This is a genomic window from Mesorhizobium sp. WSM4828 (genome assembly GCF_055811175.1).
In genome coordinates this window covers 1-53,982 of the sequence record NZ_JBVVQK010000003.1, presented here as the reverse complement: position 1 = coordinate 53,982, position 53,982 = coordinate 1, and the positions used below count along the sequence as shown (strand labels likewise).

Annotated in this window: 60 protein-coding genes (1 of these 60 only partly in view); 33 read left to right on the top strand and 27 right to left on the bottom strand. The window is 63.4% G+C overall.

Annotation, left to right across the window (positions count from 1 at the left end; genetic code table 11):
* Positions 1-1,026: the 5' portion of an ADP-forming succinate--CoA ligase subunit beta gene (gene sucC / locus AC0L2X_RS04980; RefSeq protein WP_473599311.1), read on the bottom strand. The gene continues 168 nt to the left of window position 1, outside the view; the window shows 1,026 of its 1,194 coding nt (coding positions 1-1,026); it begins with the start codon at positions 1,024-1,026; its stop codon lies beyond the left edge, outside the window.
* Between the two features lie 41 nt (positions 1,027-1,067).
* A complete protein-coding gene (gene mdh / locus AC0L2X_RS04975) occupies positions 1,068-2,036 on the bottom strand; it encodes a malate dehydrogenase (protein WP_292660644.1) in 969 nt (322 codons plus the stop codon).
* A 232-nt stretch (positions 2,037-2,268) separates the two neighbouring features.
* Between mdh and AC0L2X_RS04970 the strand changes: the two genes are divergently transcribed.
* Positions 2,269-2,697, top strand: coding sequence for a GNAT family N-acetyltransferase (locus tag AC0L2X_RS04970; protein WP_473553726.1), 429 nt, complete (start codon positions 2,269-2,271; stop codon positions 2,695-2,697).
* 31 nt (positions 2,698-2,728) lie between these two features.
* Here AC0L2X_RS04970 and zapE read toward each other — a convergent pair whose 3' ends face one another.
* Together zapE and AC0L2X_RS04960 are read right to left on the bottom strand one after the other, a co-directional pair.
* Entirely contained in the window at positions 2,729-3,931 is a 1,203-nt protein-coding gene (gene zapE, locus AC0L2X_RS04965; protein WP_473599310.1) for a cell division protein ZapE, read from the bottom strand.
* A 144-nt stretch (positions 3,932-4,075) separates the two neighbouring features.
* Positions 4,076-4,615: a protease inhibitor Inh/omp19 family protein gene (locus AC0L2X_RS04960; protein ID WP_352493197.1), complete on the bottom strand. Its 540-nt coding sequence runs from the start codon at positions 4,613-4,615 to the stop codon at positions 4,076-4,078.
* A 303-nt stretch (positions 4,616-4,918) separates the two neighbouring features.
* Here AC0L2X_RS04960 and AC0L2X_RS04955 point away from each other — a divergent pair, with 303 nt between their 5' ends.
* The 8 genes from AC0L2X_RS04955 (at position 4,919) to AC0L2X_RS04920 (ending at position 12,394) form a co-directional block, all read left to right on the top strand.
* Positions 4,919-5,929 (top strand): MBL fold metallo-hydrolase, encoded by a 1,011-nt coding sequence (locus tag AC0L2X_RS04955; RefSeq protein ID WP_473599309.1) that lies wholly within the window; start codon positions 4,919-4,921, stop codon positions 5,927-5,929.
* Positions 5,930-5,999: 70 nt separating this feature from the next.
* A complete protein-coding gene (locus AC0L2X_RS04950; RefSeq protein WP_031195454.1) occupies positions 6,000-6,161 on the top strand; it encodes a DUF1328 family protein in 162 nt (53 codons plus the stop codon).
* Positions 6,162-6,443: 282 nt separating this feature from the next.
* Positions 6,444-7,328 carry a diaminopimelate epimerase gene (dapF, locus tag AC0L2X_RS04945; protein WP_352567356.1) on the top strand — a complete coding sequence of 295 codons (885 nt, stop codon included), beginning with the start codon at positions 6,444-6,446 and terminating at the stop codon, positions 7,326-7,328.
* Positions 7,328-8,629 (top strand): tRNA (N(6)-L-threonylcarbamoyladenosine(37)-C(2))-methylthiotransferase MtaB, encoded by a 1,302-nt coding sequence (mtaB, locus tag AC0L2X_RS04940; protein ID WP_473553734.1) that lies wholly within the window; start codon positions 7,328-7,330, stop codon positions 8,627-8,629. Before dapF ends, mtaB begins: the two co-directional genes overlap by 1 nt.
* Before the next feature lie 11 nt (positions 8,630-8,640).
* The gene (ftsY, locus tag AC0L2X_RS04935; protein ID WP_473599308.1) at positions 8,641-10,407 is read left to right on the top strand and encodes a signal recognition particle-docking protein FtsY; all 1,767 of its coding nucleotides are present in this window, start codon (positions 8,641-8,643) and stop codon (positions 10,405-10,407) included.
* A 60-nt stretch (positions 10,408-10,467) separates the two neighbouring features.
* Complete coding sequence (locus AC0L2X_RS04930; RefSeq protein ID WP_352450269.1) at positions 10,468-11,133, top strand: septation protein A; 666 nt, start codon at positions 10,468-10,470, stop codon at positions 11,131-11,133.
* A 66-nt stretch (positions 11,134-11,199) separates the two neighbouring features.
* Positions 11,200-11,820, top strand: a complete 621-nt coding sequence (locus AC0L2X_RS04925) for a pyridoxamine 5'-phosphate oxidase family protein (protein ID WP_473553737.1) — start codon at positions 11,200-11,202, stop codon at positions 11,818-11,820.
* Positions 11,821-11,860: 40 nt separating this feature from the next.
* Positions 11,861-12,394, top strand: a complete 534-nt coding sequence (locus AC0L2X_RS04920; RefSeq protein ID WP_473554182.1) for an NADPH-dependent FMN reductase — start codon at positions 11,861-11,863, stop codon at positions 12,392-12,394.
* Positions 12,395-12,577: 183 nt separating this feature from the next.
* On the opposite strand, the gene AC0L2X_RS04915 is transcribed toward AC0L2X_RS04920, so the two are convergent.
* Positions 12,578-12,784: a tautomerase family protein gene (locus AC0L2X_RS04915; protein WP_473553738.1), complete on the bottom strand. Its 207-nt coding sequence runs from the start codon at positions 12,782-12,784 to the stop codon at positions 12,578-12,580.
* A gap of 32 nt (positions 12,785-12,816) precedes the next feature.
* Entirely contained in the window at positions 12,817-13,734 is a 918-nt protein-coding gene (locus AC0L2X_RS04910) for an SMP-30/gluconolactonase/LRE family protein (RefSeq protein WP_473553740.1), read from the bottom strand.
* 264 nt (positions 13,735-13,998) lie between these two features.
* On the opposite strand from AC0L2X_RS04910, the gene AC0L2X_RS04905 reads away from it, so the two are divergent.
* Positions 13,999-14,166, top strand: a complete 168-nt coding sequence (locus tag AC0L2X_RS04905; RefSeq protein WP_023721879.1) for a hypothetical protein — start codon at positions 13,999-14,001, stop codon at positions 14,164-14,166.
* A 16-nt stretch (positions 14,167-14,182) separates the two neighbouring features.
* On the opposite strand, the gene AC0L2X_RS04900 is transcribed toward AC0L2X_RS04905, so the two are convergent.
* The 5 genes from AC0L2X_RS04900 to ccmA form a co-directional block, all read right to left on the bottom strand.
* Entirely contained in the window at positions 14,183-15,226 is a 1,044-nt protein-coding gene (locus tag AC0L2X_RS04900; protein ID WP_473599307.1) for a DUF2332 domain-containing protein, read from the bottom strand.
* Positions 15,227-15,241: 15 nt separating this feature from the next.
* Positions 15,242-15,817: a DsbE family thiol:disulfide interchange protein gene (locus AC0L2X_RS04895; RefSeq protein WP_352567344.1), complete on the bottom strand. Its 576-nt coding sequence runs from the start codon at positions 15,815-15,817 to the stop codon at positions 15,242-15,244.
* On the bottom strand, positions 15,814-15,981 hold the full coding sequence (gene ccmD / locus AC0L2X_RS04890) for a heme exporter protein CcmD (RefSeq protein WP_352567342.1): 168 nt from the start codon (positions 15,979-15,981) through the stop codon (positions 15,814-15,816). The genes AC0L2X_RS04895 and ccmD overlap by 4 nt, the downstream gene beginning before the upstream one ends.
* A gap of 126 nt (positions 15,982-16,107) precedes the next feature.
* The gene (ccmB, locus tag AC0L2X_RS04885) at positions 16,108-16,773 is read right to left on the bottom strand and encodes a heme exporter protein CcmB (RefSeq protein WP_473553744.1); all 666 of its coding nucleotides are present in this window, start codon (positions 16,771-16,773) and stop codon (positions 16,108-16,110) included.
* 58 nt (positions 16,774-16,831) lie between these two features.
* Positions 16,832-17,440 carry a heme ABC exporter ATP-binding protein CcmA gene (gene ccmA, locus AC0L2X_RS04880; RefSeq protein ID WP_473599306.1) on the bottom strand — a complete coding sequence of 203 codons (609 nt, stop codon included), beginning with the start codon at positions 17,438-17,440 and terminating at the stop codon, positions 16,832-16,834.
* 282 nt (positions 17,441-17,722) lie between these two features.
* Here ccmA and acnA point away from each other — a divergent pair, with 282 nt between their 5' ends.
* Positions 17,723-20,413 carry an aconitate hydratase AcnA gene (gene acnA / locus AC0L2X_RS04875; protein ID WP_473553748.1) on the top strand — a complete coding sequence of 897 codons (2,691 nt, stop codon included), beginning with the start codon at positions 17,723-17,725 and terminating at the stop codon, positions 20,411-20,413.
* A gap of 92 nt (positions 20,414-20,505) precedes the next feature.
* Here the strand turns inward: acnA and AC0L2X_RS04870 are convergent, their stop codons facing one another.
* Positions 20,506-21,177, bottom strand: a complete 672-nt coding sequence (locus AC0L2X_RS04870; protein ID WP_473553750.1) for a ceramidase domain-containing protein — start codon at positions 21,175-21,177, stop codon at positions 20,506-20,508.
* Between the two features lie 175 nt (positions 21,178-21,352).
* Between AC0L2X_RS04870 and AC0L2X_RS04865 the strand changes: the two genes are divergently transcribed.
* Both AC0L2X_RS04865 and AC0L2X_RS04860 read left to right on the top strand, forming a co-directional pair.
* Positions 21,353-22,102 (top strand): DUF1223 domain-containing protein, encoded by a 750-nt coding sequence (locus AC0L2X_RS04865; RefSeq protein WP_352491652.1) that lies wholly within the window; start codon positions 21,353-21,355, stop codon positions 22,100-22,102.
* Positions 22,103-22,704: 602 nt separating this feature from the next.
* Positions 22,705-23,091, top strand: a complete 387-nt coding sequence (locus tag AC0L2X_RS04860) for a DUF2794 domain-containing protein (protein WP_031212724.1) — start codon at positions 22,705-22,707, stop codon at positions 23,089-23,091.
* Between the two features lie 4 nt (positions 23,092-23,095).
* Here AC0L2X_RS04860 and AC0L2X_RS04855 read toward each other — a convergent pair whose 3' ends face one another.
* From AC0L2X_RS04855 to AC0L2X_RS04840, 4 genes are all read right to left on the bottom strand, one after another.
* A complete protein-coding gene (locus AC0L2X_RS04855; RefSeq protein ID WP_352491653.1) occupies positions 23,096-23,665 on the bottom strand; it encodes a GNAT family N-acetyltransferase in 570 nt (189 codons plus the stop codon).
* 167 nt (positions 23,666-23,832) lie between these two features.
* Positions 23,833-24,612, bottom strand: a complete 780-nt coding sequence (locus tag AC0L2X_RS04850; RefSeq protein ID WP_352491654.1) for a Bax inhibitor-1/YccA family protein — start codon at positions 24,610-24,612, stop codon at positions 23,833-23,835.
* 219 nt (positions 24,613-24,831) lie between these two features.
* A complete protein-coding gene (locus AC0L2X_RS04845; protein WP_473553752.1) occupies positions 24,832-27,381 on the bottom strand; it encodes an ABC transporter permease in 2,550 nt (849 codons plus the stop codon).
* Entirely contained in the window at positions 27,381-28,091 is a 711-nt protein-coding gene (locus AC0L2X_RS04840) for an ABC transporter ATP-binding protein (protein ID WP_473553753.1), read from the bottom strand. The genes AC0L2X_RS04845 and AC0L2X_RS04840 overlap by 1 nt, the downstream gene beginning before the upstream one ends.
* Before the next feature lie 107 nt (positions 28,092-28,198).
* On the opposite strand from AC0L2X_RS04840, the gene AC0L2X_RS04835 reads away from it, so the two are divergent.
* From AC0L2X_RS04835 to AC0L2X_RS04820, 4 genes are all read left to right on the top strand, one after another.
* A complete protein-coding gene (locus AC0L2X_RS04835) occupies positions 28,199-28,843 on the top strand; it encodes an arylesterase (protein ID WP_473553755.1) in 645 nt (214 codons plus the stop codon).
* A 137-nt stretch (positions 28,844-28,980) separates the two neighbouring features.
* Entirely contained in the window at positions 28,981-29,577 is a 597-nt protein-coding gene (gene thpR / locus AC0L2X_RS04830; RefSeq protein WP_352491658.1) for an RNA 2',3'-cyclic phosphodiesterase, read from the top strand.
* Positions 29,578-29,583: 6 nt separating this feature from the next.
* The gene (locus AC0L2X_RS04825) at positions 29,584-29,880 is read left to right on the top strand and encodes a 4a-hydroxytetrahydrobiopterin dehydratase (protein ID WP_473553757.1); all 297 of its coding nucleotides are present in this window, start codon (positions 29,584-29,586) and stop codon (positions 29,878-29,880) included.
* Between the two features lie 92 nt (positions 29,881-29,972).
* Positions 29,973-30,335, top strand: coding sequence for a YkvA family protein (locus tag AC0L2X_RS04820; RefSeq protein ID WP_352491660.1), 363 nt, complete (start codon positions 29,973-29,975; stop codon positions 30,333-30,335).
* A 45-nt stretch (positions 30,336-30,380) separates the two neighbouring features.
* On the opposite strand, the gene AC0L2X_RS04815 is transcribed toward AC0L2X_RS04820, so the two are convergent.
* Positions 30,381-30,989 (bottom strand): methyltransferase family protein, encoded by a 609-nt coding sequence (locus AC0L2X_RS04815; protein ID WP_473599305.1) that lies wholly within the window; start codon positions 30,987-30,989, stop codon positions 30,381-30,383.
* A gap of 363 nt (positions 30,990-31,352) precedes the next feature.
* Between AC0L2X_RS04815 and AC0L2X_RS04810 the strand changes: the two genes are divergently transcribed.
* From AC0L2X_RS04810 to AC0L2X_RS04800, 3 genes are all read left to right on the top strand, one after another.
* On the top strand, positions 31,353-31,859 hold the full coding sequence (locus AC0L2X_RS04810) for an invasion associated locus B family protein (RefSeq protein WP_023721899.1): 507 nt from the start codon (positions 31,353-31,355) through the stop codon (positions 31,857-31,859).
* A gap of 333 nt (positions 31,860-32,192) precedes the next feature.
* Positions 32,193-33,425, top strand: coding sequence for a dual-specificity RNA methyltransferase RlmN (rlmN, locus tag AC0L2X_RS04805; RefSeq protein ID WP_473599303.1), 1,233 nt, complete (start codon positions 32,193-32,195; stop codon positions 33,423-33,425).
* The gene (locus AC0L2X_RS04800) at positions 33,422-33,874 is read left to right on the top strand and encodes a hypothetical protein (protein WP_473599302.1); all 453 of its coding nucleotides are present in this window, start codon (positions 33,422-33,424) and stop codon (positions 33,872-33,874) included. Before rlmN ends, AC0L2X_RS04800 begins: the two co-directional genes overlap by 4 nt.
* A gap of 76 nt (positions 33,875-33,950) precedes the next feature.
* Here the strand turns inward: AC0L2X_RS04800 and AC0L2X_RS04795 are convergent, their stop codons facing one another.
* Positions 33,951-34,592 carry a LysE family translocator gene (locus tag AC0L2X_RS04795; protein WP_352491664.1) on the bottom strand — a complete coding sequence of 214 codons (642 nt, stop codon included), beginning with the start codon at positions 34,590-34,592 and terminating at the stop codon, positions 33,951-33,953.
* Between the two features lie 168 nt (positions 34,593-34,760).
* Here AC0L2X_RS04795 and AC0L2X_RS04790 point away from each other — a divergent pair, with 168 nt between their 5' ends.
* Both AC0L2X_RS04790 and AC0L2X_RS04785 read left to right on the top strand, forming a co-directional pair.
* Positions 34,761-35,984, top strand: coding sequence for an argininosuccinate synthase (locus AC0L2X_RS04790; RefSeq protein ID WP_352491665.1), 1,224 nt, complete (start codon positions 34,761-34,763; stop codon positions 35,982-35,984).
* 166 nt (positions 35,985-36,150) lie between these two features.
* Positions 36,151-36,462 carry a hypothetical protein gene (locus tag AC0L2X_RS04785; RefSeq protein WP_352491666.1) on the top strand — a complete coding sequence of 104 codons (312 nt, stop codon included), beginning with the start codon at positions 36,151-36,153 and terminating at the stop codon, positions 36,460-36,462.
* A gap of 123 nt (positions 36,463-36,585) precedes the next feature.
* On the opposite strand, the gene AC0L2X_RS04780 is transcribed toward AC0L2X_RS04785, so the two are convergent.
* Complete coding sequence (locus AC0L2X_RS04780) at positions 36,586-37,386, bottom strand: lytic murein transglycosylase (RefSeq protein ID WP_352491737.1); 801 nt, start codon at positions 37,384-37,386, stop codon at positions 36,586-36,588.
* Between the two features lie 185 nt (positions 37,387-37,571).
* Between AC0L2X_RS04780 and AC0L2X_RS04775 the strand changes: the two genes are divergently transcribed.
* The 7 genes from AC0L2X_RS04775 to rpsP all read left to right on the top strand — a co-directional run bounded on the left by AC0L2X_RS04775 (position 37,572) and on the right by rpsP (position 44,594).
* Entirely contained in the window at positions 37,572-38,819 is a 1,248-nt protein-coding gene (locus AC0L2X_RS04775) for a flavin monoamine oxidase family protein (RefSeq protein ID WP_473599301.1), read from the top strand.
* 90 nt (positions 38,820-38,909) lie between these two features.
* The gene (locus tag AC0L2X_RS04770) at positions 38,910-40,004 is read left to right on the top strand and encodes a zinc-binding metallopeptidase family protein (RefSeq protein ID WP_473553765.1); all 1,095 of its coding nucleotides are present in this window, start codon (positions 38,910-38,912) and stop codon (positions 40,002-40,004) included.
* A gap of 63 nt (positions 40,005-40,067) precedes the next feature.
* Positions 40,068-40,670: a DUF1236 domain-containing protein gene (locus AC0L2X_RS04765; protein ID WP_473599300.1), complete on the top strand. Its 603-nt coding sequence runs from the start codon at positions 40,068-40,070 to the stop codon at positions 40,668-40,670.
* A gap of 147 nt (positions 40,671-40,817) precedes the next feature.
* Positions 40,818-41,786: a lysostaphin resistance A-like protein gene (locus AC0L2X_RS04760; protein WP_473599299.1), complete on the top strand. Its 969-nt coding sequence runs from the start codon at positions 40,818-40,820 to the stop codon at positions 41,784-41,786.
* Positions 41,787-42,195: 409 nt separating this feature from the next.
* Positions 42,196-43,809, top strand: coding sequence for a signal recognition particle protein (gene ffh, locus AC0L2X_RS04755; RefSeq protein ID WP_352867800.1), 1,614 nt, complete (start codon positions 42,196-42,198; stop codon positions 43,807-43,809).
* A gap of 7 nt (positions 43,810-43,816) precedes the next feature.
* Positions 43,817-44,182 (top strand): chorismate mutase, encoded by a 366-nt coding sequence (locus AC0L2X_RS04750; protein WP_473599298.1) that lies wholly within the window; start codon positions 43,817-43,819, stop codon positions 44,180-44,182.
* A 10-nt stretch (positions 44,183-44,192) separates the two neighbouring features.
* Positions 44,193-44,594 carry a 30S ribosomal protein S16 gene (gene rpsP / locus AC0L2X_RS04745; RefSeq protein WP_473599297.1) on the top strand — a complete coding sequence of 134 codons (402 nt, stop codon included), beginning with the start codon at positions 44,193-44,195 and terminating at the stop codon, positions 44,592-44,594.
* Between the two features lie 71 nt (positions 44,595-44,665).
* Here the strand turns inward: rpsP and AC0L2X_RS04740 are convergent, their stop codons facing one another.
* Positions 44,666-44,929 carry a YMGG-like glycine zipper-containing protein gene (locus AC0L2X_RS04740; RefSeq protein WP_023680734.1) on the bottom strand — a complete coding sequence of 88 codons (264 nt, stop codon included), beginning with the start codon at positions 44,927-44,929 and terminating at the stop codon, positions 44,666-44,668.
* Positions 44,930-45,120: 191 nt separating this feature from the next.
* Positions 45,121-45,531, bottom strand: a complete 411-nt coding sequence (locus AC0L2X_RS04735) for a DoxX family protein (protein ID WP_473599296.1) — start codon at positions 45,529-45,531, stop codon at positions 45,121-45,123.
* Between the two features lie 252 nt (positions 45,532-45,783).
* Between AC0L2X_RS04735 and AC0L2X_RS04730 the strand changes: the two genes are divergently transcribed.
* Entirely contained in the window at positions 45,784-46,191 is a 408-nt protein-coding gene (locus AC0L2X_RS04730) for an ACT domain-containing protein (RefSeq protein WP_352566668.1), read from the top strand.
* A gap of 287 nt (positions 46,192-46,478) precedes the next feature.
* Here AC0L2X_RS04730 and AC0L2X_RS04725 read toward each other — a convergent pair whose 3' ends face one another.
* Together AC0L2X_RS04725 and AC0L2X_RS04720 are read right to left on the bottom strand one after the other, a co-directional pair.
* Positions 46,479-47,513, bottom strand: a complete 1,035-nt coding sequence (locus AC0L2X_RS04725) for an aspartate-semialdehyde dehydrogenase (protein ID WP_473599295.1) — start codon at positions 47,511-47,513, stop codon at positions 46,479-46,481.
* 107 nt (positions 47,514-47,620) lie between these two features.
* Positions 47,621-47,770: a hypothetical protein gene (locus AC0L2X_RS04720; RefSeq protein WP_473599294.1), complete on the bottom strand. Its 150-nt coding sequence runs from the start codon at positions 47,768-47,770 to the stop codon at positions 47,621-47,623.
* Between the two features lie 201 nt (positions 47,771-47,971).
* Between AC0L2X_RS04720 and AC0L2X_RS04715 the strand changes: the two genes are divergently transcribed.
* Both AC0L2X_RS04715 and AC0L2X_RS04710 read left to right on the top strand, forming a co-directional pair.
* Complete coding sequence (locus tag AC0L2X_RS04715; RefSeq protein WP_473599293.1) at positions 47,972-49,804, top strand: DEAD/DEAH box helicase; 1,833 nt, start codon at positions 47,972-47,974, stop codon at positions 49,802-49,804.
* A gap of 83 nt (positions 49,805-49,887) precedes the next feature.
* Positions 49,888-50,601: a DUF805 domain-containing protein gene (locus AC0L2X_RS04710; protein ID WP_473599292.1), complete on the top strand. Its 714-nt coding sequence runs from the start codon at positions 49,888-49,890 to the stop codon at positions 50,599-50,601.
* On the opposite strand, the gene AC0L2X_RS04705 is transcribed toward AC0L2X_RS04710, so the two are convergent.
* From AC0L2X_RS04705 to AC0L2X_RS04690, 4 genes are all read right to left on the bottom strand, one after another.
* The gene (locus AC0L2X_RS04705; RefSeq protein ID WP_473553780.1) at positions 50,591-51,007 is read right to left on the bottom strand and encodes a GIY-YIG nuclease family protein; all 417 of its coding nucleotides are present in this window, start codon (positions 51,005-51,007) and stop codon (positions 50,591-50,593) included. The genes AC0L2X_RS04710 and AC0L2X_RS04705 overlap by 11 nt on opposite strands.
* Before the next feature lie 306 nt (positions 51,008-51,313).
* Entirely contained in the window at positions 51,314-52,417 is a 1,104-nt protein-coding gene (gene leuB / locus AC0L2X_RS04700) for a 3-isopropylmalate dehydrogenase (protein ID WP_473599291.1), read from the bottom strand.
* Between the two features lie 140 nt (positions 52,418-52,557).
* Positions 52,558-52,908, bottom strand: a complete 351-nt coding sequence (locus AC0L2X_RS04695) for a VOC family protein (RefSeq protein WP_473599430.1) — start codon at positions 52,906-52,908, stop codon at positions 52,558-52,560.
* Positions 52,909-52,959: 51 nt separating this feature from the next.
* A complete protein-coding gene (locus AC0L2X_RS04690) occupies positions 52,960-53,343 on the bottom strand; it encodes a RidA family protein (protein WP_473599290.1) in 384 nt (127 codons plus the stop codon).
* 302 nt (positions 53,344-53,645) lie between these two features.
* Here AC0L2X_RS04690 and AC0L2X_RS04685 point away from each other — a divergent pair, with 302 nt between their 5' ends.
* A complete protein-coding gene (locus AC0L2X_RS04685; protein WP_473599289.1) occupies positions 53,646-53,909 on the top strand; it encodes a hypothetical protein in 264 nt (87 codons plus the stop codon).
* Positions 53,910-53,982 lie beyond the last annotated feature (73 nt).

Genomic DNA, 53,982 nt, shown 5'->3' with positions numbered 1-53,982 from the left:
AACGCCTTCGGCGATGATGTCGCACTTCATGATGCCACCGAAGATGTTGATCAGGATGCCCTTGACCGCCGGATCCTTGGTGATGATCTTGAACGCCGCCGTCACCTTCTCTTTCGACGCGCCGCCGCCGACATCGAGGAAGTTGGCCGGCTCGGCGCCATAAAGCTTGATGATGTCCATCGTTGCCATGGCGAGGCCGGCGCCGTTGACCATGCAGCCGATATTGCCGTCGAGCGTGACATAGGCGAGGTCGTATTTCGACGCCTCGATCTCCTTCTCGTCCTCTTCGGTGGTGTCGCGCAATTCAAGCACGTCCGGGTGACGGAACAGCGCGTTGTTGTCGAACGACACTTTTGCGTCGAGCACGCGCAGCCGGCCGCTCTTCATGACGATCAGCGGATTGACCTCGAGCAGGCTCATGTCCTTCTCGACAAATGCCTTGTAGAGGATCGGAAACAGGGTCGCGCCATCCTTGGCGGCGTCGCCGTCGAGCCTCAGTGCGGCGTTGAGCTTCTTCACATCGTCGGCCGTCACGCCCTTTTCCGGGTCGATGGCGACGGTGATGATCTTTTCCGGCGTGTCGTGGGCGACCGCCTCGATGTCCATACCGCCCTCGGTCGAGACGACAAAGGCGACGCGCCCGACCGAGCGGTCGACCAGGATCGACAGATAGAGCTCGCGTTCGATGTCGGCGCCGTCCTCGATATAGAGCCGGTTGACCTGCTTGCCGGCCGGGCCGGTCTGCTTGGTGACCAGCGTATGGCCGAGCATCTCCTTGGCGTTGGCGACGACCTCGGCTACCGACTTCGCCAGCCTGACGCCGCCCTTGGCATCGGGGCCGAGCTCCTTGAACTTGCCCTTGCCGCGGCCGCCGGCATGGATCTGGCTCTTGACCACATAGAGCGGGCCGGGCAGCGCCTTGGCGGCGGCTTCCGCCTCGCTCGCCTTGAACACCGGCACGCCCTCGGCCACGGGTGCGCCAAAGCCTTTCAGCAGCGCCTTGCCCTGATATTCATGGATATTCATGCGCTATGTCTCCAGCTTGCTTGGCGGGCTTGGTTACCGGCTTACTTGGCCGCGAGATGCGGAGCGATCTTGACGCAGGCGTCGCACAGGCCCTGCACCGCGGCGACCGAACTGTCGAACATCTTCTGCTCGCTTTTCGCGAGCTCGATCTCGATGATCCGCTCGACGCCGCCGGCGCCGATCACCACGGGAACGCCGACATAGGTGTTCTTGACGCCATATTGGCCGGAGAGGTACGCCGCACAGGGCAGCACCCGCTTCTTGTCCTTGAGATAGGCTTCGGCCATGGCGATGGCCGAGGCGGCCGGCGCATAGAAGGCAGAGCCCGTCTTGAGCAGGCCGACGATCTCGGCGCCGCCGTCGCGGGTACGCTGCACGATCTGGTCGAGCCGCTCCTTCGAGGTCCAGCCCATCTTGATGAGGTCGGGCAGCGGGATGCCGGCAACCGTCGAATAGCGGATCATCGGAACCATGGAATCGCCATGGCCGCCAAGCACGAAGGCGGTGACATCCTCGACCGAGACCTTGAATTCCTCGGCCAGGAAATAACGGAAGCGCGAACTGTCGAGCACGCCGGCCATGCCGACGACATGGCTCTTGGGCAGGCCGGAAAACTTCTGCAGCGCCCAGACCATGGCGTCGAGCGGATTGGTGATGCAGATGACGAAGGCTTTCGGCGCGTATTTCTTGAGGCCGGCGCCGACCTGCTCCATCACCTTCAGATTGATGCCCAGAAGATCGTCGCGGCTCATGCCGGGCTTGCGCGGCACGCCGGCGGTGACGATGCAGACGTCGGCGCCCTCGATGCCGGCATAGTCGTTGACGCCGGTCAGCCTGGAGTCGAACCCATCGACCGGCGACGACTGCGCGATGTCCAGCCCCTTGCCTTGCGGGATGCCTTCGGCGATATCGAACAGCACGACGTCGCCGAGATCCTTGAGGCCGACCATGTGGGCGAGGGTGCCGCCGATCATGCCCGAGCCGATGAGCGCTATCTTGTTGCGTGCCATGTCAGGATGTTTTCCCTTTGACTATGACGGCGCCCAAATCCTTGACGATTTGATGACGGCGTCGGAGGAAGAGGCCGGAATGCTGCGGAACCGCGAAATTCGCCGCACGCAATAGCCCCGGCCGCACAAAAATTCAAACGATTATTTTGGAGTGAGTAATTTCAATCGGTTAGAAACAACGGGAATTACGTAAACGTCAAAGTTCTGAAGCCGACTAGAGGAATTCTACACAATGGCACTGGAAATCAGAAGGCTGTTTCCTGGCGATGACGCCCTTGTGATGCGGGTCGCCGACGAAGTCTTCGACGAGCCGGTCAGGCCGGATCGGCTCTCCGCCTATCTCATGGAGGCCGGTCATTTCATGGTCGTGGCCCTCGCCGACGGCATCGTCGTTGGCCAATGCGCAGCTGTCGTCCACCGCCACCCGGACAAGGTGAGCGAACTCTACATAGACGAAGTCGGTGTGGCGCCGGCCTTTCAACGCCAGGGCATTGCGACGAGGATGCTCGGCGCCATGTTCGCACTCGGTCGCGAGCATGGCTGTGAGGAGGCGTGGGTCGGCACCGAGCCGGACAATGTTGCTGCTCGCGCACTTTACGAGTCGCGAAGAGAGCCGCATGGGCCAGCGGAGGGGTTCGTCATGTATGTTTATCGATTATAGGCGCCGGCAGCGCCCCCTTCTGTACTATCCCTCACGCCTGAGCCTGCCGTGCCTCCGTGGATGATTCCTGCGCCCTCTGCCTCTCCGCCCAGTCCTCCAGCCAGTCGTGGCTCTGCATCTCGATCAGCCGCGATGCGGTGCGCTCGAACTCGAAGACTTCGTTGCCGCGCTTGGCGGTATAGAGTTGCGCCGGCGGTGCCGCGGCGCTCATCACCAGCCGTACATGATGATCGTAGAGCGTATCGACCAGCAGGATGAAGCGCTTGGCTTCGTTGCGCTTGCCTTCGCCGAGCACCGGCACATGGTCGATGAAGATGGTCGAGAAACGGCTGGCAATGGCAAGATAGTCGCGGGCGCCGAGCGGCCTCTCGCAGAGATCGGCGAACGAAAACCGCGCCGCCTCGCCGGCAGCACGCGGCACCAGGACGTGCCGGCCCTTCACCGTCAGCATCGTCTCGGCCGTCGGCCTGCCATGCGTCATCACCGCCCACGCGTCGTCGAGCGCATGGTCGGCGGCGGCATCGGCCGGGGTGACGTAGACCGGCATGCGGCTAAGCTTGTCGAGGCGGTAATCCTTGTCGGCGTCAAGCGCCAGCACCTGCGCGTGGCGCTCCAGGATAGCGACAAACGGCAAGAACAACTGGCGGTTCAGACCGTCGCGGTAGAGATCCTGCGGCGCGACATTGGAGGTGGCGACCAGCACCACGCCATTGGCAAACAACGCCGAAAACAACCTGGACAGGATCATCGCATCGGCGATGTCGGTGACGGAGAACTCGTCGAAGCACAGCACCCAGGCTTGCTCGGCCAGCGCGCGCGCCACCGGCGGGATCGGGTCGTCCTCCTTGGCCGTGCCGTTTTTGCGAGCCTGCCGGTGCTTCTGGATGCGGTCCTGCACGTCGGCCATGAAGTCGTTGAAATGCACCCGGCGCTTGCGCCGCACCGGCAGCAGCTCGAAAAACATGTCCATCAGCATGGTCTTGCCGCGGCCGACGCCGCCATGGATATAGAGGCCCTTGACCGCCTCGTGCACCTCGCGCTTGCGGGCGAACAGCCACCCCAGCGCGCTTGATTTCTGCGCCAGCCGCTTTGCCGATATTTCGTCGATCAGCCGGTCGAGCGCAGCGGCGATCCGCTCCTGCGCCGGATCGCGCCCGATGGCGCCCGTCTCGACCAGATGGTCGTAGCGCTGCTTGACGGTCGCATGGGTCTGGAGGCCGTCACGCAGATGCATCGGTCACGTCGTTCCGGAGCAATCCCAAGAAAAGTGTGTAGCGGTTTTCTGTCCGGAATTGCGTAAAAAACAAAAGAGAGCAATCCCAAGAAAAGTGTGTAGCGGTTTTCCGTCCGGAATTGCGTAACAATGGGGGCCGTTCTCTTACCTTGTAAGCGAGATCGGCAGGCCGTTGGAAGTCTGGCCGTCGAATTTCTCGCCGCCCGAGGAATAAAGCCGTGCCAGCGTGCCGCCGTTCTCGTCATAGAGCGTCAGCTGTTTGCCGGCGACGTTCCAGGATTTGATGCCGTCGAGCGGCGCCGGGCAATGCAGCGGTCCGGCGCGGTAGCCCGACCCGAATTTGGTCTGCGGCGTCGCCACCTGACAGCTCTGGCCGGACACGCTTGCCTTCCACACGCCGGCGACGCTGGACGCGGTGAGGTCGGCCGCACCGGCCGGCGCCGTCCCGTCGGGCGGCAGCGAGGCGACCTGGGTGTTCTGCGGCGCGGTCGGAAATTTCGACGGATCGGCCGGGCCGGGTGTTGCCGGCGGCGGCAGCTGGTTTGCGGTCACCTTGCCGGCGGGCGCAGCTTCCAGCGGCGCCGGCTGCTGCTCGTCCATTGATGTGAACCGTGAGGTTGAACAGCCGCTCGCAACGAGCGCGGCCAACGATACGGCCAGCAGGCCGGTTTTCGAAAATTTCATTCTTCAACCTCCGTCGGATCCGGCTGGGGATGCCGTCCGCGCAATGTCCCCCTCACCAAGATGGAGAAGGTGGCGAAATTTCAACCCGATATGGTTAAAATACGGTTTGCGCCGCTAATGTTGCAAATTTGTCGCAAAATGCGCATTGCCTGAATTGCGTTACGCCTTGGCCGTTTGGCCGGCACCTCCGGTTGATGCGATACGGCGCGCTGGCGCCAGATCCCTGGCGGTCACCTCAAACGCTTGTGCGGGTCGGCTCCGGCATTATCTCTTGGCGATCAGCAAACTGCAGGAGCCGATTTCTTGGCCGGGAGAAAGAGAGCCGCCAACCGCTATTACCGCGGGCCGCCCAGTGATCATTTCGACGGCACCTTGTTCTTCAATCCCGACGGGCGGCCGCCGGGTCGCTTTGCCGATCTGTTGAAATGGCAATTGAGCCGCGAACGCTCGAAATGGCCGGCGGCGGATCCGAGCCCGTTTCCACCGGCAAGACCGGTCGAGCGCATCGATGGTTCTACGCTGCGCCTCACCATGGTCGGTCATTCCTCGCTGCTCGTCCAGACAGCCGGCCTGAACATCCTGACCGACCCGGTCTGGTCGCGACGCGTCTCGCCGCTCTCCTTCGCCGGTCCGAAACGCGTCAATCCACCGGGCATCGCCTTTTCGCATTTGCCGCCCATCGACCTCGTGCTGGTCAGCCACAACCATTACGACCATCTCGACCTCGCCACGCTGAAGCGCCTGAAGACAAGACACGACCCGCTGCTGCTGACGCCGCTCGGCAACGACACGATCATCGGCGCTGCCGTGCCCCGTATGCGGCTTTCGGCGCATGACTGGGGCGACCGGGTCGATATCGGCGATGGCGTCACCGTCCATGTCGAGCCGGTGCACCACTGGTCGGCCCGCGGTACCCGCGACCGGCGCATGGCGCTGTGGGCGGGTTTCGTCGTCGAGACACCCGGCGCAAAGATCTATTTCGCCGGCGATACCGGCTTCCACGGCGGCATCAATTACCGGCTGATGGCGCAAAAGCACAGCGGCTTCCGCCTCGCCATCCTGCCGATCGGCGCCTACGAGCCGCGCTGGTTCATGGCGCCGCATCACCAGGATCCGGAGGAGGCGGTGCAAGGCATGCTTTTGTGCAACGCCGCCTACGCCGCCGGCTGTCACTGGGGCACGTTCCGGCTCACCAACGAGCCGATCGACGAGCCGCCCAGAAAGCTCGGCGAAGCGCTCGATGCTGCCGGCCTGCCGCGACAACGTTTTCGCGCCTTGCGGCCGGGCGAGGTCTGGGACGTGCCGGAGGTCTAGCCCGGCGGAACCTAAGGCATCACATAGACGTTTGTAGGTGTTCAAACCTGTCGGCTGCGAGGTGTCTCTCATGATCAGGTGGATCATCATTCTTTTGATTATCGCGGCCGCGGCGAGCCTGCTCGGCATGCCGGCACTGGCCGGAGCCGCCGCTACCGGCGCACGCATCCTCATCGGTATCGTGCTGATCATCTTCCTGCTGATCGTGCTTGGCGTCTTCGCGGTGACGTGAAACTAAGGTGTGTTGAGATTCAGGTCAGGCCGCGCCGAGAATGGTGGTTTCCGAGAACCGGAGCGGAGCGTACTTTTGGGTACGTGAGCACCGGCCTACGCCGGCCGTAGCCTTAACTGCCACGACCGCTCATGAGTGCTTCGGCCGGCGAAGGCCGGAAGCGCAGGGAACTGCCATTCGCAGGCCGGCATCACCTGAATATCGACACAGCTTAAGCCGCGCTGGTAATTTCTGCCGCTATCCGCCATATAGGCGCCAAACCGGCAAGAGACCTTTCGATCGATGGCAAGCGCGGCCCCTTTCGCCAAGATGAACGGCATCGGCAACGAAATCATCGTTGCCGATATGCGCGGCCGTGCCGATCGCGTGACGCCTGCGGCAGCCATCGCGCTTAATGCCGATGCGGCGACTAGGTTCGACCAGATCATGGCGATCCACGACCCCAGGACGCCGGGCACCGCCTTTTTTATCGACATCTTGAATTCCGACGGAACCAGCGCGCAAGCCTGCGGCAACGGCATGCGCTGTGTCGTCCAGGCGCTCGCCGCCGAGACCGGCGAGAAGACATTTGCTTTTGAAACAGTCGCCGGCATCCTCAATGCCGAGGAACATGCCGACGGAACGATCTCGGTCGACATGGGCAAGCCGCGCTTTGGCTGGCAGGACATCCCGCTGGCCGAGGAGTTTCGCGATACCCGCATGATCGAACTGCAGATCGGCCCGATCGATGCGCCGGTACTGCATTCGCCTTCGGTCGTCTCGATGGGCAATCCGCACGCTATCTTCTGGGTCGACCGCGACGTCTGGTCCTACGAGCTCGAGCGCTTCGGCCCGCTGCTCGAAAACCACCCGATCTTCCCCGAGCGCGCCAACATCACCATCGCGCAGGTGACTTCGCCGGAGACTATGGCCATCCGCACCTGGGAGCGCGGCGCCGGCCTGACCAAGGCCTGCGGCTCGGCCGCGTGCGCTGCCGTGGTCGCTGCGGCCCGCACCCGGCGCACCGGCCGCAGCGTCACGCTGATGACGCCCGGCGGCGGCTTGCTGCATGTCCTGTGGCGCGACGACGACCACGTCATCCTCACCGGTGCCGCCGAATGGGAATTTTCCGGCAGCTTCGATCCGTCGACCGGGGCGTGGGCGCGCGACACCGAAAGCGCCGCCTGATGGCTGCTCCTGGCAACAAGGGTATCGAGGTCGTCACCTTCGGCTGCCGGCTGAACACCTATGAATCCGAGGTGATGCGGCGTGAAGCCGAAGGTGCCGGCCTTGGTAGCCTCGAAGGCGGCGCCATCATCTTCAACACCTGCGCCGTCACAGGCGAGGCTGTACGCCAGGCCAAGCAGTCGATCAGAAAAGCCCGCCGTGAGAACCCGGCTGCCCGCATCATCGTTACCGGCTGCGCTGCGCAGACCGGCCCGCAGGATTTCGTCGCCATGGACGAGGTCGATCTCGTCCTCGGCAATGAGGAAAAGCTGAAGGCGCATTCCTATCGCGCGCTGCCGGATTTCGGCGTCAACGACACCGAGAAGGCGCGCGTCAACGATATCTTTTCGGTGCGCGAGACGGCCGCCCACATGGTCGACGCCATCGAGGGCCGGGCGCGCGCTTTTGTCCAGGTGCAGAACGGCTGCGACCACCGCTGCACCTTCTGCATCATTCCTTACGGTCGCGGCAATTCGCGCTCGGTGCCGATGGGCGCCGTGGTCGAGCAGGTCAAGCGACTCGTCGGCAATGGTTATGCCGAGATCGTGCTGACCGGCGTCGACATGACGAGTTTCGGCGCCGATCTGCCGGGCGCACCGAAGCTCGGCAAATTGGTCAAGACCATCCTGAAGCAGGTGCCAGATGTGAAACGCCTGCGGCTTTCCTCCATCGATTCGATCGAGGCCGACGACGATCTGCTGGACGCTATAGCCACCGAGCCGAAGCTGATGCCGCATCTGCATCTGTCGCTGCAATCGGGCGACGACATGATCCTGAAGCGGATGAAGCGCCGGCACAGCCGCGACCAGTCGATCCGCTTTTGCGAGGATGTGCGCAAACTGCGCCCGGGCATCGTTTTCGGCGCCGACATCATCGCCGGCTTCCCGACCGAGACGGACGCCATGTTCGAAAATTCGCTGGAGATCGTCGAGGAATGCGGCCTGACGCATCTCCACGTCTTCCCGTTTTCGCCGCGCCAGGGCACGCCCGCCGCGCGCATGCCGCAGCTCCGCCGCGACGTCGTCAAGCAACGCGCGGCACGCCTGCGCGCCGCCGGCGAGGCCGCCTATCGCCGCCATCTTGCCTCGCTCGCTGGAACGCATCAGTCTATCCTGGTCGAGCGCGACGGGCTCGGCCGCACCGAAGGGTTTACGCTGGCCGCGGTCTCTGCCGGCACGCCGGGCGACATCGTCGAGGCTGATATCGCCGGCGATGACGGTATCAGACTGATCGCCGCGCCGCTTGCCGCCCGCGCCGCCTGAGAGCGCAAGACATGGCTGGGTTTTTCAAGAAGATATTTTCGTTCGGTAAGAAGGAAGTCGTCGAGGAGCGGCCCGACGAGGCCGCACCGCTGCCGCCGATCAAATGGGATGAACTGGAAGCGCTGAAGCCGGCCGCCGAGCAGGCCGTCCCGGAGTTTTTGAAACGCGAAGAGCCGCGGCCCGAGGCCGAGGCCGCAGCTCCGCCGCCAGTCGAACCAGAGTTGCCTCCGGCACCGCAACCGGCGCCCGCGGAAGAGCCGAAGCCCGAACCACCGCCGACCATTCCACCCGAGCCAGAGATCCAGCCGGAACCGCAAACGCCTGCTGAGGAAGCCGAGGAGATCCGAGCCGGACCCGTCGCTTCCGAGCCAGTTCCTGGGCCGGAGCAGCCGGAGATCGTTCAGCCCGAGCCTCTGTCCACGGAAGTTGGCGCTGCCCCTCATCCGCCTGCCGGCACCTTCTCCCCGTATAGTGACGGGGAGAAGGGGGCTGATCGGCAGGCCGAGCCTCCTTTTGAAGCCGGCGAAGAAGAAGCTACAACGCTAACGCCCCCCTCTCCCCGTCCATCACGGGGAGAGGGTAAGCGTGAGGGGCAGCGCGAACCTCTGCAAGACGCGGCACCCGCGGCCGAAGTCACGCCACCAGCACCCGCAGCGCCCGAAGCGCCACCGGCCGAAATCCCGCCTCCGATCCGCCAGCCCGCGCCGGTCGAGGCGAAGCCGGTCCTCGCCGAGATCGCACCCGAGCCAGAAGCCGTTCCGCAACCATCGCCAGAGCCAAAGCCCGCCCCCGGCAAAGTCACCGTAACCAAGAAGGTCGAGCAGAAGGCCGAGCCGCAGAAGGCGCCCGAACCGGCGCCGAAGCGTTCCTGGTTCCAGCGCATGCGAGACGGGCTTGCCCGCTCTTCCCGGGAGTTGTCGGGCAACATCGCCGGCGTCTTCACCAAGCGCAAGCTCGACGAGGACACGCTGCAGGACCTGGAAGATGTGCTGATCCGCGCCGATCTCGGCATGGAGACGGCTTTGCGCGTAACCGACGCGCTCTCCGCCAGCCGCTACGGCAAGGACGTCTCCGACACCGAAGTTCGCGCCATCATGGCGGCCGAGGTGGAGAAGGTGCTGACCCATGTCGCCATGCCGCTGGAGCTGGACCTCAGCCATAAGCCGCATGTCATCCTGGTTGTCGGCGTCAACGGCACCGGCAAGACCACGACCATCGGCAAGCTGGCGGCAAAGCTCACCGATGGCGGCCTTTCGGTGATGCTCGCCGCCGGCGACACCTTTCGCGCAGCCGCGATCGAGCAGTTGAAGATCTGGGGCGAGCGTACCAACTCGCCGGTCATTGCCTCGAAACTCGGCGCCGATGCCGCCGGCCTCGCCTATGACGCATTCGAGCGCGCGAAGGAGGCCGGCTCCGACGTGCTGATCATCGACACCGCCGGGCGGCTGCAGAACAAGACCGAGCTGATGGCGGAGCTGGAAAAGATCGTCCGGGTGCTGGGCAAGCTCGATCCGGAAGCGCCGCACACCGTGCTGCAGACGGTCGATGCCACCACCGGCCAGAACGCGCTCAACCAGGTCGAGATCTTCCGCAATGTCGCCGGCGTCAATGGCCTGGTGATGACCAAGCTGGACGGCACGGCGCGCGGCGGTATTCTGGTGGCGATCGCGGCAAAGCACAAATTGCCGGTCTATTTCATCGGCGTCGGCGAACAGGTCGACGACCTCGAACCCTTTTCCGCAAGCGAATTCGCCAGGGCGATCGCTGGCGTGGCTTGACGAGCATGATCCCGAAAAGTTGCAGGCTTTTTGGATTGGATCATGCGTAAGAAGGACGCTATGAACCCACCCATCCTCGAAGGCGACCCGTCCGATCCGCGACGCAGGGCGTTGAACCCGGGCCTGAAATTCCTGCTCGAACTCGGGCCTGGCCTGGTGTTCTTTTTCACCACCATCCGCGGCGCATGGCTTGTCGGGAAGTTTCCGATCCTCGGCCATATCGGCGAGCCTATCCTGATTGCCACGGCGTTCTTCATGGTGGCGACGGCGCTATCGCTCAGCGTTTCGTGGATTTTGACGCGCAGCTGGCCGATCATGCCGTTGGTCTCGGCCATCGTGGTGTTTGTGTTTGGCGCGCTGGCGCTCTGGCTGCAGGACAAGACCTTCGCTTTCATGAAGCCGACAATCATCAACAGCCTGTTCGGCATCACGTTGCTTGGCGGGTTGGCGTTTGGCAGATCGCTGTTGGGCTATGTCTTTGATTCCGCCTTCAATCTCGATGCCGAAGGCTGGCGCAAGCTCACTTTCCGATGGGGGCTCTTCTTCCTTTTTCTGGCTGCCCTGAACGAGGTTGTGTGGCGCAACTTTTCTGAGGAAGCCTGGCTTTATTTCAAGGTCTGGGGCACGATTCCCATTACCCTTGTCTTCACGTTAAGCCAAATGCCGTTGATCCTGCGCCATTCGCTCGAGGACAAGACCGGCAAGGAAGAGAAGGCCGGCAAATAGAGCAATTCCAGGAAAAGCGCGTAGCGCTTTCCCTAGGGAATTCCGCCAGAATAAGAGGAGAGGGGCATGGAATTCATCACCACACGTGACGAGTTGAGGACGATCTACAAGACGCCTCGGCCGACCGACGGCTCGATCCGCAAGGAACTGAAGACATTGGACGGCCACTGCCGTTCCTTCATCGGCAAGAGCCCGTTCGTGCTGATCGGCTCGTCCGACGGCGCCGGCAATGCCGATGTGACGCCGAAGGGCGACAGGCCGGGCTTCGTAACGGTGCTCGACGAGAAGACCATCGCCATCCCCGACCGGCCGGGCAACAACCGGCTCGACACGCTGGAGAACATCCTTCTCAATCCCTCGATCGGGTTGCTCTTCCTCATTCCCGGCATGAACGAAACGCTGCGTGTCAATGGCGATGCCCGCATCACCATCGATGCGGCATTGCGTGAGCGGCTGGCGGTCGACGGCAAGGCACCGCAAAGCGTCGTCGTGGTGACGGTCAAAGCTGCCTACATGCATTGCGCCAAGGCCTTCATGCGCTCCGAACTATGGAAGCCGGAGAGCTGGTCCGACCGCGCCACGCTGCCCACGCTCGGCCAGATCCTGCGCGACCAGCTGGCGCTCGCCGAAGCGGCCGAGGCGACCGACCGCTGGTTGGACGAGGAATACAGGAAGACCATGTGGTAGTGTGCCCGGCAACGAATCGCCCAAGCCGGTCTCCATTCCTTTGCTCAATATCCTCGCCATCTCCGGCAGCCTGCGCGCCGCCTCGACCAATTCGGCCCTGGTCGCCGCACTCGCGCAAAACGCGCCGCCGGACTGTCACGTCTCCGTCTACGATGGGCTTGGTCGGCTGCCGATTTTCAACCCCGACGATGAAGGCGAGCGGACGCCGCCGCAAGCAGCGGCGCTGATCGACGCGGTCACCGCCGCTGACGGCCTCATCGTCTCCTGCCCGGAATATGCCCACGGTATGCCAGGCGGCCTGAAGAACGCGCTCGACTGGCTGGTGTCGCGCGATGCCGCCGTCGGCAAACCGGCCATCCTGGTCCACGCCTCGCCGCGCTCGCTGTTTGCCCGCGCCGCACTGGCCGAGGTCATGCGGACAATGTCTTTCGCACTCTATGAGGAGGCAGCACTCGAAATAGCGCTGCTCGGCAAGAGACCGCCGGAGGTGGAGGATATCCTGGCGGAACCGGAAAACCGGCTGGCGATGCGCAACGTCCTTTCGGCTTTTGCCGAATTCATCCGCTCGTGTTGAGTGAGCCCTTCCCTTCTCCCCTTGTGGGAGAAGGTGGCCTCGCGAAGCGAGGTCGGATGAGGGGTGCTCCAGCTTGGCAATTTGCTTGAAATCGCCGCCGCCTCATTCCTTCCAGCACCCCTCATGCGTCTCGGCGCTATCGCGCCGATCCACCTTCTCCCACAAGGGGAGAAGGTGGGCGCGCTACCCCTTCCTCCGCGTCTCGACATCGGTCTCGCCGACGAACCAGTCGCGTGCAGCGACTTCCTCGAAGACCACCCAGACATCATTGTTGGTCAGGCCGGTGACGCCGGTGATGGCCGCCGTCACCTGGGCGGCGATCGCGGCCTTTTTGCCGGCCGGGTCATCGGCAATCACCTCCTTGACCAGGCGGATATTCACGAATGGCATGGTTCCCTCCCTTGCATATGCTTGGCGGCCGCTCAAAATGTTTTGGCGCCGTTGACCATGAGCCGGACCATGTAAAGCGAGGTCGTGCCGGCGATGTAGAGGCAGTTCAGCTTGTTGCCGCCGAACACGCAATTGGCAACGACTTCCGGCACCTTGACCTTGCCGATCAGCGTCCCGTCGGGATCGTAGCAATGGATGCCGTCGGCGGCGCTGGTCCAGATGCGGCCGTCCGCATCCAGCCTGAAACCGTCGAACAGGCCGGCGGTGCAGTCGGCAAAGACCTTTTCGCCTGAGACCTTCTTGCCGCCCTGGCCGACATTGAACACCCGGATGTGCGCCGGGTTCTGCGCACCATGCGTGCGGCCGGTATCGGCGACATAGAGCTTGCTCTCGTCGAGCGAGAAGGCGAGCCCGTTGGGCCTGACCATGTCGGTGATCACCGCCTCGGTCTCGCCGGTGCCGGGATCGACCCGGTAGACATGGCAGGCGCCGATCGCGCTTTCGGCCTTGTCGCCCTCGTAATCGGTATCGATGCCGTAGCTCGGATCGGTGAACCAGATCGACCCGTCGGACTTGACCACGGCGTCATTGGGCGAGTTCAGCCGCTTGCCGCGCCATTTGTCGGCGATGGTGACAACCGACCCGTCATGCTCGGTGCGGCTGACGCGGCGGCCGGAATGTTCGCAAGTGACCAGCCGGCCTTGCCGGTCGACGGTGTTGCCGTTGGAATTGCCGGACGGCTGACGGAACACGCTGACGCTGCCGTCGGTCTCGTCGTAACGCAGCATGCGATTGTTCGGGATGTCGGACCAGACCACATAGCGCCCGGCCGCAAACCAGGCCGGTCCTTCCGCCCATCGGCAGCCGGTAAACAGCCTGTCGACCTGTGCATTGCCGTTGAATAGCCGCGAAAAGCGCGGATCGAGAACTTCGTAGAATTCGCTGGCCATGGTTCCTCCCGGTAGCAATCGCTTGGCAAGCCGCGATCAAGCCAGCCCACGATCGATATGGCAAGATCGATGATGCGTCAGAAGCGTTATGGAAGCGAATGCCGGCCCGGACGGCAGGGTCACATCCCGTTAACCGGCTATGCGCCCAGCGCAATGGTGCATTGCAACATCTTATTTTTGCAACGCACCATAACTATGTCATGCTCCGTATCGATCAAGGGAGGAACAACTGGCCGCGAAATGCGGCGCAAAAGGAAACTCGCTATGATCATCGACAGCCTCATGAGCCGCGCTCGCGCCAGCATCGCCAAGCGCCGGCATTACAACCGCCTCGTCGCCGAAATCGACAGCTTCAGCAGCCGCGACCTCGCCGACATGCGCGCCGACCGCAGCGAAATGCTCTATCAGGTTCACAAGCAGATCTACGGCTGAGGCGAACGCGATCGGCTCAGCCGATCCATTCGATCCAGCGGCCGTGGTAATCGCAATGGGCCAGACGGCGCGTCTCGCCGCCGGGCCATAGAGTGAGGCTGAGTACCGCCCAATTGTTTGTGGGATCGCGCGGCTCCATCCTCAGCCTTGCGATAGGCGCAGCGGCCGTGGCCTGTCTGCCCGCCTGCTCCAGCGTAGCGATGATGGCATCCTTGGTCGCCCGCGGCAGGTACTGCCACATGATCGAATGATAGAGCACGAAGGCGCTGCCCTGCTGCCGTACGGCCAGTGCCCTCTCGACAAACTCCGCTGCATCCGCTTTGACAAGCAGCGGCGGAAATTTCTCGGCAAGTGACAGCGCGGCGTCGAGCCGGGCCAGCCGCGCTGCCTGATCGGCCCAGACGTAAGACCGAAGCCGTAACTGCGCCGCTGCGTCGGCGACGTTCACCGGCGCGATGTCGCAGCCGGCGCGATGGCGGACGTTGATCGCTCCACCAAGCGGAACAGCGAGGCCGCGTACCTCCGGCGCCAACCGGACGGGGGAGGCCTGGTCGCCCCACTCGGCATCGCCATAGCGATAGTGAAAGCTGTCGAACAGGAGATTGAGCCCAGCGCTGGCGCCGATCTCACACAGATCCAGCGGCAAACCGGTTTCGCGCGCGACCGTCAGAAATCCTGGCAGCAGCATCGCCGACCGGGCGATCTCATTCGTCTGCGGGGCGCCGGCGAGGCCAGCGACGATCCGCTCGTCGGATCGCGTAATTGCTTCCGGCAGCACCGCCGCGATCTCATCTTCGCTTGTCTGGTTGGGCGGATAGATCAGTGCCAGTCGTTCATCGACACCGGTCAGGACCAACGCATGCAGCGCGCCGCAGAGCCGCAATGCGAGGGCGTCGGCGCGCGCGTCGCCTGGCCAGCCGAGCACCGCCTGCCCGGTCTTGGTGTTTGCGTCGAGAACCTTGGCCAGCGCACGGCATAAATTCGCGGTGAACGGCGAGCCAAGTCCATCGCAGCCTTTCGCCTGAGCCAGAAAATGATCGCGGATGTCTCGTTCGTCCATCGCGTTTTCCGGTCCTCAGCCCGGTGCCGTCAGCGCCTTCTCGATCTCCGGCAACAGCAGCGTCCGCGCCGAGTCCGGCGTCAGCGGCCCTACGTGCTTGTAGGCGATCTTGCCATCCTTGCCGATGACGAAGGTCTCCGGCACGCCGTAGACACCCCAGTCGATCGCCGTGCGTCCGGCCTGGTCGACGCCGATCGCCTGGAATGGATTGCCGAGATCGCCAAGGAACCGACGGGCGTTTTCCGGCTGGTCCTTGTAGTTCAGCGCCGCCATGACGAAGCGTCTGTCCTGCGACAGCGCCAGCAGCACCGGATGCTCTTCGCGGCACGGCGCGCACCAGGACGCGAAGACGTTGACCAGCGTCACCTTGCCGGCGAACTGTCTTGAATCGAGGCCCGGTAAATTGGTGCCCTCGAGCGCCGGCAGGTTGGTCTGCGGCGCCGGCAGGCCGATCAGCGCCGACGGCACTTCCGAAACGTCGCGCCCGGACAAAAGCTGAGCCAGGAACAATCCCGCCAGCCCGAGAAAGACCAGCAGCGGCAGCAGCACGATCAGGCGGCGGCGCGCCGGTGTTTGCGTTTCCGTGCTCATGATTTTGCTGCCTTATCGGAGCGCCGGCGCACGCCAGACGCCTCCAGCTCGGCGAGCTCTCGCTTGCGGCCGCGCTGGTCGAGCAGAATCCAGCCGATCAGCCCGCCCAGCACCACGGCCGTGATCGCATAGGCGGCGGTGACATAAAGCGCGTGTACGCTCATGCTTTTCGCTCCGCGGCGCTTTCCAACCGGTCCGTCTCGCCTTGTTCCGACATGTCTTCTCTTAACGCCGCGCCACCGGCTCCGCAATTGTTCGCCGCGCCGCAGGCATGTGCTGAAGCCAACACATCAGTCCGTTCCGTGCCGAAGCGCCAGCGCCGCTGCCACCGGCCCGAGCACCGCAAGAAAAAAGGTCAGTGCGGCGAGAATGAGGAAGGGCTGCAGAAAAGGATCGGGATCCGCCACCGCGCCATAGCTTGCCGATACGCCAAAGATCAGCACGGGAATGGTCAGCGGCAGCACCAGCACCGAGATCAGCAGCCCGCCGCGCGGCAGCGCCACTGCCACTGCTGCACCGGCAGCACCGATGAAGGTGATCGCCGGCGTGCCGACCAGAAGCGTCAGCGCCGTGGCGCCGATGCCGGCCGGCTCCATGTTCATGAACAGGCCGAGCAGGGGAGCGGCGATGACCAGCGGCAGCACGCTTCCCGTCCAATGCGCCAGGCATTTCGTCAGCACGGTCAAGGCCAGCATGTACCGGTGGTCGCCAAGCACCAGAAGATCGAGCGAGCCATCTTCGCGGTCGGCCTGGAACAGCCGGTCGAGGCCGAGCAGGCAGGCCAGCAAGGCTGATATCCAGAGAATCGCCGGCCCGATGCGGGCCAGCAGCTTCAGGTCGGGACCGACGCCGAAGGGAATGGTCGCGATGACGGCGAGAAAGAAAATCACGCCGGTAAGCGCCCCGCCGCCGGCGCGGATACTCAGGCGGATGTCGCGGAGGAAGAGGGACCACATTATGGTGCGGTCCCGATGGATGCGTGAAGGCCAAGCACCGTCGCGTAGAGCACCAACATCAAGCGGCCTCGCCCATCACGAGCTCCCTCGCCCCCTCGATCCCCAGCGGCAGATGCGTCGCCGCAACCACGATCCCCCCACTCTCGAGGTGCTTCCCCATCAGTTCGCCGAATCTCTCCTCCGAAGCCTTGTCCAGCCCTGCCGTTGGTTCGTCCAGCAGCCACAATGGCCGGTGGCTGACCAGCAGTTTTGCAATCGCCGCACGCCGGCGCTGGCCGGTCGAGAGATAGCCGAACGGCAGATGGCCGATGCCGCCCAGCCCGACGGTCTCCAGCGCCTCTTCAACACCCCTGGAACCTGCGCCCGAAAAATCGCGCCAGAAGCACAGGTTTTCCATAACGCTCAGCGCCGTCTTCATCGCGTTGAGGTGGCCGAGATAGTGACAGGCCGAGGCGGCCGACGGAAAGTCCTCGCCACCGCCTTCGAACCGCACCCGGCCTGCCGCCACCGGCAACAGCCCGGCGATGATCCTGAGCAGCGTCGATTTGCCGGCGCCGTTCGGTCCGGAAACGACCAGCGCCTGGCCAGCCCCCAGCGCGAATTCGATGCCGGAAAATACCGTCTCGCCGCCGCGTTCGCCGCCCAGATTTTCGGCGATCAGCCGCATCCGTTCCCCTTCGCCGAAAGTTCAGGTGCGGCTTCGGTGCGCCGCAGCAAAAATGGCAATTCCGTGTCTAGAACTATTCCAGAAAATTCTCTATATCCGCATCGTCCGTGCCAGCGGTCGGCACGGGAACCGAATTTGCGCCGAACCAGCGCGCGTGCCGCCTTGAACGGCCCGGACGCTTGGGAACGGATAGCGGAAATGGCCGTACCCGCACCTTTGCGCGTGACTTGCATGCCCACTGGCGTCCGTTCCCTCCCGGCAACCGACAGTTAGGGATCGCACGTGTCCAAATCACTCGACAGCTTCAATTGCCGCCGCACGCTGACCGCCGGCGGCACCGAGTACATCTACTATGACCTTGTCGAGGCCGAAAAGTACGGCCTCACCGGCATTGCCCAATTGCCCTATTCGATGAAGGTGCTGCTGGAGAACCTGCTGCGCAACGAGGACGGCCGTTCCGTCACCAAGGAGAGCATCCAGGCGGTCGCCGGCTGGCTGACCGACCGGGGCACTGCCGGCGTCGAGATCGCCTATCGCCCGGCTCGCGTGCTGATGCAGGATTTCACCGGCGTTCCGGCCGTGGTCGACCTTGCCGCCATGCGCGACGCCATGGCCTCGCTCGGCGGCGATCCGCAAAAGATCAATCCGCTGGTGCCTGTCGATCTGGTCATCGACCACTCGGTCATCGTCGATGAATTCGGCACGCCGCTGGCTTTCGCCCGCAATGTCGAGCTTGAGTACGAGCGCAACGAGGAACGCTACAAATTCCTGAAATGGGGCCAGCAGGCGTTCCGTAATTTCCGCGTCGTGCCGCCCGGCACCGGCATCTGCCATCAGGTCAATCTCGAATATCTCGGCCAGGTGGTGTGGACCAACAGCGAAGATGGCGAGACCACCGCCTATCCCGACACCTGCGTCGGCACCGATTCACATACCACGATGATCAACGGCCTCGGCGTTCTCGGCTGGGGCGTCGGCGGCATCGAGGCCGAGGCCGCGATGCTCGGCCAGCCGGTCTCCATGCTGTTGCCCGAAGTCATCGGCTTTCGCCTTACCGGCAGGCTGAGGGAAGGCGTAACCGCCACCGACCTGGTGCTCACCGTCACCCAGATGCTGCGCAAGAAGGGCGTCGTCGGCAAGTTCGTCGAATTCTTCGGGCCGGGCCTGTCCAACATGACGCTGGCCGACCGCGCCACCATCGGCAACATGGCCCCGGAATATGGCGCCACCTGCGGCTTCTTCCCGGTCGACAGCGAAACCATCCGCTATCTCACCATGTCCGGTCGCGACGAAAGCCGCATCGCCCTGGTCGAGGCTTATTCGAAGGCGCAAGGCTTGTGGCGCGATGCCGGCTCGGCCGATCCGGTCTTCACCGACCTGCTCGAGCTCGATCTCGGCAGTGTCGTGCCGTCGATGGCCGGCCCAAAGCGTCCGGAAGGCCGGGTCGCGCTTGAAGACATTCCGGCCGGCTTCGCCAAGGCCATGGAGACCGAATACAAGAAGGCCGCCGAAATCGACAAGCGCTATGCCGTCGAGGGCGCGGACTACGATCTTGGCCATGGCGATGTCGTCATAGCCGCAATCACCTCCTGCACCAACACCTCGAACCCGAGCGTGCTGATCGGCGCCGGGCTGTTGGCGCGTAACGCTAACCGGCTCGGCCTCAAGCAGAAGCCGTGGGTCAAGACCTCACTGGCGCCGGGCAGCCAGGTCGTCGCCGAATATCTCGAGAAATCCGGCCTGCAGAAGGAGCTCGACCAGATCGGCTTCAACCTGGTCGGCTTCGGCTGCACCACCTGCATCGGCAATTCCGGCCCGCTGCCGGCGCCGATCTCCAGGACCATCAACGATAAGGGCTTGATTGCTGCGGCAGTCTTGTCCGGCAACCGCAATTTCGAAGGCCGCGTCTCGCCCGACGTGCAGGCGAACTATCTCGCCTCGCCGCCGCTGGTCGTCGCTCACGCGTTGGCCGGGACCGTGACCAAGGATCTGACCACCGAGCCGCTCGGCGACGATCGCAACGGCAATCCGGTCTATCTCAAAGACATCTGGCCGAGTTCGGTCGAGATCCAGGAATTCATCGAGAAGAACGTCACGCGCGAATTGTTCGCCCGCAAATATGCCGACGTCTTCAAGGGCGACGAGTACTGGCAGAACGTCAAGGCGCCGGAAGGTCAGACCTATGCCTGGGACGACAATTCGACCTATGTGCAGAACCCACCCTATTTCGCCGGCATGAAGTCAGGCTTCGGCAAGATCGGCGATATCAAGGGCGCGCGTGTGCTCGGCCTGTTCGGCGACAAGATCACCACCGACCACATTTCGCCGGCCGGTTCGATCAAGGCGGCCTCGCCGGCCGGCAAGTATCTCACCGACCACGGCGTCGGCGTCGCCGATTTCAACCAGTACGGCACCCGCCGCGGCAACCACGAGGTGATGATGCGTGGCACCTTCGCCAATATCCGCATCCGCAACCATATGCTGGGCGAGAACGGCCGCGAGGGCGGCTACACCATCCATTACCCCTCGAAAGAAGAGGAATCGATCTACGACGCCGCGATGCGCTACAAGAAGGAAGGCGTGCCGCTGGTCATCTTCGCCGGCGTCGAATATGGCAACGGCTCGTCACGCGACTGGGCGGCCAAAGGTACGAATCTGCTCGGTGTCCGCGCGGTCATCGCCCAGTCCTTCGAGCGCATCCACCGTTCCAACCTTGTCGGCATGGGCGTGATCCCTTTCGTCTTCGAGGAAGGCACCTCATGGGCCTCGCTCAACCTCAAGGGCGACGAACTGGTCGAGATCGACGGACTGAGCAACATCAAGCCGCGGCAGAAGATGATCGCCAGGATCACCTATGGCGACGGCAGCGTCAAAGAAGTTCCGGTCATCTGCCGCATCGATACGCTGGACGAGCTCGACTACTTCAGGAATGGCGGCATCCTGCAATACGTGCTGCGCGATCTTGCGGCTTAAGGCAGTAGGGCAATAAGGAAGTAGGGCAGTAGGGGAAGCAAGGACAAGCCACCTACTGCCCTACTGCCCTACTGCCCTACTGCCCTACTGCCCTACTGCCCTACTCTTGGCTTTCCAAACCGCGCTGTCGCCGCCAGCAGCACGCCGAGCATCAGCCCGTTCAATATGTGCCACAGGAAATGCGTGCCGAGCGGAAAGCCGCCGCAGACCAGCGGATCGATCATCCTGCAGATGACCGACACGACGAAGATCGCCGAACCCGCCAGATTGTACCAGCCGGCGCGATTGCCGCTGGCCGCCACCCAGGCGCCGAAGAAGGCGAGCGCCAGAAACGGCGGCAGGTAGCCGGTCGTCCCGTTCGACGCCTGGCGCAGCCAGTCGGGCACGGCGAAGGTAAGCAACCCGGCAATGGCATAGAAGGCGACGAAGATGGCGATCGCCTTGCCCCATTTCATGCCGAGAAAACGTCGCAGGTTGAACAGCGTGTAGGCCAGCGTGAACCCTGCAATGGGCAGCACGTCGGCCAGGATCATTGCCCTTGTGGCAAAGGTGTGGAACAGCGACGAGCCGACGCCGATCGCCACCACCCACCAGGCCAGCACTTCGGCGAAGGTGCCGGTGCCGCGCTTGCGCACCTGCCAGACACCCCATAGCCCGGCGGCAAAGAAAGCCAGATTGCTCAGCGCATTGAGCGGTTCGGCCCAGAATTCCGGCCCCGTCCGTTCGCAATAGAGGTCGACCGGCGCCAGGAGAGATTGCCACATGCTGATTGCCGCCCGAATCGCTTCCATCGTGAAGTGCAAGTCCACCTATTGCGCCCTTGCCAGCGCTTGCAACGGCAAAATTTCACCGCAACGTGACTTCCCGTTGACTGCCGCTTCTGCCACATATTTCGACAACCAGAACAAAGCCGGCGTCACCGGCGGGATCGGAACGGCCATGCCATCTCGAAGACCATTGCGGCTTGCGGCCCTTGCGCTGGCCCTCTCGGCGTTTGCCGGCAGGGCCCTTGCCGAGCCAACCGACAAGCCATTAGGCGTCGTCGAGCTCTTCACCAGCCAGGGATGCAACTCCTGTCCGCCAGCCGACGAATTCTTCGCCGAGCTTGCCGCCAAGGAGGACATCGTCGCGCTCGCCTATCATGTCGATTATTGGGATTACCTCGGCTGGCAGGACACGCTGAGCCGCAAGGAAAATACCGAGCGGCAATACGAGTATATGCGCGCCTTCGGCAGTCGTTCCGTCTACACCCCGCAAGCCGTCATAAACGGCCGCAGCCATGTCAACGGCGCCAGCCGCAAGGAAGTCGACGGCGCGCTGGCCCGCATGGAGAGGGTCGGCGAAGGCATGCGGGTCGGCATCAAGGTCAGCCGGACCAGCGATCGCGTCATGATCGATGCCGGCGACGCCGTGGCCGGCCCCGCCGACGCGCATGTCGTCATCGTCTATTTCAACCCGCCACAGACGATAAAGATCGGCAAGGGTGAAAACAGCGGCCGCAGCATGACCTACTGGAACGCCGTCTCCAGCATCCAGACCGCCGGCATGTGGCACGGCAAGGCGCAGCGCTACGAACTGCCAATGAGCGAGATCGCCAAGAAGGGCGGCTGCGCCGTGCTGCTGCAGTCGGTCGGCAAGGACGGCATGCCCGGTCCGATCCTGGGTGCAGCCTTTATCCGCAAGCCTTAGATAGAGCGCTCTCCCTTCTCCCTTTGTGGGAGAAGGTGTCGCCGAAGGCGACGGATGAGGGGTGTTCGAGGGAACGCCAACGCCTCACTCCGTCCAACACCCCTCAACCGTCTCGGCGCTTCGCGCCGATCCACCTTCTCCCACAACAAGGGGAGAAGGGATAACCGCCCTCAAGCCTCCGACGACAGCCTATCTGGATGGATCGCACCGCCGCGGCGGCCGGCCAATAAAAAACCGGCGTCAGCTTGCTTCTGACGCCGGTCATTTAGGTTTTGGGATCGTCGCACCCGATCTTTCCAAGGAAAAACCGAGGTTGGTTCGATCCGACGCAGACCCGTGGGCGGGGGGCTTGGGGTTTACGAGCCGGTGCCGGACCGAACCGTCTCAGGCAACACCGGTAAATTCGTCGGACATTGGGGCATGAGCACGGATAAAAAAAGGCAGGATTGTGGCGAAGCATCACCAATTCCAACAGGCGTTTCGCAAACGTGACTGGACGCTGGAGAAACCGCGCGGTGCTGGCCTTGCCCGGCCGGGCCTTGCAATTCGGCAACGAAAGCGCCAACTTTGGTCGGCGTACGATTCATTGCGAGGATCCAGGCATGACTGATCGCAGCAGCGGGACGGAGGATGGGGACGCATCCGCAATATTGATCCCGCTGCATGAGGCAAGACGCGAACGCCTCGACCAGCCTGTGCGGTTCGACCGCCGCGAACTGGACCAGATCCTCAGGCTTTACGGCCGTATGGTTGCCGCCAATGAGTGGCGCGACTATGCCATCGACCATCTCGCCGACCGCGCCGTTTTTTCCGTGTTCCGCCGCACCAGCGAAGTGCCGCTTTTCCAGATCGTCAAGGATCCGAAGCTGGCGCGCCGGCAAGGCGCGTTCGCCGTCATCGCCGCCGGCGGGCGCATCCTCAAGCGCGGCCAGGAGCTCGGCCGGGTGCTTGGCGTGTTCGACCGAACGCTGAAGCTGGTCGAGGCGTAACCCTTTATTTTTGCTGGCGGAACTTCCGCTCGGGCAGCGATTGCGGATCGGGCGGGATCGACGCCCCGCCATTGATCGGCAGCTGCATGAACACCGTGTCGAGCCAACGCCCGTGCTTGTAGCCGGAGCCTTCGAGGCGGCCGGAATGACGGAAGCCGAGCTTCTCGTGCAACCGTACCGATGCGCTGTCGGGCCTGCCGTCGCCGATCACCGCGATGATCTGGCGAAAGCCCGCCGCCTTGGCCGCCTCGATCAGCCCTTGCATCAGGAGCAGCCCGACGCCTTGCCCTTTGGCCGCGGGCGCGACATAGACGGAATCCTCAACGACGAAGCGGTAGGCCGGGCGTGGCCGGAACGCTCCGGCATAGGCATAGCCGAGCACGCCGCCGGCCTTTTCCGCAACGAGATAGGGAAAGCCGCCCGCCATCAGGTTGTCGAATCGCGCGCCCATCTCGGCGCGGCTTGGTGGCTCGAGTTCATAGCTCGCCGTGCCATTCGTCACCGCGTCGGCATAGATTTCCGTGATCCGGTCGAGATCGGCCGACGTCGCGGCCCGTAACGTGATGCTGCTCATATTTTATGCAAGTCGTTCATCTGCCTTATATCAAAGCAAAAGCCGGCACAAAAGAAAAGGGCGGCTGTTGGGCCGCCCTTTCCAAACTCGCTGGTCCAGTCAGACCATGATCCCGAAAAGTCGAAACCGGTTCTCGGAAAAGACCATGGTCGGCAAAGAACGCCGTATTAGCGACGGTCGCCCATGAACTGCAGCAGGAACATGAACAGGTTGATGAAATCGAGATAGAGCCTCAATGCGCCCATAATCGCCTTGCGGCCGGCGACATCAGTCTCGTCGCCCTCGAAGTACATCTCCTTGATGTTCTGCGTGTCGTAAGCGGTGAGGCCTGCGAAGATCAGCACGCCGATCGCCGAAACGGCGAAGGAAAGCGCCGACGACTGCAGGAAGATGTTGATCACCATCGCGATGATCAGGCCGACCAGGCCCATGACCAGGAACGAACCGAACGCGGAAAGGTCGCGCTTGGTCGTGTAGCCGTAGAGCGACAGCCCGCCAAAGGCGGCGGCGGTGGCGAAGAAGGTCTGCGAGATACTGGCGGTGGTGTAGACCAGGAAGATCGACGACAGCGACAGGCCGACGAGGCCGGCGTAGACCCAGAACGTCGTCTGCGCGGCCGAAACGGTCATCGACTGGACGCGGAACGATAGGAACATCACCGCTGCCAGCGGGGCAAAGATCACCAGCCATTTCAGCGGCGAGCCGAAGATCGCGTAGCCGAACGAGGTCAGCATCTCGCCGCTTGGCAACGTCGCGACCGCCGAGGCGGGATCGCTGGTGGTGGCCAGCATGATTGTGCCGACCGCGGCAAGGCCGGTGATGAGGAGGCCAAGCCCCATCAGATTGTAGACCTTGATCATGTAGGCGCGCAGGCCCTGGTCGATGGCAGCATCGACGCCGGCGCCGGGCACGGCGCGCGTCTGATAATTGCGAACGGGATCAGCCATGGAAATCCTCATATTGCTTCTGCCCCGTCCGGTGTCAGGTCCTTTTGAACCCAGGCGCCGCTGGCGGGGCTCCAGCATGCCTGCGCCGAAATATGATGGTTCTTGGCGTAAAGGACAAGACCGTAACCAAGCGTAATGCTCCGTGAAGTGCCGGAGATACGGTTTTATTGGCCTTCCCGCCCGTCACATTAACGAGATTTAATCAAAACCGGCTCTGGTTCAAAGATTCCGCAGCACCGGCGCCGCCTTATGGCCCAGCACCCGCCACGTGCCGGCAAGGCCGATACCGACCGTGACCACCAGTGAAAAGCCGATGGTCGCCACCGCCACCTCGGGCATGAAGTGGGATGGCAGCGTCATGATGCGCGTGACGACGAACCACGCCGCCACACCGCCCGCTGCCAGCGCGAACATCGCAGTGGCAAGGCCGATCAGCATGTATTCCAGTGAAAACGCTGCGATCAGAGTTTTCCTGGTCGCACCCAGGGTCTTCAGCACCACCGCGTCGTGGATGCGGGCCCGGTTGCTCGCGGCGAGCGCCCCGGCCAGCACCAGCACCGAGGCGATCAACGCCACGCCCGCTGCTGCCCTGATTGCTGTACCGAGCTGCGCCACCAGCCGGTTGACGATTTCGAGCGCGTCCTTGACCCTGACCGTCGTCACCGCTGGAAAAGCCCGCGTGACGGCATTGAGAAGATGCGCATCGTCGGCCGCCGATGCATTCGTCTCGGTCAGCGTCGCCAACCAGCCATGCGGCGCCCCGGCGAATGTGTTGGGCGAGAACACCATGACGAAATTGATGCCGATGGTTTCCCATTCGACCTGGCGGAAATTGGCGATCTTGGCCGTGATGTTGCGGCCGAGCACGTTGACGGTGATGGTGTCGCCGAGCTTCAACCCGATCTCTTTGCCTTCCTCGGCGGAAAACGAGACCAGCGGCGCGCCGGAATAATTCTCCGGCCACCAACTGCCCTCGGTCAGCGTCGCATTTTCCGGCAGCTTTGCGTCATAGGTCAGGCCACGGTCGCCGCGCAGCACCCAGGCGCCTTCGGCCGGAACCTTGACCTTGTCGACATCGACGCCGTTGAGCGCCATCACCCGGCCGCGCAGCATCGGCACCTTGATCAGCGTGCCCTGCGGCGCCTCTTTGCCGACCAGCGCGGAGAAGGCATCGACGTCGCCGCTCTGGATATCGACGAAGAAGAAGTTCGGTGCCCTTTCCGGCAGGCTGCCGGAGATCTGCCGCCTCAGATTGCCGTCGATCAGCGCCAAGGTGACCAGGAGCGTCAGCCCGAGGCCAAGCGACAGCACCACGGACGGCGTCAAGGCGCCAGGCCGATGGATGTTGCCGATGGCGAGCCTGAGCGCGGTCGAGCGCACGCGCGGGCTTTTCTTCGCCGCCCACTGCACCAGCGTGCCGACGACACGCAGCACCAGGAACGAAAAGATCGTGGCGCCGACGAAGATCGAGGCAATACGGCGGTCGCCGGAAAACAGGATCGCCAGCACCGCGAGCAGCAACGCGATGGCCATTGCCGCGGCGATATAGAGCGGGCGGGGAAAACCGCGGCCCTCGAAACCCATTTCGCGAAACAGCGCCGTTGCCGGCACGTCGCGGGCACGGCCGAGCGGCAGCAAGGCGAAAGCCAGCGTCACCAGCAGTCCGAACAGCGCCGCCATGCCGAGCGCGCCGGGGTAGAACCCGCCTTCCGCCGGTACCGGAATGACCGACTGCAGTGCCGCGCTGGCCGCGAACGGCATCAGCGCGCCAAGCACAAGGCCCAGCGTGATGCCGAGGGCGGCGATCATCAGGATCTGCACCAGGTAGACGGCAAAGACGAACCCTCCCGAAGCCCCCAGGCTCTTGAAGGTGGCGATGACGCCGCGCTTGCCGTCGAGATAGGCCCGCACCGCATTGGCCACGCCGACGCCGCCGACCACCAGCGCCGTCAGCCCAACCAGCGTAAGGAATTGCGAAAACCGCTCGATATTCGACGACAGCGCCGGCGCTGCGTTGCTGCGCGTGCGGATCGACCAGCCGGCCTGCGGGAACTGGTTTGCCGCCTGCTCCTGGATCGCCTTGATCTGTGCCTCAGTGGTGCCGCCTGGCAGGCGGACCTTATAGGCGTTCTCGACCAGGCTGCCCGGCTGGATCAGGCCGGAAGCGGCAAGCCCGTCGGTCGACATCATCAGCCGCGGCGCAAAACCGAAGCCATCCGACACCGCATCCGGCTCGTTGACCAGCCTGGCGCGCAGCTCGAATGTCGCGCTGCCGACCTTCAGCCGGTCACCGATGCCAAGGTTCAGCCGCTCGAACAAGAGATCCGGGGCGGCGGCGCCGAAGACGCCGGATTTTTCGCCGAACAGATCCTCTCGCGACAGCACCGGCTCGGTCTCCAGCGCGCCATAGAGCGGATAGGCGCCGTCGACCGCCTTGGCCTCGACCAGCGCCTGGTCGGAGCCGTCCTCGAGCCTCGCCATCGAGCGCATGTTGGCACTGTGCGAAACCGTGCCAAGCCGGTCGAGGAAGCTGCGTTCGGCTCTGGTAAGATCGCGCTGGTTGAGCTGGAAGCGGAGATCGCCGCCGAGCAGCGTCTGGCCCTGGTCGGCAACACCGGCGGAAATCGCTTGCGCCACCGAATTGACGCCGCCGATTGCCGCGACGCCGAGCGCGATGCAGGCAAGGAAGATCAGGAAGCCGGACAGCCCGCCACGCATTTCTCGCAGCGAAAACCGAAAGGCGAGCCTCAGCGTTTGCGACAGCGGCATCAGGCGGTCACCTTGCCGGCCCTGGTGGCCGGCTCAGGCGCGTCCTCGATCAGCCCCGACCGCATCGACACCTGGCGCGAGCAGCGCGCCGCGAGTACCGGGTCATGTGTGACCAGCACCAGCGTCATGCCGCGTTCGGCCGCCTTGGCAAACAGCAGGTCGGCGACGTGCCGCCCCGTCGCCTGGTCGAGATTGCCGGTCGGCTCATCGGCGATCAGGATGCGCGGCGACGGCGCCAGCGCCCGGGCGATCGCCACGCGCTGCTGCTCGCCGCCAGACAATTCGCCGGGGTAATGGGTGACGCGATCGCTGAGACCGACCGCCGCCAGCTCGCGCGCCGCCACGCCGAACGGATCGGCATGGCCGGCAAGCTCCAGCGGGACGGCGACGTTTTCCAGCGCCGTCATATTCGGGATGAGGTGGAAAGACTGGAACACGATACCGATGTTTCGTCCCCGAAACGATGCGATCTGGTCTTCGCTTTTGCCGTTGAGCAGCTCGCCGGCGACTCGTACCGTGCCCGAATCGACCCTTTCAAGCCCAGCCAAAACCATCAGCAATGTCGACTTTCCCGAACCTGAAGGCCCAACGATGCCGGTCGCTTCGCCGCCCGCCACATCGAGGCTGACGCCCTTCAGCACATGAACCGAGGAGGCACCTTCGCCGAGCGTCAGCGATACGTCTTTCAGCGAAATGACGGCTTCTTCCAAAATCAAATCGTCCTATATGGGGGATGAAGGCTAGAGCATCCGATGCTCGAAAAAGACGAAAACCTGCCTTCGCCAACAGATGTTCCTCGTCATATGGGGCCTACCGCATGGCTTTCAAACACACCTTTGCCGCAGCCTTCGCCCTTTTCCTCGCCATTTGCGGCGCCATTTCGTCGGCGCGCGCCGAACCCTTCGTCATTGTCGGTTTCGGCGACAGCTTGATGGCGGGTTATGGCCTCGGGCCAGGTCAGGGCTTCACCGAAAAGCTGCAGGCGGCGCTTCGCGCCAAGGGCTACGATGTCACGGTCGCCAATGCCGGCGTCTCCGGCGATACGACGAGCGGCGGCCTGTCACGGCTCGACTGGTCGGTGCCGGACGGCACGCAATTGGTCATCCTGGAGCTCGGCGCCAACGACATGCTGCGCGGCGTTTCGCCCGCAATAGCGGAAAAAAACTTGGACGCCATGTTGGCAAAACTGAAGCAGCGCAAGATCGCGGTGTTCCTTGCCGGCATGCGCGCGGCGCCCAATCTCGGCGCCGACTACCAGAAGGCGTTCGACGCAATCTTTCCGCGATTGGCTGAAAAATACGGCGTGCCGCTCTATCCTTTCTTTCTCGAGGGCGTTGCCGGCCAATCCGTCCTGCAACTCGAGGACGGCCTTCATCCAAGTGCCCGAGGCGTCGACCGCATCGTCGAGGGTATCCTGCCCAGTGTGGAGAAGGCCATTGCAACGGTGCGGGGTAATTCCTGAAGGCGAGGGTTCGCCGCCGCACCACATTCCGCAGGGGAAGCTTTTAGGCAGCCCTGCGACCAACAAACCGCTTGCCCCGTTCGAATATCGATGATTCGCTAGGGGCAAGAGTTCGATTCGAGGACAGGAGGCTTCCCATGCCGCGTCTTTTTACCGCCCTCGAAATACCGCGTGATGCCGCTCTTTCGCTGTCCCTGCTCAGGGGCGGCCTGCCCGGAGCCCGCTGGATCGACGTCGAAAACTATCATCTGACGCTGCGCTTCATCGGCGATGTCGAGGGCCATGTCGCCGACGAAATCGCCAACGCGCTCGACCGTGTTCACCGCGCCTCCTTCCCGCTGACGCTGTCCGGCGTCGGCGCCTTCGGCCAGAAGAAGCCGCATGCGGTGTGGGCCGGGGTCGCCGCTTCGCCCGATCTTTCCGCATTGCAGGCCGAGATCGAGCGCATCTGCCAGCGGCTCGGCATCCCGGCCGACCCGCGCAAGTTCATGCCGCATGTGACGCTGGCCCGCCTGCGCAATTCGAGCCCGCTCGATGTCGCCCAGTATCTGTCGGCGCGCGGCAATTTTTCGACGCTGCCGTTCCGGGTCGGCCGCTTCGTGCTGATGTCGTCGCGCGACTCGGTCGGCGGCGGGCCTTACGTCGTCGAGGAGGCCTGGCCGCTTTCAGGTGCCGACAACCGCGTCGTCAGCCGTTTGGTCGGCGCCGCCGACGCTTCGCGGATTATGCGGTAGACGGACATGGCCAGGGAGAAACTAGCAAAAGAAGCGATCAGCGCCGAACTTGCCGGCCTCGGCGGCTGGTCGCTGGCCAAGGATGGCGGCTCGATCACCCGCAGCTTCACCTTCAAGAATTTCTCCGAAGCCTTTGCCTTCATGACCCGCGTCGCCCTGGCGGCGGAGAAGATGGACCACCACCCCGACTGGTCGAACGTCTACAAGACGGTAAACGTGACCCTCAACACGCACGACGCCGGCGGCCTGACGGCACTGGATTTCGAGCTGGCCAGGAAGATGAACCGCTATTTCGGCGGCTGAGCCTATCTGCACCTTGCAGCGAGGTTCGGCTTTCACCACATTTTGCCTTGCGGTCACGCGTGAAGTCACGCGACGGCCGCAAGGAGAGGTTGATGGCGCAAAAATCCGGTTTTGATTTCTTCGGCCTCGGCAGCAAGCCGGGCAATGAGAGCGAAGTACGCGAAAAGTTCTGGCGTACGGCGAAGAAGGCTGCCCGGCAGATCCCGTTCATGGAAGAGGTGGTCGCCGCCTATTACTGCGCCATGGACAAGAAGACGCCGCTGCGCACCAAAGGCACATTGCTGGCTGCGCTCGGCTATTTCGTGCTGCCGACGGACGTCATCCCCGATTTCATCCTTGGGCTAGGCTTCACCGACGACATCGCCGTGCTGACCGCCGCTATTGCCGCCGTCAGCGCCCACATCACGCCGGCGCACCGGCTCGCCGCCAGGCAGGCCATCGCCGACAAGAGCTGAGCCGGTGCGGCGCAAAAAATCGCGCGAGAACCGACTTTCCGGCCGTCAAACCCACCGCCGCACCCGCGCCTTGTAGGCGCGATAGGCATCTCCGAACTTCCGCTCGAGGTAGCGCTCTTCCGGCGCGATGACGCCGGTATTGATCACCCACAGCAGGGGGATGACGAGCGCGATAGCCCAAAGACTTCCGGCCGCGACGCCGAGGCCCAGATAGATGAGGGTCGTTCCCAGATAGAATGGGTTTCTGGTCCGCCGATAGATCCCGTCGACGACCAGCGAGGTCGTTGGCAAGGTCGGTGGTATGTTGGTTCCAGCGGCCTGAAAGCGGCCCGCCGCCATAAAGATGAGCACGAAGCCGCACACCGCGAGCACGGCGCCGGCCAGATAGCGGGCGAGCGCCTGCCCGGCCATGACCGGGAGCGGCACGAGCACCTCGAGCACGGTTGCCGCCACCAGGAAGCCGAGGAAGATCAAAGGCGGCAGCGCAATGACCCCCGCCACGTCGGGCGCGCCCGACGTGCCCGCCACCTCTCCGCCATCCGACCGGGGCACCGCGCCGCTGGCCGCCGCGCGGACGGCGACACGAATGCCGAACACGATCGCCAGGACGACTGTGCCGCCCGCCAGGATCAGCCCTGTCTCGGAAATGGCCATGGCCAAATCTCCCGTAAGCCGCCAGGGAGGGGCACCCTGGCCGAGTGCCGTGGCGGCGAACGCAGACATGGTAGCGCCTGCAGGGAAATTCGTCACGTAGCTCAGAAAAGCGAGAACCGCTGCAGGACCTAGCTGCTTGAAAAGTCAAACTCTTGCCGTTTTCGTGGCCTCCAAGTCGCGGCAGGGACATTGCGCCAGCCGCTTTTTTCGAGCGGCAGCGCGAAGACGGCGGCGGTTTCCTGGCGTGAACATCCTTTTCTCAGGGGAAATTCACCCTTTGGTAACCCAGATTAAATCAAAATGAAGCGACGGGCAGGACGCCGGGCCGGCCTGCCGCCGCACCAGTGGAATACGGGAAAAGCGATGCGCGGATTGATTGCTATAGTTTCCAGCCTGGCCCTGGTGGCCTTGACGGCGCCCGCGCTGGCGCAGTCGGCAACCAAGATCGGCCAGCATAATGCCTGGGGTACCTACAGTTATCAGGCGTCGGGCGGCGGCAAGGTCTGCTATGTCCTGACGGTGCCAACCGACAAGCAGCCGCCGACGCTCGATCACGGCGACATGTTCTTCTTCGTCAGCCAGCGGCCGGGGCAGCAAGTGTCCTACGAGCCGCAATTCATCGCCGGCTACACCTTCCAGGAAGGTTCCAAGGCCACCGTTACCATCGACAAGAAGTCTTTTTCGATGTTCACGCGCGGCAAGTCGGCCTGGGTCGAGAACGCCGCCGAGGAGCCGGTGCTGATCGCCGCGATGAAGACCGGCACCGACATGAAGGTGTCGGCCAAGTCCGGCCGCGGCAACACCACCACCTACGTCTTCTCGCTGAAGGGCATCTCGGCGGCGCTGGCCTCGATCGCCAAGTGCAAGTAGGCTAGAGCCGGAAGACCGACCTTTTAGGCGTTGACGCCTCCCCTCATTGCCCTGCCGGGCACTTCTCCCGGCATAGTGACGGGGAGAAGGAGCGTCGCATAGAAGTTTTCGCCGATTGCCGGCGTTGCAGGAATGGCGCTGACGTCGCCGCCGGATGAGGGGCAGCGCCGAGGTCGCCAATAGTCCAACGCAAAATTGAACGCCAGCCTTTTCTGAAGCCCTGCCCTTGCTTGCGCACCCGGCATGACTCCGCCGCTAACCTGTGCTATGCGCCGCGCTTCATTTCGGGCACGATGCTGTATTCGGCCGCAAATCGCTTATATTGGCGCAACAATGACCCTTTCATTCGATCTTACCGCCGAAGGCGCGCGTGACGCGTTGCGCACCCGCACGGCGCCTGAAAAGCCCTCGCTGATCGGCTTGACGCGCGCCGAACTTGGGGCTGCCCTTGTCGCTGCCGGCATCGTGCCGGAGCGCCAGGCGAAAATGCGCGCCCAGCAGCTCTGGCATTGGATCTATGTGCGCGGCGTTTCCGATTTTGCCGGCATGTTCAACATTTCCAAGGATCTGCGCGCCGCGCTCGACAGGCATTTCACCGTTGCCAGGCCCGAGATCGTCGAGGAGCAGATTTCCTCCGACGGCACGCGCAAATGGCTGTTCCGCTTTCCGCCGCGCGGCGCCGGCCGGCCGGTCGAGATCGAGACCGTCTACATTCCCGAAGAAGGCCGCGGCACCCTCTGCATCTCGTCGCAGGTCGGCTGCACCCTGACCTGCTCCTTCTGCCACACCGGCACGCAGAAGCTGGTGCGCAACCTGACCGCCGAGGAAATCCTCGCCCAGCTTTTGACCGCCCGCGATCGGCTCGGCGATTTCCCCGACCGCGATACGCCGGACGGCGCCATCGTGCCGGCCGAGGGCCGGAAAGTGTCCAACGTCGTCATGATGGGCATGGGCGAGCCGCTCTACAATTTCGAGGCGGTGAAGAAGGCGCTGCTGATCGCATCCGACGGCGACGGGCTTTCCCTGTCGAAGAGGCGCATCACGCTCTCGACATCGGGCGTCGTGCCCGAGATCTTCCGCACCGGCGAGGAGATCGGCGTCATGCTGGCGATCTCGCTGCACGCCACCAACGACGATCTGCGCGACCTTTTGGTGCCGATCAACAGGAAATATCCGCTGAACGAGCTGATCGCTGCCTGCCATGCCTATCCCGGCCTGTCCAACGCCAAGCGGATCACCTTCGAATATGTGATGCTGAAGGACGTCAATGATTCCATCGAGGACGCTAAGGCGCTGGTCAAGCTGCTCAAGGGCATTCCGGCCAAGATCAATCTGATCCCGTTCAATCCGTGGCCAGGCACCAACTACCAGTGCTCGGACTGGGAAACGATCGAGAAATTCGCCGACTACATCAACAATGCCGGCTATGCCTCGCCGATCCGCACGCCGCGCGGCCGCGACATCCTCGCCGCCTGCGGCCAGCTCAAGTCGGACTCCGAGCGCATGCGCAAGGTCGACCGGCTGGCGCTGGAAGCGATGATGATCGCGGGGCACGGCGAGGCGTGACCCGCCTCGTCGCCTATCTCATCCGCTTCGCCGTCATCCTTGTCGGCTATGGCGTTGCTTCGCTGGCGGCAAGCGCCTTCCTTAACATCGTGTTCCTGGCATCGCTTGGGCTGATGACGGACGAGACGCAACCGGCGGCGCAGGCGTCGCTGTGGTTTTCAATTCCCTTCGTCGCGCTGTTCGTCGCCTATTTCGCCTTCATGCCGGCCGCCATCGCCATCCTGGTCTCCGAGATCCTTGGCCGGCGTGACTGGCTGTTCTATGCGCTGGCGGGTGCTGTGGTCTCGGCGGTCTTCCTTGGCTTCGTTCACCAGACGGCCGATGCCAATTTCGAGGTTACCAATACCAGCGTCATGCTGGCGGTGATCGGCTGCGGCATGATCGGCGGAATTTTCTACTGGCTGAGCGCCGGGCGCTCGGCCGGAAGCTGGCGTCAGATTGGACCATGATCCCGAACCGAAGGTCAGCGCAGCAAAAAGTGGAGGACGGTTTTTCGGAAAAGATCATGGTCAGCGGGAGTGCGCCCTATTTCGCCTGGGCCGTCAGGATCTTGAGCGCGAAGGCCGAAAAAACTCCGGCAAAGAGATAGTCGACGACGCGCGTCACGCGCGGGCTGGATTTCATCGCGGCCGAGAATTTTTCCGCCGCCAGCACCATCGGCGCCGTCACCGGGATCGCCAGCACGACGAACATCGCGCCGAGGAAGAACAGCTTTCCCGGCGCGTTGGGATCATGCGCGGAGACGAATTGCGGCAGGAAGGTCATGAAGAACAGGATGATCTTCGGGTTGAGCAGATTGACCCCGAGCCCCGCCGCCCAGCTGCGGAACAGCGAGATCTGCGGCCCGCTCTTCTTCTCCGGCGAAAACGCCGACCCTTTTGTGATCGCCTGCCAGGCCAGGAAGACCAGATAGCCGGCGCCGAAAATCTTCAGCACGAAGAACGCCATCGGCGAGGCGACGATCAGCGCCGAGACGCCGACCACCACCAGCGTGGTGTGGATCAGCGTGCCGCACAAGGCGCCGGCCATCGAGGCAAAGCCGGTGGCGCGGCCCTGGCTCAGCGTGCGCGACACGAACAGCGTCATATCAGGCCCAGGCGTGATCGCCAGGATCAAGGTGGCGATGGAGAACTGGATCAGCGTGGTGGTGTCGGGAATGAAGGACATGGCTCGTCTCGGTGCGGCAAAAGACGGCGCAGCCATACCGCAAGAGCCGTATTCTCGCCAGCCTCTGGGAGATGCAGCATCTGGTCCGGGCATCGTTCGTCCCTTGCGCTGGCCTAAAACGCCGTGATACCTCGCCCGCGAAGAACCCCTGTCGCGGAACCGCCCACCATGTCGAAAGCAAAAGCCGTCAAGAAAGTCGTGCTCGCCTATTCCGGCGGCCTTGACACCTCGATCATCCTGAAATGGCTGCAGACCGAGCTCGGCGCCGAGGTCGTCACCTTCACCGCCGATCTAGGCCAGGGTGGCGAACTGGAGCCGGCTAGGCGCAAAGCCGAGATGATGGGCATCAAGGATATCCGCATCGTCGATGTCCGCGAGGAATTCGTATCCGATTTCGTCTTTCCGATGTTCCGCGCCAACGCTGTCTATGAAGGCACGTATCTGCTCGGCACCTCGATCGCCCGGCCGTTGATCTCCAAGCACCTTGTCGAGATCGCCAGGGAGACCGGCGCCGATGCGATCGCCCATGGCGCCACCGGCAAGGGCAACGACCAGGTGCGTTTCGAGCTCTCCGCCTATGCACTCAATCCCGACATCAAGGTCATCGCGCCCTGGCGCGACTGGTCGTTCAAGTCGCGCACCGATCTCATCAATTTCGCCGAGCAGCACCAGATCCCGGTGCCGAAGGACAAGAAGGGCGATGCGCCTTTCTCGGTCGACGCTAACCTGCTGCATTCGTCTTCCGAGGGCAAGGTGCTGGAAGACCCATGGAGCGAGCCGCCGGAATTCGTCCACCAGCGCACCATCTCGCCGATGGATGCGCCGGATGAGGTCACCGAGATCGAGATCGAATTCCTCAAGGGCGACCCGGTTGCGCTCAACGGCAAGAAACTGTCTCCGGCAACGATGCTGGCGACGCTGAACGATCTCGGCCGCGACAACGGCATTGGCAGGCTAGATCTGGTCGAGAACCGTTTCGTCGGCATGAAATCGCGCGGCGTCTACGAGACCCCCGGCGGCACCATTCTGATATCGGCCCACCGGGCGATCGAATCGATCACGCTCGACCGCGGAGCCGCCCATCTCAAGGACGAGTTCATGCCGCGCTATGCCGAGCTCATCTACAACGGCTTCTGGTTCGCGCCCGAGCGGCTGATGCTGCAGGCCATGATCGACAAGAGCCAGGAAGACGTCGAAGGCACGGTGCGGCTGAAGCTCTACAAGGGCAACGTCATTGTCACCGGCCGCAAGTCGAGGAAGACGCTCTATTCCGACGCGCTGGTCACCTTCGAGGACGACCGCGGCGCCTACGATCAGAAGGATGCCGAAGGCTTCATCCGCCTCAACGCGCTCAGGCTGCGCACGCTGGCGGCGCGTAGTCGTAAAGGCTAAGTATAAATAATGTCGGAAGTGATCTGGGTTTCGCGGATATATGTAAATACAATGCTAATGTAGTTTCAGCTAATTATAACAGCCAAAGTTATGGTAGCCCAAGCCTTTTCTGCTTGACCTCCCGGTTGGATTACCGAACTGTCGTTTCGGGCACTGGGGGATTAACATGAGAATTGGCTTTTTAGTTCTGTCAGCGATGATCGCTGCGTTGGCCGGTTGTCAGACCGGACAAGATCCTGCGACGACGACGGGTCCCGAGGCAGCATTCGACCGATGCGTGAGCAAGATGGCGATAACAAACGTCTCTGCCAAGCATGAAATCGCTGCTTTCATGGGCGTTTCAATGGAACGTATGCCGGCTCTCTTTTGTCGACGGCTGGTCAATGCAGCGGTCAGCGGCCGAATCACCTTCTCCGACATCAACAGCCTTCAGCTTAATCAATCCACCGACATCTGGAACGTCATCAAGGGCAGGTGACCAACCGGACGTGGCCTGCCACACGGGTTTGTTTCCGAGAACGATCAATCTGGCCGCGAAATGCTCTGGAGATCGAAAAAAGCCCGGCGCGTGGCCGGGCTTTCTGCCGATTAGATTTTTCTATCAGTCGGCATCGATCGCCGTGGCCATGCGGGCGATGGCCTGTTGATAGACGCTCGCCGAATTCCAGCCAGCAATTGCGCCGATATTTGCCTGCGCGCTGGCGCCCGGCCGCCAACCATGACCCTTGAGGAAGTTGGCGGTAGAAGCCAACGCAGTGGCCTTGTCGCGCAGGTTTTTGTTGCCTACGCCATACGTCAAAACATTTCCGGGCAGGAACTGCGTGTGGCCGATCTCGCCATGCGCGGCACCGACGGACGAGGCGCTCAACGCTCCGCGATCGACCAGCTTCAGGGCTGCAATGGCATGCGGGTAGAAGAACTCCGGACGGCGGCAGTCATAGGCCAGCGTCAAAATGGCAGAGACCGTGTTCTGGTTGCCCATGGCGGAACCGAAGCCCGTCTCCATGCCCCAGATGGCGAGCAACACACCCGGTGACACGCCGTAATTCTGTTCGATCTTGTCGAACAGCGCAGCATTCGCCTTCTTTAGCGCACGGCCCCTGGCGATGATTGCGGACGCGCCACGACGCTTCATGAAAGCCTCTACCGAGCCGCTGAAAGCCTTATGGATGGCGCGGTCGACGGAGATCGTCTTTGTCGCGTAGGTTGCGCGAGCCAGAGCGGCCAGACCCTTCGAGCCGACACCGTCGGCCTTCGCCTCCGCGGCGAACTCCGGTTTCCACGCCTCGAAGCCGGCGCCGCTCTTGCCACAGCTGGCCGCCGCCTGCGCGCCCGTCGCCAGCGCAAGCACCGCCACCACCGTGGCCACTACAAACATTTTCCCCTTGGCAAGAAATGCCATGCTGCTCTCCTGGTTGCCTGAATCACGTTCCCAATTGCGAACTTGCCTGCGAAACACCTGCTTGTCACTGCCCCGGCGCCACGCCGATGCACTCAATACAGCAGGAACCTCAAATCCACCACACTGGCGGACGCCCGGGAATTTGCCTACGATCAAGTAATTATTGTGGCGGGGACAGAATAAGCATGGAAGACGTTGATGTCGTGATCATCGGCGCCGGTTCAGCCGGGCTTTCGGCTGCCAAGACCCTGCGCGCCGCCGGTTTTTCCTTCAAATTGTTGGAAGCGATGAACCGCATTGGCGGCCGCGCCTGGACCAGCGACCAGCATTTCGGCGTGCCGTTCGACATCGGCTGCGCCTGGCTGCATGCCGCGGACCGCAATCCCTACTTTCCCGAGGCGAAGGCCGCCGCCTGGACGCTTCATCACCACGACATGAATGTCGATCATCTCTATTACCGCGAGCGAAAGGCAAGCGAAGCCGAAGAGGCCGCGATGAATGTGGCCGACGCAAGGCTGTTCGAGCTGGTGGCGGCACATCAGGTGAGGGAAAACGACGACGACCGCCTGTCGGCATTGCTCGCCAAGGGACACGCGCCGCGCGCCGCCGCAACCTTCGCCGGGCCGATGGATTTCGGCGCCGACGAGGACGAGATATCGATCCGCGACTTTCAGGCCGCCGCCGACCTCGATCCGAACTATTTCACCAGGGAAGGCTTCGGTACGCTGGTTGCCCGCTTCGGTGCCGATGTGCCGGTGGAACTGTCGACGCCGGTGCGCAAGATCGTCTGGGATGGGCCGGGCGTAGCCTGCGTCACCGATCGCGGTACCATCCGCGCCAAGGCGGTCATCGTCACTGCCTCGCCGGCAGTGCTCGCTTTCGAGGAGATTGCGTTCTCGCCTGCACTCCCCGATGCGCATTTCGCCGCCCTCTTCGACCTGCCGATGGGCATGCTGACCAAGCTGCCGGTCGAAATATCCGGTACCAGGCTCGGCCTGGAGCCGTTCGACGATTTGCTGATCGAGCGGTTGGCCCGGCACGACATCTACTTCCTCTGCTTTCCCTTCGATCTCGATTTGATGGTGGGTTTCGTCGGCGGCGATTTCGCTTGGGAGATGTCGGCGGCGGGCGAGGCGGCCGGCATCGACTTCGTCGTCGACCGGCTCTGCGGCATCTTTGGCGGCGACATACGAAAGCATGTCGGACGCGCAATGATGACCAATTGGGGCGCTGAACGGTTCGTGCGCGGCGCCTATGCGGCGGCGCGGCCCGGCCGCTGGCAAGCGCGAGCCACGCTGATGCAGCCGGTGGCGGAAAAGATCTTCTTCGCCGGCGAGCATTTGGCCGGTCCGCTGATGCAGACCTGCGGCGGCGCCAGATTGTCGGGCGAGGCAGTGGCCAAGGAGGTCGTCGCCCAGCTTGCGGCAAAATAGCATCTGCCGGCAGGAACGTGGGCAGCTGACAGGCGTTTGGCCTTCTCCTGCTTGTATCGTCCTCCGCATTTCGAATGATTCGAGACGCCAATGAAGCTTTTCGACTGCCCGCATTGCGGCCACCGTCTCTATTTCGAGAACGCGCAATGCCTGAACTGCGCCAGCCTCGTGCTCTACGATCCCGAGCATGCGCGCTTCGCGCTGTCCGGCGCCGACGTCTTCCATTGCACCAATGCCGACGAGTGCGCCTGCAACTGGATGGCGGAGCCCGGCCACGCCTTCTGCCGCGCCTGTGCGCTGAACCAGCTGATCCCGGATCTGTCGGTCGACGGCAACCGCCGCCGCTGGATCCGTGTTGAGGCGGCAAAGAAGCGTGCCGTCTATTCGCTGCTCGCCTTCGGCCTGCCGGTCGCATCCAAGCAGGACGTTGGCGACGAGACCGGTCTCGCTTTCGATTTTCTTGCCGATCCGATCGGCGGCGGTCCGGGCGGCGAACGTATCCTGACCGGCCACGACAACGGCCGGATCACGCTCAACGTCGCCGAGGCGGATTCGGCAGAGCGCGAGCGGCGACGCGTCGAGATGGGCGAGAACTACCGCACGCTGCTCGGCCATTTCCGCCATGAGCTCGGCCATTATTACTGGGACCGCCTGATCCGCGACGATCCGCAAAAGCTTGCCGGTTTTCGCGCTTTGTTCGGCGACGAGCGCGCCGACTACGAACAGGCGCTGAAGACCTATTATGCCGATGGCGCGCCGCCCGACTGGCAGCAGCGCCATATTTCGGCCTATGCGACGTCGCACCCATGGGAGGACTGGGCCGAGACATGGGCGCATCACATGCACATCACCGACACGCTGGAGATGGTGCATGCTCTGAATTTCCCGCTCGGTCGGCTGGAGACCGTCGAAGCCAACGAGCTGCCGCGCGCCGATACCGGCGGCGAGCTGCAGCCGGCACCATCGGAACCCGCCGCCAGGCCGGAGCCTTTCGAAAGAATCCTCGACCGCTGGCTGGTGCTGTCGGAGGCGTCCAACTCGATCAACCGCTGCATGGGCCTGCCCGATCTCTATCCCTTCGTCATCTCGGACGTGGCGGCGCAAAAACTTGCTTTTGTTCACGAGCTTTTGACCGACCTGCCGAAAACGACTGGAACAAATCGTGAGCCGGCCGAAGCCTTTTAGCCGGAACGCATGCGGCTTTGCTTCGTTTTCCGTCCCAAGGGACTGTGAAACGGAGAGAAGACCATGAAACGCATATTGTTTCCGGCGGTGGCCGGAGCGCTCATAGCGATGTCGGGTTCTGCTTTGGCCGACACCGCAGTCTCGGCCATCACTGATCTCAATGTACGCGCCGGCCCCGGCCCGCAATATCCGGTCATCGGCGTGCTCGCGGCCGGCCAGTCGGCGACGCTCGACGGCTGCATCGCCAACAGCAAATGGTGCACCATCGCCGAGGCCAACGGCCAGGGCTGGGTCTATTCCGACTATGTGACGGCCGATTTCGGCGGCAGCCGCGTGGTCCTGACGCAGCGTCCGGCCAGTGCCGACATTGCCGTCGTGACGCCGCCCGCCGGTAGCGTCGAATATTCCGACAGCTATACCGGAGCGATCGTCGCCGGCGAGGCGATCGAGCCTATCCGGAGACCGCCGGCCGAGATCCGTACCTATGTCCGTACGCATCGGCTCGATCCGGTCTATCTCGAGGGCGAGGTGGTGACGGGCGCGACGTTGCCTGACACCGTCGAGTTGCGCGAGATTCCGGACTATGATTACCGCTACGTCTATGTGAACGGCCAGCCGGCACTGGTCGATCCGGGCAGCCGGCGTATCGTGTACGTCGTGCGCTGACGATACAAACAGGGCGGTCGCCCTGTAATGGCGGCCGCTCGCACTCCCGACATTGCCACAGACCGGTATTGCCGCTGCAATACCGGTTTCCACATTAGGGCCGATGTTCTAGACCTTGCGAGCCGAAGCACCAGCCAGCGAGCCCGCGTGACGATCGACCCAACCGCCTTCCAACTGTACCGGCACACCGCCAACAACAAGAGCACTTTGCCGCGGCTTCTGCTTGGAACGGCGGTCGTCATCCTGTTCTGGCTCGGAACCACTGCCGCCGTGCTGTTCGGCGGCGCCTATGCCTTTGCCGTTTGGCAGGCGTCGTCTGGCACCGCCCCGCCAGGTGGAGGAGCGGTGCAGGATTTCATGGCCTCTCCAGCGGGCATCCTGGCGGCGCTGGCTTCATTTGCCGGAATCTGGCTCGGCCTTTGGGCTGCCATGCGCTGGATCCATCGCGAGAAGCTGACCGCCCTGATCGGCGTCAGCCGGCGCATTTCGTGGACGGGGTTCCTGAAAGGGCTGGCCGCGGTGCTGATCACCTCGCTGCTTTCCGAGATCCTGCTTTATGGTTTGCAGCCCGACATCACGCGCGGCGCGATCGGCCTGTCCTCGTGGCTTTTGTTCCTGATCCCGATCGCCGCCCTGACCTTTCTGCAGACCTCGTCGGAGGAGATGCTGTTTCGCGGTTATCTGCTTAGGGGTCTGGCGAGGCGGTTCCAGAACCCTTTCATCTGGGCGCTGCTGCCGGGATTGCTGTTCACCTCGCTGCACTGGAGCCCAGGTTCGAGCGCTGCCATCAATGCCTGCGTGCTGGCCTCGATCGCCGCCTTTGCGCTGTTGCTGACGCTTCTGGTCTATGCAACCGGCAATCTCGGTGCCGGCTTCGGCGCCCATCTCGGCAACAATCTGACCGGCTTCCTGCTGATTTCGCATCAGCAAAGCTATAATTCCTTCGCCCTGTTCAACGCCAAGCCGCTCGAAGCCGCCGGCTGGACGACTTTAGATGCCGCCCTCATCGCTGCGATAGGGATCGTCAGCAGCCTGTTGACCGTTCTGCTGCTTTTGCATCCGCGCTCGCCGCTGAAGGTCGAGCCGGATATGGTGCGCGCCGGCAGCGTGCGCTGATGCGCCTTGCTTGGCCGTCCTGAGGATATTTGGCGCAAAGCTGACCAAAGCTTGACTCCGCGGCCGATTTCCTGTCTACACGCCGCGAATTCCGCGACGAGTATTCCTCCGAGCAAACCGACCGGGACGCCGAAACCTCTTTGAGGTGAAGTGCTGTAAATCGATCCCGGAGGCCAACACCCGGCAGCGCTGTGCGCCCCCGGGTGCTTTTTGGCTTTGGGCTTTGCCCGGACCGGCTTTTGCTTGGACAGTTGGCGCGAACGCATTACCTCTCGGGCATCATCCGGGTGCCAGGGAAAAGGAAAAAGAATGTTTGAATCGCGACAGGAACGCACAAGAGGCGTTGAGGGCCATCGGCCCGACAGGGATCAAAATGAATCCAAGGCGCTGTCGCGCGGCGGGTTGACCAATGTTTGAGTCCCTACAAGAGCGCCTTGGCTCCATCCTGAACGGCCTCACCGGCCGCGGCGCCTTGTCGGAGGCTGATGTCTCGGCGGCGCTGCGCGAGGTGCGCCGTGCGTTGCTCGAGGCCGACGTGGCGCTGGAAGTGGTGCGTTCCTTTACCGACAAGGTGCGCGAGAAGGCCGTCGGCGCCGCCGTGGTCAAGTCGATCAAGCCCGGCCAGATGGTCGTCAAGATCGTCCATGACGAGCTGGTCGAAATGCTCGGCGCCGAGGGCGTCGCCATCGACCTCAACGCACCGGCTCCGGTCGTCATCATGATGGTCGGCCTGCAGGGTTCCGGCAAGACGACGACCTCGGCCAAGATCGCCAGGCGCCTCACCGACCGTCAAAACAAGAAGGTTTTGATGGCCTCGCTCGACACGCGGCGTCCCGCCGCGCAAGAGCAGCTCCGCCAGCTCGGCGAGCAGGTCAAGGTCGCCACATTGCCGATCGTCGCCGGCCAGACGCCGGTCGATATCGCCCGCCGCGCCGTGCAGGCAGCCAAGCTCGGCGGCCATGACGTCGTCATCCTCGACACCGCCGGCCGCACCCATATCGACGAGCCGTTGATGGTCGAGATGGCCGACATCAAGAAGATGTCGTCGCCGCACGAGATCCTGCTGGTCGCCGATTCGCTGACCGGCCAGGACGCCGTCAATCTGGCAAAAAGCTTCGACGAGCGCGTCGGCATCACCGGCCTCGTGCTGACCCGCATGGACGGCGACGGCCGCGGTGGTGCGGCGCTCTCGATGCGTGCCGTCACCGGCAAGCCGATCAAGCTGATCGGCACCGGCGAAAAGATGGACGCGCTGGAGGAATTCCACCCCAAGCGCATCGCCGACCGCATCCTCGGCATGGGCGACATCGTCAGCCTCGTCGAAAAGGCAGCCGAGAACATCGACGCCGAACAGGCGGCGGCGATGGCCAGGAAGATGCAGTCGGGCAAGTTCGACCTGAACGACCTCGCCGGCCAGCTTCAGCAAATGTCGAAAATGGGCGGCATGGGCGGCATCATGGGCATGATGCCCGGCATGGGCAAGATGAAGGACCAGATGGCCGCCGCCGGTCTCGACGACAAGATGTTCGGCCGCCAGCTCGCCATCATCTCGTCGATGACCAAGGCCGAGCGCGCCAACCCCGATATTCTGAAACACTCGCGCAAGAAACGCATCGCGGCCGGCTCCGGCACCGACGCGGCCGAAATCAATAAGTTGCTGAAGATGCATCGCGGCATGGCCGACATGATGAAGGCGATGGGCGGCAAGGGCAAAGGCGGCGGCCTGATGCGCGGCATGATGGGCGGGCTCGCTTCCAAGATGGGGCTCGGCGGCATGATGCCTGGCGGCCCAGGCGGTCCCGGAGGCGGCATGATGGGCGGCGGCATGCCGGATCTCTCCAAGATGGACCCCAAGCAGCTCGAAGCCTTGCAGAAGCAGGCCCAGGCGGCCGGGCTCGGCGGCATGAAGGGCTTGCCCGGTGGTCTTCCCGGCGGCGGTGGCCTGCCTGGGCTGCCCGGCGGCATGAAACTTCCCGGCCTGCCGGGCGGTGGCGGGCTGCCTGGCCTCGGCAAGAAGAAGTGAGGGCGCCATGAACGAAGAGAAGGACATGGCGGACGCGCGTGCGGCGCTGGCCAATTATCGCGCCTCAATCGACAACATCGACGCGGCGCTGATCCACATGCTGGCCGAGCGCTTCCGCTGCACCAAGGCAGTCGGCGTGCTGAAGGCGGAACACGGCCTGCCGCCTGCCGACCCGGCGCGCGAGCAGCAGCAGATCGCCCGTCTTCGCCAACTGGCGAAGGACGCCCATCTCGACCCGGATTTCGCGGAGAAATTCCTGAACTTCGTCGTCCGCGAAGTGATCCGCCATCACGAGCAGATCGCCGCATCCAACGGCGTGACGAAACCGGCTGAAGACCAGCCACCAACCGATCAACCAGATCAGAGCTTTTAGGAGAAAAGAAATGCCACTGAAAATCCGATTGGCCCGTGCGGGCTCGAAGAAGCGTCCCTATTACCATGTCGTCGTCGCCGACGCGCGTTCGCCGCGCGACGGCCGTTTCATCGAGTCGCTCGGCTCGTGGAATCCGCTGCTGCCCAAGGACGGCGAACGCGTCAAGGTTGACGCCGAGCGCGTCAAGCATTGGCTGGCGCACGGCGCCCAGCCGACCGACCGCGTGCTGCGCTTCCTCGATGAAGCCGGCATCGCCAAGCGCGAAGTCCGCTCCAACCCGAAGAAGGCCGAGCCCGGCAAGAAGGCGCAGGAGCGCGCAGCCTTGCTGAAGAAGGCGCAGGAGGATGCCGCCGCCGCCGTTGCCGCCGCTGCAGCCGCGCCGGCCGAGGCGGAAGCCGCCAGCGCTGAATAAATCATCTCTACAACCACGAAACGGCGGGCCTTGCCCGCCGTTTTGCTGTTCATCCGCATGGTGCGGCCCGATCAGTAGCCCTCTGGGCAGCTCGCAACGTACACACGACCGTTACGATCGCGATAACGGCACTGGCCGCTTTCGCTGGCACGGCCGATCAGCGCACCGGCCAAGGCGCCGGCCGCACCGCCGATCACCGCGCCCTTGGTCGGGTTGCCGGCCACCGCAGCGCCGACCGCCGCACCGCCCAGGCCACCAACGGCCGCGCCTTGCTCAGTACGGGAACAGGCACCGAGCGGCACCAGCAGGGCCATCAAGATCATCACCTTTTTCATTGTCGTTCCTCTCCAACAGGGTGCCGTCCTCGCCGCTGCACCCCCTAACTCGCAACCAGGCGATTTGATCCAAAGAAGAAGATCGGCTGCCGCCCGGCGGCGCTCAATTTGATCCAAAGAGTAGAAAAGCGGCGGCGGACCACACCCTCTCCGGCGGCGTGGCCACCATCGAACGGCTTTCGAAGTCGCCACTATTGGCTGAACGGGATCAGCGCACGCACCCTTGGATCGCGCAGATACAGGCCACCCCAGAGGATGGCGCCGAGATAGACGCCGAACAGTATATGCGAGAACAAAGGGCTACCGATACGCACATGCGTGGCGACGGCGCCGCCGAGATAGGCGGTGAGCAGGATGGCACCGAGCACCGAGGTGCGTGGCAGCGCGTAAAGCACGGTCGAAACCAATCCAATGATGCCGAGCATGCGCGAGACATTGGCATCGGCCGGCCAGCCGAGTTGCACCATGGTCTGGGTGACGATTTCGAGTGGCGGCAGCTTGATGACGCCGTCGAAGATCATGAACAGCACGATGACGGCGCTGAGCGCGCGGCCGGCCCACACGGCACGCGGCGAGACGGGTGCTGCCTGAGACATGGTCATTGATGTTCCCTCCGGCCGTGGTGAGCACTGGCTCTTTCGCCAGCTCGAACCAAGGACGCGGCCCATGGCGGCGATCCGACATGCCTCCAGTTCTTTTTCACTCCGGCGACCTCGGATGTGCAAGTTCAGCCGGCAACCAACCTGGCCAGGTCCACCTTGCGTGGTGAGGTGGAGGGCGTTATTGAAAATCCGTAGGGGTGTCTTCCGACGCTCGACGGCAGCAGCCGCCTGATCGCACGACGAAAGCAACCGATGGCCGGAGAGACCGACCTGAAAAAGTTGCTGGCGGCAATGACGCCGGAATTGCTTGCCGGCGTTCATGTCTTCACCACGTTGCCACCCGATGCGCCCGTTCCCGACAGGCTCCACCCGGTGATGCTATTTCGCGAGCGCGAGGGCATGACGCTGATCGTGCTTGAAGACCAGGCCAAGGCCGCTGGCCTGAAACCGGTGTTCCGCTGCCGGATGCTGACGCTGAACATCCATTCGTCGCTGGAAGCGGTCGGCTTCCTCGCCGCCATCACCGCTCGGCTGGCCGCCGCCGGCATCGGGGTCAATCCGGTCTCGGCCTTCTACCACGATCATCTGTTCGTGCCCGCCGACCGGGCGGAGAAGGCGCTGGAGTTGTTGTTGGACCTGGCGGAGGAGAACCGGCTGTGACACCGGCGCCTTGCTGCCTATTTGAGACGCCTGTGCTGCCCCTCATCCGCCTGCCGGCACCTTCTCCCCGTGAACGGGAAGAAGGGCGCTAACGGCCGAAGGCCGAGCCCGCGACTGCGGGCCGCCGGTTATCCGGCGCCGCCCGCGGAGGGCCAGCCGCGAAGCGGCGATGCGGCCCGTGAGCGAAACAACGGCCGAAGGCCGAGCCCGCGACTGCGGGCCGCCGGCTTTCCGGCGCCCCCGCGGAGGGCCAGCCGCGTAGCGGCGATACGGCCGTGAGCGAAAAGTTATGCTGCCTTCTTCTTCGGCTGGATCAGCCCGCGCTCGACCAGCAGCTCGGCGATCTGCACCGCATTGAGTGCCGCGCCCTTGCGCAGATTGTCGGAGACGATCCACATCGACAGGCCGTTGTCGATGGTCGAGTCCTCGCGGATGCGCGAGATGAAGGTGGCGTCCTCACCGGCCGATTCCAGCGGTGTGATGTAGCCGCCGTCCTCGCGCTTGTCGATGACCTGGCAGCCCGGCGCCTCGCGCAGGATCTCGCGCGCCTCATCGGCGGTGATCGGCTTCTCGAACTCGATGTTGACCGCTTCCGAATGGCCGATGAACACCGGCACTCGCACGCAGGTCGCCGTCAGTTTGATCTTGGGGTCGAGCATTTTCTTGGTCTCGGCCACCATCTTCCACTCTTCCTTGGTGAAGCCGTCGTCGAGGAAGACGTCGATATGCGGGATGACGTTGAAGGCGATACGCTTGGTGAACTTCTTGACGTCGACCTGGTCGGCGACGAACACCGCGCGCGTCTGCGTGAACAATTCGTCCATGCCTTCCTTGCCGGCGCCGGAGACCGACTGATAGGTGGCGACGACAACACGCTTGATGGTGGCCGCGTCATGCAGCGGCTTCAGCGCCACGACCAGCTGCGCCGTCGAGCAGTTCGGGTTGGCGATGATGTTCTTGCGCGTGAACAGCGAGATCGCATCCGGGTTCACTTCCGGAACGATCAGCGGCACGTCCTGGTCGTAACGGAAGGCCGACGAATTATCGATGACGACGCAGCCCTGCTTGCCGATCTTCGGCGACCATTCCTTGGAGACGTTGCCGCCGGCCGACATGATGCAGATGTCGGTGTCTGAAAAATCATATTGGTCGAGCGCCCTGACCTTTAGCGTGCGGTCGCCGAACGACACTTCCGTGCCCTGGCTGTGCCGCGAAGCCAGCGCCACCACCTCGCTCACCGGAAAGCCGCGCTCTTCCAGTATGTTGAGCATTTCCCGGCCCACATTGCCCGTGGCGCCGACGATCGCTACCTTGAAACTCATCAGAAATCTCCTGTCCCTCTCCACTCGGTTTCTGGAGAAAACCCGCCGGCCGATGCGGGTTTCAACCCCCGGGCCGGACCCGGGAGAGGGTGGTTAGGCCAAGGGAATCAGACCGTTTTGGTGGTCGTTTTGCCGGTTTTTTTGAGCAACAACGTGATTTTGCTGGAACGAGGAGACGCAGCGACGCGCCCGGCCCGATGGTTCGCATCGGGGCCGGAGATGTCGAATGCAAGGAGCGCCATCAGAAGGCCGCGCATCGAAAACTATCCCGTTCGGTGCCGGCTTTTACGCGGTTTGCGTCCAGAGTCAATCGCAACCAGGCCGACCGCCCGCCCTGTACAATGACGGCGGCACCAAGTACGAACGAGCATCGTCTGGCTCGTGGCGCCCGTCCGTGGCGCTTGCCGACATTTGACCCGTCGCCGGGTATTTAAGAATCCGGATTCCGAAAGAGTAAGATGCCCAACTTCGAAGCTATTGTTCCCGCACTGGCAAGGGCGCTGGAAAAACGCGGCTATGTCGAGCTGACGCCGGTGCAGAAGGCGGTTCTCGAGCTTGGTCAGGCCGATGCGCTGGTTTCGGCCCAGACCGGCTCCGGCAAGACCGTCGCTTTCGGCCTGGCGTTGGCGCCGACCCTCCTCGATGGCGCGGAGCGCTTTTCCCATGCCGCGGCACCCCTGGCGCTGGCCGTGGCGCCGACGCGGGAGCTGGCCCTGCAGGTGACGCGCGAGCTGGAATGGCTCTACGAACTGACCGGCGCCACGGTGGCGTCCTGCGTCGGCGGCATGGACATGCGCACCGAGCGGCGCGCGCTGGAGCGCGGCGCCCATATCGTCGTGGGCACGCCCGGCCGCCTGCGCGACCACATCACCCGCAATTCGCTCGACATGTCGGCGCTCAAGGCAGTGGTGCTCGACGAGGCCGACGAGATGCTCGATCTCGGCTTTCGCGAGGATCTGGAATTCATCCTCGATGCTGCCCCGGCCGAGCGCCGCACGCTGATGTTTTCCGCCACTGTGCCGCGCTCTATCGCCACTCTGGCCAAGGGCTACCAGCGCGATGCCGTGCGCATCTCGGCCTCCGGCGAGGAAAAGCAGCATCTCGACATCGAATACCGGGCGCTGAGCGTCGCCCAGGCGGACCGCGAAAACGCCATCATCAACGTGCTGCGCTTTTACGAAGCCAAGAATGCCCTGGTGTTCTGCAACACCCGCGCCGCCGTCAACCATTTGACGGCGCGCTTCAACAACCGCAACTTTTCCGTCGTGGCGCTGTCCGGCGAGCTTAGCCAGAACGAGCGCAGTCATGCGCTGCAGGCGATGCGCGACGGCCGCGCAAAGGTCTGCATCGCCACCGACGTCGCGGCACGCGGCATCGACCTGCCCAATCTCGAGCTGGTGATCCATGCCGACCTGCCGACCAACCCGGAGACGCTCCTGCACCGAAGCGGGCGAACCGGGCGGGCGGGCCGCAAGGGCGTCAGCGCGCTGATCGTGCCCAATAATGCCCGCAAGCGCACCGAGCGGCTGCTGCAAAGTGCCGGCCTTGCGGCAACCTGGGCGAGCCCGCCGTCGGCCGACGACGTGATACGGCGCGACGACGAGCGCATTCTCGCTGATCCGGTCTTCAGCGAGCCTATGAAGGATGAGGAGCGCGGCTTCGTCCAGGCGCTTCTCGATCAGCACGGACCCGAACAGGTCGCCGCCGCCTTCGTGCGGATGTGCCGCTCCAGCCGCTCGGCGCCAGAGGACCTTCTCGACGTGGCGCCGTTCACGCCGTCGGGCGAAAAATTTGCGCGCCGGGACGAGCAGCCTGGCCGCCGCGACGATTTCGGCGACAGCGTCTGGTTCTCGCTGTCGGTGGGACGCCGGCAGAATGCCGAGCCGCGCTGGCTGATCCCGATGCTGTGCCGGACAGGCGGCATTTCCAAGCGCGAGATCGGTGCCATCAAGATGCAGCCGGAGGAAACCTTCGTGCAGATCGCGGCGGACTGGGCCGAGCGCTTCCTCGCTGCGATCGGTCCCGACCGCAAGCTGCAGGGCAACATTGCGGTTAAGCGGCTGGACGGCACGCCGGATTTGTCGCGGGCCGGCTACCAGGAACCACGGCCCGACAAGAAGCCGCACCGCGGCAAGCGCACCTTCGATCAGAACGCGCCCAAGTTGGAGAAGCGCGCACCGGCCGACCAGCGCCCGGCATTCGAGGCAAAGCCCTGGGCCGGGAAACCGGCCAAGGCGAAGTTCGAAGGCGGACCGGCGAAACACAAGAAATCGAAGAAACGGCCGGGATAGTAGGGTGGCGATCTGCTTCGCGATGTCCCTTGCGGTCTGCCCCAACTTTGAACAGTCTGGGCCGGGGCAATCGGGGGCAAAACATGCGCGGCGAAGTTCTTCATTACGACGAAGACCAGGGTTTCGGTTTCATCACCGGAGCCGACGGCAACCGCTACACTTTGGCGCGCGAAGATTTGCGCCGCGAAGCATCGGTTGCCGGGGGCACGACCGTCGAATTCCAGCCGGCTGGCGGACGGGCTCGCGATGTTTTTTCGATCCGCGCCCAACCTGCCAGTGCGCCCGCCGACGCCTCCCCTGCAGCCGCCGCGCCATCTCAGGCCGGCAATGCGCAAGCGGCACATCATCCGCAACATTTCGGCCGTTCCGCTGAAACCGGTCCGGCCGAATCCGCCGGCCTGTGGAACTATTTCTGGCTGGGCCTGACCGAGAATTACTTCAACTTCGCCGGCCGTGCCCGCCGCAAGGAATATTGGGGCTATTGCCTGTTCTGGACGATCGCGCTGATCGTGATGATAGGATTCGGCGTCTTCATCGACAATGCCCTGGGCAATCTCGACAACAGTGAACTGCCGGCAGTGACGGTCGGCCTCTCCGGCCTCTTCCTGCTGGCGACAGCCCTGCCGTGGTTCGGGCTCAACGTGCGTCGCCTGCACGATATCGGCCTGACCGGCTGGCTCTTCCTGCTTTTCCTGATCCCGACCTTCGGCACCGTGATCATTCTGATCTTTGCGCTGATCCCGACCCAGCCGCGCGAAAACCAATGGGGTCCGGTGCCGGCGGGTGTCAGGGTTTAGCCGGAGCATCCCTCCACTTCGTCATCCCAGGGCGGAGCAAGGAGCGAAGCGACGCGGCGCAGACCCTGGGATCCATGCCGTTACCTCGCGGCAGTGCGCCTGCGGACCAGAACCGTACACTACCACCCCGTTCCGCGAAAAGTTCGAACCACTCGGGATTGGTTTTCTCGATCAGTTCGATCTTCCATTGACGTGGCCAGCGCTTCAGCGACTTCTCGCGCTGGATGGCGTCACGAATGTCGAAATGTTCCTCGTACCAGACCAGACGCTGCACGCCGTAACGGCTGGTGAATCGCGAACCTTCGCCAGATTTGTGCTCCGGCATGCGGCGGCCGAGATCGTTGATGACGCCGATATAGATCGTGCCGCGCTTCTGGCTCGCGGTCATGTAGGCATAGCCGGTCATGGTTGAAGGGTATCTGGCGCCGGTGCCGACACAAGTGCCGTTCTGAACCGCTGCATTCTTCGACTGAGGTAACGGCATGGATCCCAGGGTCTCCGCGACGGAGCTTCGCTCCTGCTTCGCCCAGGGATGACGAAGGCGTGGGAGCTTACGGCTAATCGCAGATGTTGGAGATTGGCGGCTGGAGATGATCCGACAACTCCCGGCCACAATCCCTCTTTCAGGCTCAACGCATTAGATCATCTGCGTGCAGAGGCACCAGTTGCGGCATCCCCGGTCGTCGCCCAGCGGACGTCGACCGCCATAGGATCAGCCCAGGAACTTGGCGATGATCGCGTCGCCCATCTCAGCGGTGCCGACCTCGGTCATCCCCGGCGAATGAATATCCCTGGTGCGCAAGCCCTGGTCGAGAACGGCGGCGATCGCGCCTTCCAGCCGGTCGGCCTCTTCGACCATGCCGAAGGAATAGCGCATGCACATGGCGAAGGAGGCGATCATGGCGATCGGATTGGCGATGCCCTTGCCGGCAATGTCGGGCGCCGAGCCGTGCACCGGCTCGTAGAGCGCCTTGCGCTTTTTTGTCTTCGCATCCGGCGCGCCGAGCGAGGCCGACGGCAGCATGCCGATCGAGCCGGTCAGCATGGCGGCGATGTCGGACAGCATGTCGCCGAACAGATTGTCGGTGACGATGACGTCGAACTGCTTCGGCCAGCGCACCAGCTGCATGCCGCCGGCATCGGCCAACATGTGATCGAGCTTGACGTCGGCATACCTGGCCTTGTGCGTCTGGGTGACGACCTCGTTCCACAGCACGCCTGACTTCATCACATTGCGCTTTTCCATCGAGGTGACATGATTCTTGCGCGTGCGCGCCAATTCGAAGGCAACGCCCGAAATACGCTCGATCTCGAACGTATCGTAGACTTGAGTGTCGATGCCGCGCTTCTGGCCGTTGCCGAGGTCGATGATCTGCTTCGGCTCGCCGAAATAGACGCCGCCGGTGAGCTCGCGCACGATCAGGATATCGAGACCCTCGACCACCTCCTGCTTGAGCGAGGAGGACGCCGCCAGCGCCGGATAGCAAATGGCGGGTCGAAGATTGGCAAACAGCTCCATGTCCTTGCGCAGCCGCAGCAGACCCGCCTCCGGACGCACCTCGTAAGGCACCGCATCCCATTTCGGCCCGCCGACGGCGCCGAACAGCACCGCGTCCGCCGCCATTGCCTTGGCCATGTCGGCATCGGAGATCGCTGCGCCGTGCGCGTCGTAGGCGCAGCCGCCGACCAGCCCCTCGTCGGTGACGAAATCGCTGCCGAACCTGTCGTTCATGGCGGCGATCAATTTCTTCACCTCGGCCATCGCCTCGGGGCCGATGCCGTCGCCGGCAAGCAGGAGAAGATTTTTCGAAGCCATGAGAACCGTCCCGATTGTTTTAGCGCATGAACGCGGCCTTGCTAAACGCCAAGCGGCCGGCGCGCAAGCCTGCGGTTCAGAGCATCGGACCCAAAAGCGGAAACCGGTTTTGGGAAAATCCGGTGCTCAAGACAAATCGCCTACAGATGAGAGAGAATGTTGACCAGCCTGCCGAACGGGTCGCGTACGAAGAAGCGCCGCACACCCCAGGGTTCGTCCGCGGGCCCGTATTCGATGGCAAAGCCGGCCGTCCTCATGCTTTCAAGCGCGGCATCGACGTCGTCGACCTCGATCGACAGGTCAGGCACCGGCGTTCCTGATCCCCCTTCGGCCATGAAACTGACCTGCACGGACATCGTCTCTTGCGAGCCATAGGTAGCGATCCAGCCCATATCCATCTTGAGATGGAGACCGAGCACATCCTGATAGAAGGGTTTTGCCGCCGCGATATCCTGCGTGTCTATGTTTGCAACCATGCGTCTGACCTTCACCATGGGCCGATCCTCGTTCTAACCGTGTCGTTGTCGCAACCGTGACAGGCATCAGGCTGTGCGCCGCAGCGCCGTCACCTCGATCTCGATCTTCATTTCCGGCTTGCTGAGCTGGCACACGATCATCGTTGCTGCCGGCCTGATCTCGCCAAACGCCTCGCCGAGGATCGGGAACACCACATCCACGAAAGCCGCATCGGTGATGTAGTAATGTGCCCGCACCACGTCGGCCATTTCGAAACCGCCATCGGCGAGCGCCTTGGCGATCGTTGCCAGGCAATTGCGCGTTTGTGCCTCGACGGTCTCCGGCATCGACATGGTCGCATAATCGTAGCCGGTCGTTCCGGACACGAAACACCAGTCGCCCTGCACCACGGCGCGCGAATAGCCGGCGGTCTTCTCGAAGGGCGAACCGGTGGAGATCAGTTTTCGCATGGTGTCCTCCGATGGTTGTGAGTATTTTGCAGGGACGACGCCGATCCCGCCATGGGCCAACACAGATGGATAGGCGGTGCAACATCTTTGATGTCGGCGGGACGGCCTTCTGCCGGGCGTTCGTCGTTCGGAAAGTCAGGCAATTAACTTCACCTTCGCTACGCGGACCACTCCTTACCCCGCTAGGGGAGGTCGGCAGCTTCGACGGCCGCTGCAATTTCTGCTTGCATTGAGGAACAAAAACAGAACTATATAAGTATCCGCGAGGGCAGTCGTAGTAACTCCGGGGGAGGATAAGAACCATGTCATGCCGCACCGGCGCGCTGGCGCGCGCATTTGCAGGGCTTTTGCGTGTGCCGCTGTTGGCGCTGTTCCTCGCGGGGATTGTGGTGCTTAGCGCAATGAGCAGTTCGGCACACGCCGCCGGCAAGGATTATGCTGCCTGTTTCAGCGACGGCAAGGTCGGCGCCGACGAGCAGATCGCCGCCTGCACCGCTATTGCCGAGGACAGCGAGGAGATCCCCGATCTGCGCGTGAACGCCTATTTCGTGCGCGGCCTAGCCTAGTTTCCGTCCGCAAACGACAAGCGTTTGATTTTGTTAGCTGAATCGCATCTTTGCGCGAGCAAGGCCCGGCGGT

Excerpts from the sequence above, each read along its gene's own strand:
- mdh (WP_292660644.1), bottom strand. The coding sequence starts at position 2,036 with ATGGCACGCAACAAGATAGCGCTCATCGGCTCGGGCATGATCGGCGGC.
- AC0L2X_RS04970 (WP_473553726.1), top strand. The coding sequence starts at position 2,269 with ATGGCACTGGAAATCAGAAGGCTGTTTCCTGGCGATGACGCCCTTGTG.
- zapE (WP_473599310.1), bottom strand. The coding sequence starts at position 3,931 with ATGCATCTGCGTGACGGCCTCCAGACCCATGCGACCGTCAAGCAGCGC.
- AC0L2X_RS04960 (WP_352493197.1), bottom strand. The coding sequence starts at position 4,615 with ATGAAATTTTCGAAAACCGGCCTGCTGGCCGTATCGTTGGCCGCGCTC.
- AC0L2X_RS04950 (WP_031195454.1), top strand. The coding sequence starts at position 6,000 with ATGATCAGGTGGATCATCATTCTTTTGATTATCGCGGCCGCGGCGAGC.
- dapF (WP_352567356.1), top strand. The coding sequence starts at position 6,444 with ATGGCAAGCGCGGCCCCTTTCGCCAAGATGAACGGCATCGGCAACGAA.
- mtaB (WP_473553734.1), top strand. The coding sequence starts at position 7,328 with ATGGCTGCTCCTGGCAACAAGGGTATCGAGGTCGTCACCTTCGGCTGC.
- ftsY (WP_473599308.1), top strand. The coding sequence starts at position 8,641 with ATGGCTGGGTTTTTCAAGAAGATATTTTCGTTCGGTAAGAAGGAAGTC.
- AC0L2X_RS04930 (WP_352450269.1), top strand. The coding sequence starts at position 10,468 with ATGAACCCACCCATCCTCGAAGGCGACCCGTCCGATCCGCGACGCAGG.
- AC0L2X_RS04925 (WP_473553737.1), top strand. The coding sequence starts at position 11,200 with ATGGAATTCATCACCACACGTGACGAGTTGAGGACGATCTACAAGACG.
- AC0L2X_RS04915 (WP_473553738.1), bottom strand. The coding sequence starts at position 12,784 with ATGCCATTCGTGAATATCCGCCTGGTCAAGGAGGTGATTGCCGATGAC.
- AC0L2X_RS04910 (WP_473553740.1), bottom strand. The coding sequence starts at position 13,734 with ATGGCCAGCGAATTCTACGAAGTTCTCGATCCGCGCTTTTCGCGGCTA.
- AC0L2X_RS04905 (WP_023721879.1), top strand. The coding sequence starts at position 13,999 with ATGATCATCGACAGCCTCATGAGCCGCGCTCGCGCCAGCATCGCCAAG.
- AC0L2X_RS04900 (WP_473599307.1), bottom strand. The coding sequence starts at position 15,226 with ATGGACGAACGAGACATCCGCGATCATTTTCTGGCTCAGGCGAAAGGC.
- AC0L2X_RS04895 (WP_352567344.1), bottom strand. The coding sequence starts at position 15,817 with ATGAGCACGGAAACGCAAACACCGGCGCGCCGCCGCCTGATCGTGCTG.
- ccmD (WP_352567342.1), bottom strand. The coding sequence starts at position 15,981 with ATGAGCGTACACGCGCTTTATGTCACCGCCGCCTATGCGATCACGGCC.
- ccmB (WP_473553744.1), bottom strand. The coding sequence starts at position 16,773 with ATGTGGTCCCTCTTCCTCCGCGACATCCGCCTGAGTATCCGCGCCGGC.
- ccmA (WP_473599306.1), bottom strand. The coding sequence starts at position 17,440 with ATGCGGCTGATCGCCGAAAATCTGGGCGGCGAACGCGGCGGCGAGACG.
- AC0L2X_RS04870 (WP_473553750.1), bottom strand. The coding sequence starts at position 21,177 with ATGTGGCAATCTCTCCTGGCGCCGGTCGACCTCTATTGCGAACGGACG.
- AC0L2X_RS04865 (WP_352491652.1), top strand. The coding sequence starts at position 21,353 with ATGCCATCTCGAAGACCATTGCGGCTTGCGGCCCTTGCGCTGGCCCTC.
- AC0L2X_RS04860 (WP_031212724.1), top strand. The coding sequence starts at position 22,705 with ATGACTGATCGCAGCAGCGGGACGGAGGATGGGGACGCATCCGCAATA.
- AC0L2X_RS04855 (WP_352491653.1), bottom strand. The coding sequence starts at position 23,665 with ATGAGCAGCATCACGTTACGGGCCGCGACGTCGGCCGATCTCGACCGG.
- AC0L2X_RS04850 (WP_352491654.1), bottom strand. The coding sequence starts at position 24,612 with ATGGCTGATCCCGTTCGCAATTATCAGACGCGCGCCGTGCCCGGCGCC.
- AC0L2X_RS04845 (WP_473553752.1), bottom strand. The coding sequence starts at position 27,381 with ATGCCGCTGTCGCAAACGCTGAGGCTCGCCTTTCGGTTTTCGCTGCGA.
- AC0L2X_RS04835 (WP_473553755.1), top strand. The coding sequence starts at position 28,199 with ATGGCTTTCAAACACACCTTTGCCGCAGCCTTCGCCCTTTTCCTCGCC.
- thpR (WP_352491658.1), top strand. The coding sequence starts at position 28,981 with ATGCCGCGTCTTTTTACCGCCCTCGAAATACCGCGTGATGCCGCTCTT.
- AC0L2X_RS04825 (WP_473553757.1), top strand. The coding sequence starts at position 29,584 with ATGGCCAGGGAGAAACTAGCAAAAGAAGCGATCAGCGCCGAACTTGCC.
- AC0L2X_RS04820 (WP_352491660.1), top strand. The coding sequence starts at position 29,973 with ATGGCGCAAAAATCCGGTTTTGATTTCTTCGGCCTCGGCAGCAAGCCG.
- AC0L2X_RS04815 (WP_473599305.1), bottom strand. The coding sequence starts at position 30,989 with ATGGCCATTTCCGAGACAGGGCTGATCCTGGCGGGCGGCACAGTCGTC.
- AC0L2X_RS04810 (WP_023721899.1), top strand. The coding sequence starts at position 31,353 with ATGCGCGGATTGATTGCTATAGTTTCCAGCCTGGCCCTGGTGGCCTTG.
- rlmN (WP_473599303.1), top strand. The coding sequence starts at position 32,193 with ATGACCCTTTCATTCGATCTTACCGCCGAAGGCGCGCGTGACGCGTTG.
- AC0L2X_RS04795 (WP_352491664.1), bottom strand. The coding sequence starts at position 34,592 with ATGTCCTTCATTCCCGACACCACCACGCTGATCCAGTTCTCCATCGCC.
- AC0L2X_RS04790 (WP_352491665.1), top strand. The coding sequence starts at position 34,761 with ATGTCGAAAGCAAAAGCCGTCAAGAAAGTCGTGCTCGCCTATTCCGGC.
- AC0L2X_RS04785 (WP_352491666.1), top strand. The coding sequence starts at position 36,151 with ATGAGAATTGGCTTTTTAGTTCTGTCAGCGATGATCGCTGCGTTGGCC.
- AC0L2X_RS04780 (WP_352491737.1), bottom strand. The coding sequence starts at position 37,386 with ATGGCATTTCTTGCCAAGGGGAAAATGTTTGTAGTGGCCACGGTGGTG.
- AC0L2X_RS04775 (WP_473599301.1), top strand. The coding sequence starts at position 37,572 with ATGGAAGACGTTGATGTCGTGATCATCGGCGCCGGTTCAGCCGGGCTT.
- AC0L2X_RS04770 (WP_473553765.1), top strand. The coding sequence starts at position 38,910 with ATGAAGCTTTTCGACTGCCCGCATTGCGGCCACCGTCTCTATTTCGAG.
- AC0L2X_RS04765 (WP_473599300.1), top strand. The coding sequence starts at position 40,068 with ATGAAACGCATATTGTTTCCGGCGGTGGCCGGAGCGCTCATAGCGATG.
- ffh (WP_352867800.1), top strand. The coding sequence starts at position 42,196 with ATGTTTGAGTCCCTACAAGAGCGCCTTGGCTCCATCCTGAACGGCCTC.
- AC0L2X_RS04750 (WP_473599298.1), top strand. The coding sequence starts at position 43,817 with ATGAACGAAGAGAAGGACATGGCGGACGCGCGTGCGGCGCTGGCCAAT.
- rpsP (WP_473599297.1), top strand. The coding sequence starts at position 44,193 with ATGCCACTGAAAATCCGATTGGCCCGTGCGGGCTCGAAGAAGCGTCCC.
- AC0L2X_RS04740 (WP_023680734.1), bottom strand. The coding sequence starts at position 44,929 with ATGAAAAAGGTGATGATCTTGATGGCCCTGCTGGTGCCGCTCGGTGCC.
- AC0L2X_RS04735 (WP_473599296.1), bottom strand. The coding sequence starts at position 45,531 with ATGACCATGTCTCAGGCAGCACCCGTCTCGCCGCGTGCCGTGTGGGCC.
- AC0L2X_RS04730 (WP_352566668.1), top strand. The coding sequence starts at position 45,784 with ATGGCCGGAGAGACCGACCTGAAAAAGTTGCTGGCGGCAATGACGCCG.
- AC0L2X_RS04725 (WP_473599295.1), bottom strand. The coding sequence starts at position 47,513 with ATGAGTTTCAAGGTAGCGATCGTCGGCGCCACGGGCAATGTGGGCCGG.
- AC0L2X_RS04720 (WP_473599294.1), bottom strand. The coding sequence starts at position 47,770 with ATGCGCGGCCTTCTGATGGCGCTCCTTGCATTCGACATCTCCGGCCCC.
- AC0L2X_RS04715 (WP_473599293.1), top strand. The coding sequence starts at position 47,972 with ATGCCCAACTTCGAAGCTATTGTTCCCGCACTGGCAAGGGCGCTGGAA.
- AC0L2X_RS04710 (WP_473599292.1), top strand. The coding sequence starts at position 49,888 with ATGCGCGGCGAAGTTCTTCATTACGACGAAGACCAGGGTTTCGGTTTC.
- AC0L2X_RS04705 (WP_473553780.1), bottom strand. The coding sequence starts at position 51,007 with ATGACCGGCTATGCCTACATGACCGCGAGCCAGAAGCGCGGCACGATC.
- leuB (WP_473599291.1), bottom strand. The coding sequence starts at position 52,417 with ATGGCTTCGAAAAATCTTCTCCTGCTTGCCGGCGACGGCATCGGCCCC.
- AC0L2X_RS04690 (WP_473599290.1), bottom strand. The coding sequence starts at position 53,343 with ATGCGAAAACTGATCTCCACCGGTTCGCCCTTCGAGAAGACCGCCGGC.
- AC0L2X_RS04685 (WP_473599289.1), top strand. The coding sequence starts at position 53,646 with ATGTCATGCCGCACCGGCGCGCTGGCGCGCGCATTTGCAGGGCTTTTG.